The sequence below is a fragment of the Pseudoalteromonas sp. M8 genome (assembly GCF_018141365.1).
Lineage (GTDB): Bacteria > Pseudomonadota > Gammaproteobacteria > Enterobacterales > Alteromonadaceae > Pseudoalteromonas.
Genome location: NZ_CP047240.1, coordinates 2060714 through 2118384, shown reverse-complemented (window position 1 = coordinate 2118384; position 57671 = coordinate 2060714). Strand labels below are relative to the sequence as shown.

Below are 57671 nucleotides of genomic sequence, written 5' to 3'. Positions count from 1 at the left end.
TCTAGCAGCCAGTTTTAACGCTAACTGCGTTGAATTCACTTCCAATAGCTAGCTATTGGTACGTAAATTCGCCTTGCCTACAGGAAGTAGGTACCTTAGCGAGAGCAGGACGCGGAAGCGGTGTTATCCTCAAAACTCTCTGGCTAGGTAAGATGATAGTTTAAGGTGATTAAAAAACAGTTAGTTAGTTCATTCCTTATCCAAACCTCAGGTTAGTTAAATAACTGAAAGCTCAACCGCAATGTTGCCACGAGTAGCATTTGAATATGGGCAAACTTCGTGAGCTTTTTCAACGAGTGACTGCGCCGTGTCTTTGTCTAAGTCACCAACTGATACCGCCAATTTCACCGCTATCCCGAAGCCACCTTCAATTGGCCCTATAGACACTTCAGAGTTAATATGTGTGTCTTCTGGCAACTTGACTTTTGCTTTGCCTGCCACCAATTTTAATGCGCCAATAAAACACGCCGCATAACCTGCTGCAAACAATTGCTCCGGATTAGTCCCTTGGCCGTCATCCCCACCTAAGCCTTTTGGTGTCGAAAGCGCAACATCAAGACGACCATCGTCAGACTTTGCCACACCTTCTCGGCCACCTGTGGCAGTGGCTTTCGCCGTATATGCAATACTTTGTAGTTCTTTCATTTCGTTCTCCTAAGTTTGTGCTTGTAGAGTACTCACCTACACCCTAACGCAGCGAGGCTTTACTCTAGATGAAGTAAAATCAATTAAACATTTATTTTGCATGCAAAATAATAGATTCAATTTTTTAGAATTGCAAATACTTTGTGTGCAAATTAAAATGTAGCTTAGCTACTTTGTAGGAATATGTGATGAACTACCCACAATTAAAACTAGACGCTCAAATCTGCCACCGCCTCTACATGGCTTCCAATGGTATTGCCCGTGCTTACCGAGCATCTTTACAAAAACTCGACTTAACCTACCCTCAATATGTGGTGATGATGGCACTTTGGGAGAAAGATGAAATCAGCATTGCTGAGTTACTAGAGAAAACCGCCATCGATGGCGGTGCTATGACACAAATATTAAAGAAAATGACTGACAAAGCCCTGCTTTCAATCGTTAAAGACGAAAAAGATAAGCGCAAACGAGTGGTAAAACTACAAAGTAGGGGTCAAGATCTGCAACATCAAGCTGCCACAATTCCTGAGCAGATCCGCTGTAAATTTCCAAGCATCGACGAGCAAAAAGCACGAGCACTTATTGAGTTACTAGATTCGATCAATGGTGATTTGGCCTAAAGTAGAAATCAAAAGATAGTCATTGTAGCGCGCGTTCTAAATGTGCCAAAAACGCTGATATTTTTTTGGCCAGATGTTTACGGCCAGCATAGAACGCATAAAGTACAAGGTCTTCCGGTTGCTGCTCTAATTTAAGTGGTACCAGCGCGCCTGACTCAATTTCTGCTTTACAGGAGTTCAGTGGCAAGATAGCAAATCCAACCCCTGAAAGCGCGGCAGACTTAGCTATAAACCCACTGTTTACCCTAAAGTTTGATTTAACATTCACCGTCGTTAATCTTCTTTCATTGTTAGTAAATATCCAAGGTGTACCGTTTACGGCGGTCAGGGTTGAAATACAAGGCAGAGATTGTAAATCTGCTAATCTATACGGCGAAGTATGCTTTTCTAGCAAGCTGGGAGCTGCCACTACGACGCTTGGTAATCGAGCCAACTCTTTAACCACCCAATTGCTATCCTCAAGCTTGCCACGATGAAAGTAAAGCACGACATCAAAGCCATCTAAGAGATTTTCTCTTGGACTCAGGCTGGTATCACAACTTATTGAAATTAATGGATGTGCAGCGCAAAAGGTTACCACTGCTTGACCAAGAATGGGGATGTCGGGCATCACTATACGCAAATGCCCCATTGGCGTAGAGGCATGTTTATTTACTTCTTGCAACGCATCCGACAGCGAATCGATTAACGGCTTTGTACTCACATAAAGCTGCTCACCCGCTTCTGTCACTGAGATCCGCCTTGTTGTTCGTTCCAACAATCTTGCATCAAGCTTTTCTTCAAGTAGTGCAATATGACGACTTACGTTGGAGGTTGGTATATCCAGAAACTCTGCCGCTTGTTTGAAGCTTAAGCATTCATAAACACAGTGGAAACTGTTAAGCCACTGAGGGTCAATCTGATCAATCATTTTATTAGCCCAACATATGGGTTTATCAATTCAATAATAGACACTTTATTACCTAATTAAGGCTAATACAATCAAGGCTTCTTTGTTTATATCAATTAAGGATGTCTATGTTTTCAGCTTCCATGACCACCTTAGCAAGCCCAAAAGTAAAATTTGGGTTATGTTTTGTCATCCACTTTTTAGTCGCGTTAGATGCATTAATCATTGTACCCTTTAGCGCGGATATGGCGCTAAGCTCAGGTACCAACCCATCAAATTCGGGACTACTCGTTTCAGCTTATGCAATTGCCGCTGCTTTCACTTGTTTATGTGTGCGCGGTACAGGCAACCTTTCAAAGGAGAAATACAAAGTCTTTATTTTTCTGTCAGCAACCACATTGTTAACCTTGCTTACTTCAGCACTCGAGAGTTTTTATACCCTGCTTTTCGTACGTGCATTGACTGGTATTGGTGGCGGCGCACTGGTAGTACTCAATCTCAACTTGGTGATTCAGCTAAGCCATGAAAACGACAAGAAAAAAGACACCGCGATACTGTTGAGTGCTTTTCCACTCGCCTTGGCAATTGGGATCCCTGCGCTATTATTTATCACAGCAAATCAAGGCTGGCAGTTGGGGTTCATGATACTGGGAAGTGGCTTAGCCATTACAGTGCTATTATTTACATTTATATTTCTCTCAAACATAAAGCAAGCTTCGCAAAGCAGCGATAGCAACCCAATGCCAAGCAACACATTTAACCCGACCAAAACCCTTAAATACGCTCTGTTCATCGCATTTTTTGTGGTGCTAAGTACATTTGCAATTTCAACTCAATTTCCGGTGATGCTAATTACCAACTTAAACATCTCAAGCTCGATGCTAAGCGCGAGCTATTTGTTTAGTGGTGTGTGTTCGTTTGTTGCGGTTCAGCTATACGCTCGAAGTAAGCTAAACAATCACACAACCTCATACTTAATTTACTTTCTTAGTGGCTTGATGATATTGGCAGCCTTGTTTGGTTTTACGATAAGTTCAGTTATTTTTGCAGCCGGACTTTTTACCCTGTTTGTGATTGCAAGCGCTACCCGCTCTATGATCTTAGTGACAGAACTTATAACCTCACTTCACGCAGAAGAGCGCAGTACCTTTATCAGTCTGCAAAATGCGATACAGCACTTTGCGATAGCCTCTGGCGGCACTATTGCAAGTTTGCTAGTCACGCCCCGCGAAAACCACACACTTAATTTTAATGTCTTGATTGTAGTTTCAGCTCTATTAATAGTTATAACAGTTGCTATGTGGAGAAACTTTCAAAGAAAGCGCTTTTAATCGCGATTTAGTGATTGAACAATAGGTAATTGGGCAGTTTGATTGTCAATAAGTGACGTAGCTTCCCCAATTACCGCTCTGATTTGTTTTAATAAGACAATCCGCCATGGTTATGCCTTACTCTAAGCGCGCCTCTATGCGATAATGCTTGCCTATCGTTAATCATATTTGTCGTGATGATATACACAGTTGTCATACCATCACGACAAATATAATTAACCAAAACAAACAAAAACAGTAGAATAACTTTTTGACTTTATGACAAATACAAACCAATCAGATACACCGAATAATGCCCAGAACATCCCAACTATTTTCTGGCACGACTACGAGAGTTGGGGTGCGACGCCGCAAAAAGACAGGCCAAGCCAATTTGCTGGGATCAGAACGGATCTGGACCTCAATATTATTGGTGAGCCACTGATTGAGTATTGTCAACCAGCGCCTGATTATCTCCCGCATCCTCAAGCCTGTTTAGTCACCGGGATCACACCACAGTTAGCACTAAAAAAAGGCCTGACCGAGGCTGAGTTTATGGCAAAGATCCACACTGAATTTGCAAAGCCACAAACCTGCGTTGCTGGATATAACAGTATTCGGTTTGACGATGAGCTAACCCGTTATAGCCTTTATCGTAACTTTTATGACCCCTATGAGCGTGAATGGCAAAATGGCAATAGCCGTTGGGACATCATAGATCTGGTAAGAGCCTGTTATGCGCTTCGCCCAGAAGGAATAGAATGGCCAACCAGAGAAGATGGCAATCCGAGTTTTAAACTGGAACACTTAACCGTCGCCAATGGCATTGAGCACGGCGCCGCGCACGATGCATTGAGTGATGTTACCGCAACGATTGCGCTGGCTAAACTGATTAAAACCAAACAGCCAAAACTGTATGAGTTCTACTTTAATCACAGACATAAAAAAGCGGTATCGAGCCTAATCGACGTTTTCAATATGCAGCCTTTGGTGCACGTTTCTTCTATGTTTCCGGCACAACAAGGTTGCACCACTTGGATTGCGCCGATGAGTTTTCACCCGGTCAATAGCAATGCCGTGATCTGCTTTGACTTAACACAGTCGCCAGAGGTATTGAATGACCTTGACGTTGAGGCGCTCAAACAACGGCTTTATACAAAACGCAGCGAATTGGGTGATGATGAGTTACCAGTTGGATTAAAACTAGTACATATCAATAAATGCCCGTTGGTTGCGCCCGCTAAAACCCTCTTGCCCGAAAACGCAGCGAGGCTTGGAATTGACCGCGAGCAATGCCTTGAAAACTTAAAGTACCTTAAAGCACGTCCAGAGCTAAGGGATAAGGTTGCAGAAGTCTTTAGCGATGAAAAGGGATTCGATAAACCAAGCAACCCGGATTATCAACTCTACGACGGTTTCACCAGTAAGGCCGATAAAGCCAAATTTGCAATCATTCGCAATGCATCGCCTGAAGAGTTGGCAACCATTGAACTGGATTTTGAAGACAGTAAATTTAACACGTTGCTGTTTCGCTATCGAGCAAGAAACTGGCCGCAGTCGCTCTCACCTGTAGAGCTTGATAAATGGCGTAAATACTGCCAAAACAAGTTGATGCATAATGAAGATAACCCTTCAATTTCAGCCGAAGATTTTATGCTAGAGCTTGAAAATTTAGTCGCAGAGAATGAAGGTAATGAGCACAATATGCAGATCTTAAAAGCGCTTTATCATTACGCTCAAAGTTTGTAGTTAATGCCGTAATAGCCCGCACCGCTTGGCGCTAATATGAAATGCTGACTTCGTCGATAAACAGCAGTGCGGCTTACTAATATAATTTGCATTGGCAAAATATTCGTTCTGCTTGTGTTGAAATAACCCCTCTAAGAAATGAAGAGTTTATATTGCATTAATACCAATTCGCTTAATTAAGCTACCTATTTTGAGGCGAAAAAATCTTGTCGATAATCAGGAAAAAATCCTATTTAACCTGAGGTTTGGATAAGGAATGAACTGACTCACTGTTTTTTTAATCACCTTAAACTATCTTCTTACCTAGCCAGAGAGTTTTGGGGGATAACTCCGATCTCGCGTCCTGCTACCGCACTGGTACCTACATCCTTGTAGGTACCAGTACGAATTTACGGCCCAATTGCTGGGCTATTGGAAGTGAATTTAACGCAGTTAGCGCTAAAACTGGCTGCTAGAAAGACATTAATTATCCGAAGCTCAGGTTATTTAGTGTTCTAAATAAGAAAGCTTTAACACCGTTAGCGTCAGGTTTGCTTCTTCAAATTGAGCAAGTGTTAAGGCCAATTGGTATAATTCTCTCATCTATTATGGTGTTGGCATGTATTCCACATTAGCTGTAACTCTTCAATAATGGCGGGGTCGTCAATGGTAGATGGCACGATGATGTCTTCACCGTCCACCAGCTGGCGTAAGTTCTTTCTGAGTATTTTACCTGAACGGGTTTTGGGTAAACGCTCAACCACTTTAATGGTTTTAAGACAGGCAATCGCACCGATTTTTTCGCGGATCAGGCTTCTTATTTCCTCTGCAATGGCCGTTTCTGTGGTGTTTACGCCATCTTTCAGTACCACCATGGCAATAGGCACTTGGCCTTTTAGCTCGTCTTTACCGGCAAACACGGCGCATTCTGCAATTGCATTGTGGCCTGCGACGATCTCTTCCATTTCACCGGTTGACAGTCTATGCCCGGCTACGTTTATTACGTCATCGGTGCGGCCCATAATAAACAAGTAGCCGTCTTCATCAAAATACCCGCCATCGCCAGAGAGGTAATAGCCGGGGTATTGTGATAAGTAACTGCCTTTAAAGCGCGCCGTGTTATTCCAAATAGTGGTTAAACAACCGGGAGGGAGTGGTAATTTCACCGCAACGACACCTTGTTGATTGGCCTCGCAAGGACTGCCGTCCACATCAAGGATCTCGACTTGATAGCCCGGTGTGGGAACAGTGGCACTGCCCGCCTTTGTTGGCATCAATTCAATTCCAACTGGGTTAGATGCAATTGCCCAACCCGTTTCGGTTTGCCACCAGTGGTCAATTACCGGCAGCTTTGTGGTGGACTGTAGCCAATCGTAGGTAGCAGGGTCAAGTCGTTCACCAGCTAAAAATAGCGCTTTTAGACTGCTTGTGTTGTAGTTAGCCAAGAGCGCAGCGCTCGGATCTTCTTTTTTAATGGCACGAAATGCCGTAGGTGCACTAAAAAGTGCAGCCACTTGGTATTCTTCTACCACTCGCCAAAACGCCCCTGCATCTGGGGTTTTAATCGGTTTACCTTCGTATAATACGCTAGTGCAACCATAAATCAGTGGGCCATAAACAATATAAGAATGTCCCACAACCCAACCAATGTCAGATGCTGCCCAAAATACTTCGCCGGGCGCCATGCCGTAAACGGTTTTCATACTGTAGTTTAATGCCACAGCATGACCGCCCTGCTCTCGCACTACTCCTTTGGGTGTACCTGTGGTGCCAGAGGTATACAAAATATAAAGCGGATGCGTACTTGGTAACGGCACGGCATCAAAGGATTCTGGCGTGTTTGCCACCACCGCCCAGTCTAAGTCTCTTGGCGATGACATCTGCGCTTGGTATGCTTCACGCTGTAACACAACGCAATGTTCAACTTGATGCTTTGCCAGCGACAAAGCCTCATCCAGCATAGGCTTGTATTCAATAGTGCGGCCTATTTCAATTCCGCAAGAAGCACAGATCACTAGCTTTGGTTTAGCATCATCTATTCTCACCGCAAGCTCATGGGGCGCAAAACCGCCAAACACCACTGAATGAATAGCACCCACGCGCGCGCAAGCAAGCATAGCAACGACCGCCTCAGGCACCATGGGCATATAAATTACGACCCTATCCCCTACGCTCACATCAAGCTGATTTAAGCCTGCCGCAAAATAGCTCACTTGAGAGAGCAACTCGCGATAGCTAATTTTGCGTTTGGTATTCGTCACCGGCGAGTCATAAATTAATGCTGTTTGCTCCCCTCTCCCTTGGTGTACATGATGGTCGAGTGCCACATAACTGGTATTCATCAAGCCATCGCTAAACCAATGACTCAACCCCTCTTGGTCTTGGCTATGTCCGATTTTTGGTGGCGTGTGCCAATCAAGCCGTGTCGCTTCTTTAAGCCAAAACGCCTCTGGGTCTTGGGTAAATGTGTGGTACGCCTGTTGATAGGTTGTTGTTGTCATAATAAGTTACTCAGTTTCGCTGGAACTTAGTAAAGATAGATAAAAAACTGCCAAGTTTTGATGAGACTTTAGTCTTGCGAGGATGATATAGATCAAGGTTGGGGCATTAGATATGATTATGTTTGGTATATTTTGAGGAATAAGCTTAGGCTGTGTTGGCAATATTCAACGATATCGTTTTAGCATAAGCAACGGTAGCATCGAAGGACAAAACCAATTTATTTTTTGATATTAATAGTTCAGCTTCATTGATTTAATAGCAGCACCTAAAAGGCGCTGCTAAGCCTAATCAGCTTTACCTTACATAGATATAGGTTACCTGACTTGCAGCATAACCATTGACATTGCTTGATTTATACATGCTACCATTAAAGTTGTAGATATTAGCATAATTCAGCATGCCGTAATCGCGGCCACTACCAGAGCAACCTGACGATTCGTGCCAAAACAAACGAAATCTCGCTTCGCCTGTGCGATTTTTATTCTCTCCAAGTGTATCTTGAAGTGGTATACAGTTTGCCGTATTTAACACGCTGATATCTGCAATGGCGTAATTATTAATAGCAGGCATCACCATATACATTTCTCGCATGTTGCTTTTGTAGTTAACCCACTGTGCATCCGTCAGATGGTAGTTTGCATCAAAATTCGTGATATTTTGTGTTGCTTCAAACCAACCATCCAGCGTCGTGTTACTGTTAGCATAGTTATAACCAACCACTCGACGCAAGCCAACCAGTGTCCAGCCTCCCCCTGTTCATCCATATTACAATAAGTTGTGAACTCTGGCATGATATCGTTGCCGTCTTGATCAAGGATATAGAACCCTGATGGAGACTGTGGTTCATTTTGTAGTAACTCATTACAACTTGTATAGTAAGGGCTTGGTAAAGTAATAGCTTCTTTATTTGCTCGAATATTTACAGTATCTGAGCCATATGAAGTCACGTCTTGGGCAAACAAGTGACCGTCTATCGTTAGTACGTTGATGACTTCCTCAATGTGTGTTAGCTCGGTGTCTTTTGATTGCTCTTCGGATAGGGTAAGCTCGTGTTGTTTAAATGTCGTACCAGTGTGGTCCATAACAACTTGATCTACATAATATGCCTGACCTGAATCAAGCGTCCCTTCCTTACTTGGTGCATAGATAGCCAAATATGCGACTGTCTGTTGTGTAGTAGCACGACCTGCAACTGGTTGCTCTTGGTACTGTACGTATGCACTGAAACCTAGCTGATTAACATTACTCGCACGAGCAACATAAGAAGACTGATTAGTATCACTTTGACCACTCAAAAATAGATAAGGCACCTGTGGCAATTGCTGCGTGAAACGGAACTCTTTTTCAGAAGTCCCCAGTACAATACTGCCAACTTCCCATATTGAGCCATCCGCCATTTCGTAACGGCCTTTCTCTAGCGTGAACGTAGATATAGTCTCCCCTTGATGGCCCCCATCCAAATAATCCCACTCTGCAAATCGTACCGACACAGAGCCATTTCCATTATCTGAGACCATCACGTTACCAGGCTCAGCATCATTTAAACTTGCAACACCAGTAACTAGCACCTGCTGTTGAGTTTTAGCAATCACAATATGTTGATCTGTTACGGTATACTCAGCCAGATTAAATGCATTAGCAGAAGTACCAGCAAGGATACAGCTCGTAAGTAGAGTTTTCTTTAACATATAAAAGTCCTTTCTAAGTATTATTGGAAGAAGATTTTTCTCTGAAAATATTTTTGTAAAAATACCGTCTCAGATTCAAAATTTGCAATCGATTTACATCAATATCTGAAATCATCAGGAAGTGATTATGTTACCTACTGCTCGCTTTCAAGCTTAAGCAGCAATGCTTTGATATCATCTTTTGCGCCAGTAATATGTTTTTTCAAAAAGTCACATGCCCCTTTGGTATTTTTATCGCGGCACAATTCCAATAGCTGGCGGTGTTCATCTGGTGCGGTTTTAATGCCACCTGCAAGTAGGATATGCATGCGCACATAACGCTCGGAATTTTTACTGTACACATCCACCAGCTCACGAGTCTGTGGGCGCTGTGCTTTGCTGTAGAGTTTGCTGTGAAATTCGGCGTTAAGCTTGCCAGTTGCCAGTTGTGTATCGCCAGCAGCCATTGCTTCTTCAAGCTCGGCTAAGATGGCTTCAGCTTCTAGCAAGTCGCGCGCCGTTAACTTATCGATTGAATGGCATAAAAGCTCGGCTTCCAACAATGCGCGTAGGTCAAAAATTTCGTCGATTTGCTCAGCGCTTAAACGTGTGACCGTCGCGCCTTTGTGCGCTTCAAAGTTAACTAAGCCTTCGGCTTCTAGTTGCAGCAGTGCTTCTCTAACGGGAATACGACTTACATTTAACTCATCTGCCAGCGCGGCTTGCCTCAGCGGCTCGCCCGCTTTGATTTCGCCTGTGAGGATTTTTTCACGAATTGCTTCAGCAACTAATTGAGTTCGAGTTTTATGTACAATCGCCATAGTATTTAGTAATTATTGTTTTATGAACTCATTATAAACGCATCTGAGTTCAAATTGCATGTTTGTCTTAATTAATTACAGAGTCAAGTGTTGAGTTACCAACAGCTGAGCAAACCTAGATTTATGTTTATTGTACTGAGTTTCGTTTTATAGTTTACTCGTAGATGAAGAGACATATTTGTTCCTCGTTATTAAATCGCACCGGTTAACATTGTATGAGGAGCGACACATATAACGGTGACTTTATGAATGAACACAAGTCTCTAGTGCGTAATCGAAGCTTCCCCCAGCATCTAAACAATTGTCAACCGCCATAAAATTACTGGTCAGGGCAAAAAATATAACCGTACCGACTAGCGCTATGACTCCTAAAGCCAGCGCTAGTTTGAACTTGTGCTTGTTTGAGTTAATTAGTGAATTAGGCTTTTTATCTGTGTTTTTATAAACCATGAATGCTATCACTTTTCCGATTATTGTTATGAAAAGCGGTAACTTATCACTCTACACATATCTGCTCAAGCGAAAACCTCCTAAGTATCTACCTACGATGCAACCTCGCCATAAGCACTAAAACCACCTTAAGTTCAATACATTAGAAAAGCCCATAGCAATGCTATGGGCTTGGTTTGCTTAACTTTGTATACAAATTGGTCTTACGAATCGTTTTAGCGCTTCTAACCCTACCGACGTTGAACGTACATCAGTTGATGACGGGAACGGCCCGCCATGGTTCATGGTGGCACACACTTCAACGCCCGTTGGCATTTGCCCATAAATCAATCGACCTACGCGGTATTGTAACGCCTCTATGATGTCTTCGGCTTGATGTAAGTCAGAATCAGTGCCATGAATACTGGCGGTGAGCTGCCCATCTAAGTCTGCGATTAAGTCCTCAAGCTGCGCTAAGTCGTCATAGCTCACCACTAAAGCACTTGGCCCAAAGACTTCTTCTTTAAGCCTCTCGTCAGATACAAAACTTTTGCTATCCGTTGAAAACAAGTGCGCGTTGGCGTGAAACGGCTGTGCTTGCTCACCAGCGCTCAACAACGTTACTTGAGGGTGTGCTTTTAGCGCAGCAGTGCTGTTTTGATAAGCTTTTAAAATGCCAGGGGTTAATAGGGTATCGGAAGGTGCTGCGCTAATGTTTTGCTTAGCTGTCTCGATAAATGTTTGTGAATGATTGCTTGGCACCAACCAAATACCGGGGCTAGTACAAAATTGACCATTGCCCATAAGTAAAGACTGGACAAATTGTGTACCAAGCTCTGCGCCTTGCGACTGTATTTTTTCAGGTAAGACAATTTGCGGGTTTACGCTGCCAAGCTCACCGTAAAGCGGGATAGGTTCATGGCGCTTCGCTATAGTGCCCTGCAATGCTCTTGCGACGCCAAAAGAGCCCGTAAATCCAACCGCTTTGATAGGCTCAGCTTTAACCAGCCAATGCGCGACATCGTACGCTTTCGCTTGCAACATTGAAAACACCCCGCTTGGCATATCACATTTGCTTATTGCTGCAGCAATGGCCTTGGTCATTAGCTCACACGTTGCCGGATGTGCTGGGTGACCTTTATACACCACGGGGCAACCAGCGGCTAACGCAGCTGCGGTATCGCCTCCAAGCGTTGAGAAAGCGTAAGGGAAGTTTGATGCACCAAACACCGCAACAACGCCAATAGGAATATGCTTAAGCTGTGTTTTTGGCTTAGGCAGCGGCGTGCGATTTGGGTCCGCTTGCTCTTCCTTAGCAAGGCAAAGCTCAGCTAGGTTATCTCTCAGCGCTGCAGCAAATGCGTTTAATTGGTTTACCGTGCGGCCACGCTCGCCCTCGAGTCTTGCCCTTGGCAGGTTAGTTTCTGCCATTGTTGTGGTTATTAGCCCATCACCTAAGGCAAGAATTTCTTGGGCTATAGTTTCTAAAAACTCTGCTCGAGCAGTCATCGACGTTTTACGATAAGCCTTAAAAGCCTGCTCTGCCGCATTAACAGCTTCCTCTACTTGTACTTCACTAGCGTTAAAAAATGCTTGCGTCAGCGGCTCATTGGTTGCTGGGCAAAACGCGTAAAACGTTGTTGCCGTTTGTGCGGCTTGCCACGCACCGTTAATGTAGCTCTTTCCTGATAAATTCATTGTTAGCTCCTGTTTTCTTTCAATCTTAATGGCTAGGGCCTGTTGATCTTTCAAGTTTGTTTTTGCAGCAAAGGTCAACAGGCCCTAGAGCACCTGAAAACCAAATGCATACGGATCTTCGTCATCTACAGTGATACAATTACTCCCCGTTTGACGTGCCCAACCTTGAATACTTGGCAGAATTGCGGCTTTTCCCGCGACTTCAGTTGTGCCTTCGACCTTACCGATAAATTGGCTGCCTATGATGCTCTCGTGAACAAAAGTGTCGCCATCTTTTAGCAGTCCTTTTGCAAACAGCTGTGCCATGCGTGCACTTGTGCCGGTGCCACAAGGCGATCTATCAATCGCTTTATCGCCATAAAATACCGCGTTTGCAGCATGACTATCTGGATGTTGTGGCTTGCCTGTCCATAACACATGGGAGGCGCCACATACAGAAGAATCTTCGGGATGAATTGGATTTATTTGCGCGTTAACTGCCGCGCGCACTTTGGGGCTCCATGCCAATAATTTAGCAGCGCAGCTTTGATCCACACCAGCAAATAGACTTTGAGGCTCAACAATAATGTAAAAGTTACCGCCGTAGGCAATATCAACGATGAGCTCCCCTAGCCCATCAACATGGACAGGCACCGCTTGGTACGCCAAAAATGCCGGCACATTGTAGAGCTTTACCCAAGTCACTTTATCTGCCTTCATCTCATAATAGGCATTCACGCGCCCCGCAGGGGTGTCAAGCTTGAGTACACCATGTTCCTTTGGAGTTATAAGGCCGCTTTCAAGGCCAAAAGTGACTGTCCCGATAGTGCCGTGCCCACACATCGGCAAGCACCCAGATGTTTCGATAAATAGGATTGCCACATCCCCATCAGCAGTGGTCGGTGGATATAAAAAGGCACCCGACATCATGTCATGGCCCCTGGGCTCAAACATCAGTGCGCGCCTTATCCAATCGTAGTCGCGTAAAAAATGTTGGCGCTTTTCACTCATGCTCTCGCCCAAAAGCGGTGGATGACCACTCGTGACCAAGCGCACGGGATTGCCACAGGTGTGGCCATCTATACAATAGTAGGTGCCTAAAATCATACGCTTAGTCCAAGTTATATTGGCTTAAGTCAATTCGATTTGCCATCGCTTCATCGTACAAACGACTCACGTAAGCCTTTTGCTCTTGGGTGAGTGGCAATCTTGGAGAACGAGTTACCTCACTACCGCGTCCAGCCAAATGTTCTGCATATTTGATGCACTGCACTAGTGTCGGAATAGTATCTAAGCGTAGCAAAGGTAAAAACCAACGCCACAGCGCGCGCGCTTCCTCATAGCGACCTTGTTCAGCAAGTTTATAAATAGCCACTGACTCGCGTGGGAATACATTGGTCAATCCCGAGATCCAACCCGTCGCGCCAAGCATCAGGCTTTCCAGTGCGATATCATCAACACCACCAAATACCACGTAGCGGTCGCCAAATGCGCTAAACAGCTCGCTAATACGGCGGGTATCTTCCGTTGCTTCTTTTACTGAAACAATATTGGACTCCTCAGCTAAGGTTTTCATACCTTCAATAGACACATCGACACCGTAGGTCACCGGATTGTTGTAAATCATAATAGGTAATGCCGTGCTTCGCGCTACCTGTTGGTAATGATGAATCGCTTCGCACTCGGTTGAGCGATAAACCATCCCCGGCAATACCATCAGTCCATCTATGCCGAGCGCTTCTGCATCTTTGGCAAACTCGACAGCCAGTGCAGTTGTGGTCTCAGCCACACCGCTAAGTAGTGGCACTCTATCACCTACCACTTCTGTTGCCGCTTTTAAAACTTGGCGTTTCTCGTCAGCCGTGAGTGAGCAGTTTTCACCGACGGTGCCTAATACTATGATGCCATGAACCCCTTCGTTAATCAGGTTATCTATCATCTCTTTGGTAGTATCAAAGTTGATGCTTTCATCATCATGGAATTGAGTGGTTACTGCTGGATATACACCCTGCCAATTTACGTTCATGGTTCTCGCCTTTCATTTGGTTGTTTAGTTATTGTGCTTGCCATCATAGGTATATTGTATACAATAATCAATATTCAAAAAGCAGATTTTTTAGCCATCAACTAAAATGACTAGCCTAAATGTCTGTAATATTATGATTTATAAGTGGTAAATTTTTTCTTTTTGGTATTTAAACGAGGCCTGATTGATGTCTATGTGGAAATACAATTTAGGATGGTGAGGTAAATTGTGGAAAGTAATAATAAAATTGCAGTGATAGGCGCAGGGATCATTGGGATCACCACCGCGCTGCAATTAGCTCGACGAGGCCACGCTGTTACCTTGCTCGATAAAAATCAGCCCGCAGAGGGATGCTCTAAGGGTAATGCGGGGCATTTTGCCACAGAGCAGGTATTCCCTATGGCAGATGCAGCTTTACTAACAAAAGTGCCTGGCATGTTAGTCAATCCGGTGGGGCCTTTGCGAATTGAGACCACCTCTTTGCTCAAAAATATTCCTTGGTTTGTACGATTCTTAAAGCAAATGAAAAGTAGCTGTTTCCACAAAGGTACAATCGCACTTAGAAGTTTAAATGAACGCGCACTACCCGCATATCAGCGTTTACTTGGTGATAAGTATCATACACTTATATCTAGCAACGGCAGTTTACTGGTATTTGAAGGTGACGAAAGCTCTGCCCGTAAAAGTTATAACAAATACACCGAACAAGACATCTCAGTGAGCTTACTTACAGGTGATCAAGCCCGAGAAATGGAGTCGAGCCTATCAAGTACCATTACCTCAGCACTGTATTTTGATAAAGTCGCGCATAGCACAGATCCCTACGCCCTTTGTTTGACTTTATATGAGCAGTTTATGCAGCTAGGGGGAGCATTCAAACAAGCCTCAATCGACAATATTATCCACACAGAGCATGGCTATACACTTCACTCCAAAAGCCACAAGATGACCTTTAACAAAGTAGTTGTAGCAACAGGAGCGGCAAGTAAAACACTCTGTGCGTCTTTAGGTTACTCACTGCCCATGATTGCCGAGCGTGGTTATCACAACATGTTGGCAGTGAAGAATACGCTTACACGACCTGTTGCATCAAATGAGCGAGGGTTTATCATGACGCCCATGTCACAAGGTTTACGACTGGCCGGCACGGTAGAATTTGCCACACTGGATAGTAAACCCAACTACAGCCGTGCTCGTGCATTATTACATCACGCAAGCATTCTATTAAGGCAAACTCTGCCACAACACAGTGAGGCGCTTTGGGTTGGCTGCCGCCCCTCACTCCCAGATTATTTACCTGTCATCGGACAAGCGCCAAATCATCACAACCTATATTTTGCACTGGGTCATCAGCACTTAGGACTGACCCAAGCCGCAATTTCAAGTGAATGTATCGCAGATCTTATTGACAATAAGCCCAACGACATCGATCTTACTCCCTTTAGTATTGCTCGATTTAATTAGCTAAGGATCACAATAAATGAAAGGTATTGCATACCAGAGCGCGCAGCAAGCGCTAGATAACTTAGAAAATATGACCAAAGGTGTAGCGCCAATTGCCGAAAGCGAGTATTTAGCAAGAATAGAAAAAGCTCAACAATATATGCAGCAAAACAACATTGATGCACTCTATTTAAATGCTGGTACAAATTTAAAATACTTTACTGGTTTGCAATGGTACGCCAGTGAGCGTTTGGTCGGTGCTATTTTACCCGCCAATGGACAAGTTCAGTTTATCGTCCCGTTTTTTGAAATTGGCTCTATTAAGGATTATTGGCTGATTGAAGGCCCTATTCATGCTTGGCAAGAAGAAGAATCTCCTTACGAGCTCGTTGCAAACGTACTTAACACACTCAATATTGATAGCACAGGCACACTCGCCATTGACGAAAGCACTGCGTTTTTTGTTGCTGATGGGATCAGACTCGCGGCACCTGAGCTTTCGCTTATCAATGCAAAGGCAGTAACCGCGCATTGTAGAATGCATAAATCGGCCAATGAAATTGCCCTTATTCAACGTGCAATGGACATGACACTTGCCGTACATAAAGCAACGGCATCTATGCTGTATGAAGGGATCACCACAACCGAAGTTGAAGCCTTTATTAATGAAGCGCACAAAAAAGTGGGGGCACCGGGCAATTATTTTTGTATTGTGCTATTTGGTGTGGCGTCGTCATTCCCACATGGTGTAAAAAATCCACAAACGCTGAAAAAAGGCGATGTGGTTCTCGTCGACACTGGTTGTAAGTTACACGGCTATCTCAGCGATATCACCCGTACTTATGTTTTTGGCGACCCCAGTGAAAAGCAAAAGTCCGTTTGGCAAATCGAGAAGCAAGCGCAAATTGCAGCATTTAATGTAGCCAAAATTGGTGCGCCCTGTGGCGCTGTTGATAAAGCCGCGAGAGAGTATATTGCCAGCAATGGGCTCGGTCCTGATTATCAACTACCAGGTTGCCCACATCGCACTGGGCACGGTATCGGCTTAGATATCCACGAATGGCCTTATTTAGTCAAAGACAACCCAGAACCGCTTGCAGCTGGAATGTGTTTTTCAAATGAACCGATGCTGGTTATTCCTGATGAATTTGGCATTCGCTTGGAAGACCATTTCTATATGACCGACGATGGTCCACGTTGGTTTACTGAGCCTGCGCACAGCATAGACAATCCTTTTGGGGTTAAGTGATATTAGAAATAAATGATGAGTTGCTCTGATGAGGAACTCATCATTTATCGTGATTGATTAGAGCACAGCTTAATTGGTATAAACATAGCATCTACAATTTACTGCGCTACAACTTATGATTGCAACTACTCCACCACCACCCTATTACGCCGTAATTTTTACCAATATAAAAAATGAAGACGACGAGGGCTACGCCCAAACCGCGTCGAGAATGGTCGAGCTTGCACAGCTTCAACCCGGTTTTTTAGGATTAGAATCTGCGCGTGAGGAGGTTGGGATCACCGTTTCTTATTGGCGAGACCTTGAGTCAATCAAAGCATGGAAAGCCAATGCTGAGCATATTGAGGCGCAAAAAAACGGCAATAAAAAATGGTATCAAAGCTATACAACTCGTATCGCCAAGGTAGAGCGTGAATATAGTCTTTGAGCTAACGCTTAGTTGTTGTCGCTTGCGCTTTGTTCACTCGCGACTTTAACCGTGATAGCCCTTGAGGCGTTACGCTCAAATAATTAGCCAGATCATAATTTGCTAAACCATTAACCCAATGCGGACGTTTGTCACGCAAAAAACAATATCTTTGCTCCAGCGTATTTAGTAGTAGAAAAGCTTCTTTTGCTTCTTTAAATAGCAACTGCTGTTCTAATAATTTTAATTTAAGTGCGCGAAGATTATCTTGTTCTAATTCGGCTAGCGGAACGAGTACCAACTCCACATCATCCAGCGCAGAGATTTGATAGAAGCTAGGAGATTTTTGGATCCATTCAGCAAATAAAATACAAAGTTCACCAGCAAAATAGAACTCCTTATGTCTTAGCTCCCCTGTTTCATTTACAACCGATGATACAAGCTTACCAGAGCGGATAAAAAAGCCATGACGTTGCACTTGCCCTTGTTGCAATAATATTTCATTGCGGCTGCAGCGCTTAGTGTCGAACGTTGGGTTTTGCTGAGTAAGTGTTAATAATTCATTTTTTGTGGCTTCACAAAGCTGACCGAGTTTATGAAAAGGCATAATCCCCTCATGCAATTGGTATAGCGAGATCAAAAAAGGCTCCTTGAGGAGCCTTTTTAACGTGTGGTATTAACTTACCAACCCGCTTTCTCTTTTAGTGCAGAACCGATTTCTGCAAGAGAGCGAACTGTTTTAACACCCGCAGCTTCAAGCGCTGCGAATTTCTCGTCAGCTGTACCTTTACCACCTGCGATAATTGCACCAGCGTGACCCATACGCTTACCTGGAGGAGCTGTAACACCTGCGATGTAAGAAACAACAGGCTTAGTTACGTTATGCTTGATGTACTCAGCCGCTTCTTCTTCAGCTGTACCGCCGATCTCACCGATCATTACGATAGCTTCAGTTTGCGGATCGTTTTGGAACATCTCTAGTACGTCGATGAAGTTAGTGCCTGGGATTGGGTCACCACCGATACCAACACAAGTAGATTGACCGAAGCCAGCGTCAGTTGTTTGCTTAACTGCTTCATAAGTCAAAGTACCAGAACGTGACACGATACCTACTTTACCAGGCAAGTGGATGTGACCTGGCATGATACCGATCTTAGTTTCACCTGGAGTGATAACACCTGGGCAGTTAGGACCAATCATGCGAACGCCAGTTTCTTCTAGCTTCACTTTAACATCAACCATATCTATTGTAGGGATGCCTTCAGTGATACATACGATTAGTTCGATACCTGCGCTGATCGCTTCAAGGATAGCGTCTTTACAGAATGCAGCTGGTACGTAGATAACAGATGCAGTTGCACCAGTTGACTCTACCGCTTCACGTACTGTGTTAAATACAGGTAGACCTAGGTGAGTTGTGCCGCCTTTACCAGGAGAAACACCACCAACCATTTGCGTACCGTACTGGATAGCTTGCTCAGAGTGGAAAGTACCCTGACCACCAGTGAAACCTTGACAGATTACTTTAGTATCTTTGTTAATTAGTACAGACATTATTTGCCCTCCGCAGCAGCAACTACTTTCTCAGCAGCGTCAGTTAGTGACTCAGCTGCAATGATGTCAAGGCCAGAGTTAGCTAGTACTTCACGACCAGCTTCAGCGTTAGTACCTTCAAGACGTACAACTACTGGCACGTTTACGCCAACTTCTTTAACCGCACCAATAATACCTTCAGCGATCATGTCACAACGTACAATACCACCGAAAATGTTAACTAGTACTGCTTTAACATTGTCGTCAGAAAGGATGATCTTGAATGCTTCAGATACACGCTCTTTAGTCGCGCCGCCACCAACGTCTAGGAAGTTAGCTGGCTTGCCGCCGTGTAGGTTTACGATGTCCATAGTACCCATCGCAAGGCCTGCACCGTTAACCATACAACCAACGTTACCGTCTAGTGCTACGTAGTTAAGCTCAAAGCTTGCTGCGTGTGCTTCACGTGCGTCTTCTTGTGAAGGATCGTGGAATTCGCGGATCTTAGGCTGGCGGAACAATGCGTTGCCGTCTACACCGATTTTGCCGTCTAGGCAGTGTAGATTACCAGCGTCTGTGATCACTAGAGGGTTGATTTCTAGTAGAGCAAAGTCGTGGTTGATAAACATTTGCGCTAGACCCATGAAGATCTTAGTGAATTGCTTAACTTGAGTTGGGTTCAAACCTAGTTTGAACGCTAGCTCACGACCTTGGTAAGCTTGAGGACCTACTAATGGGTCGATCTCAGCTTTATGAATTAGTTCAGGCGTTTCTTCTGCAACTTGTTCAATTTCTACACCACCTTCAGTTGATGCCATGAACACGATTTTACGTGAACCACGGTCAACAACAGCACCTAGGTATAGTTCATTTGCAATATCAGTGCAGCTTTCTACTAAGATTTTAGCAACAGGCTGACCTTTCTCGTCTGTTTGGTAAGTAACTAGGTTTTTACCTAACCAGTTTTCAGCGAATGCGCGGATTTCGTCTTTGCTGTCTGCAAGTTTAACACCGCCAGCTTTACCACGGCCGCCAGCGTGTACTTGACACTTAACAACCCACTTGTCTCCACCGATTTTACCAGCAGCTTCAACTGCTTCTTGAGGTGTATCACAAGCAAAGCCTTCTGATACAGGTAAACCATATTCGGCAAAAAGTTGTTTTGCCTGATACTCATGCAAATTCATGATGCTTTATCCAATTTTTTATACTAAAAAAGCTGAATATTTATGCAAATAGTCAGCTATCCCAAATTGCGCACATAGTATAGATCCCAAGGCTTCTGATGAAAACCCCACTTAGACCAAAGGCGCAAAAAAAAAGCTGTATGCGAGCATACAGCTTATTCTTTAAACAAATATTATACGTCTAGTAGTAGACGTGTTGGATCTTCAAGTAACTCTTTAATTGTTACTAGGAAACCAACTGACTCTTTACCATCGATTTGACGGTGGTCATAAGATAGTGCTAGGTACATCATAGGTAAAATTTCAACTTTACCGTTTACTGCCATAGGGCGCTCTTGGATTTTGTGCATGCCCAAGATTGAAGACTGTGGCAAGTTGATGATAGGCGTAGATAGTAGTGAGCCGAATACACCACCGTTGGTAATAGTGAAGTTACCGCCAGTCATATCGTCAACAGTTAGTTTGCCATCACGACCTTTGATAGCCAATTCGCGAATATTCTTCTCGATTTCAGCAACAGAAAGCTTATCGCAATCACGTAGTACTGGAGTCACTAGACCACGAGGTGTTGATACCGCGATGCTGATGTCAAAGTAGTTGTGGTAAACGATATCGTCACCGTCGATTGACGCGTTAACTTCAGGGAAACGCTTAAGTGCTTCTGTTACCGCTTTCACGTAGAAAGACATGAAACCTAAACGAATACCGTGGCGCTTCTCAAATACCTCTTGGTACTGCTTACGAAGATCCATGATTGGCTTCATGTTTACTTCGTTGAACGTTGTCAGCATTGCTGTTGAGTTCTTCGCTTCTAATAAGCGGTTAGCGATTGTCTTACGTAGACGAGTCATTGGTACACGTTTCTGAGTACGCTCACCTACCGGGGCAGCTGGTGCTGAAGCTGCAGGCTTAGACTCTGATTTTGCTGGTGCTTTAAGGAAAGCGTCCACGTCTTCTTTAGTAATGCGACCGCCTTTACCAGACCCTTTGATCTTAGCAGCATCAAGGCCTTTCTCTGCGATAAGACGACGAACAGATGGTGTTAGTACATCTGAGTTTTCGTCAGAAGCAGCAGCTGGTGCTTCTTCTTTCTTCGCACTTGATGATGCAGCTGGTGCGCCACCGGCAACGATTTTACCGATAACTTGATCACCTAGTACTGTCTCACCTTCAGCGTGGATGTGCTCACCCATCACACCGTCTTCAGGTGCAACAACTTCAAGAACCACTTTATCTGTTTCAATATCAACTAGATTCTGGTCGCGGCTAACCGCTTCACCTGGTTGAACGTGCCAAGTTGCGATAGTAGCGTCTGCTACTGACTCAGGAAGTACAGGTACTTTAATGTCCACTTCTTTACCTTCTGCTGCTGGCGCCGATTCTGACGCTGCTGGTTTTTCATTTGATTGAGCAGGCGCTGCTGCTTCATCAGCAGCACCTAGTTGTGCAATAACTTGTTCGCCAAGAACGGTTGCGCCTTCCTCTTCAGAAATTGCAACGATAACACCATCTTCTGGTGCTACAACTTCTAAAACGACCTTATCCGTTTCGATGTCAACTAAGTTTTGATCACGAGTCACTTTATCGCCAACGCTTACATGCCATGTAGCAACCGTTGCATCGGCAACAGACTCAGGAAGAACAGGAACCTTAATTTCGGTTGTCATCTCTTATTCCTTATTTCTTTATTGTTAAAGCGTCAGCAATTAACGCGTTTTGTTCTTTAGTATGTGTAGACATGTATCCACATGCTGGTGCAGCTGAAGCCTTACGGCCTGCATAAGTCAGATTTGCGCCAGCCGGGATAGCTTCCCAGAAATGATGCTGTGAACAGTACCAAGCACCTTGGTTTTGTGGCTCTTCTTGACACCAAACAAAATCTTTTACGTGCTGGTAGCGAGCCATGATCTCATCCATCTCTTTGTGAGGGAATGGATATAGCTGTTCAACACGAACGATAGCCACGTTGTTAAGCTCTTGCTTACGACGTTCTTGCAGTAGTTCGTAATAAACCTTACCGCTACAGAACACAACACGCTCAACGTTTTCAGGATTGATATCATCAATCTCATCGATCATGTTATTGAATACGCCTTCGGATAGCTCTTCTAGGCTAGAAACAGCTAATGGGTGGCGTAATAGCGACTTAGGCGTCATTACAATCAGAGGACGACGTAGTGGACGAACCGATTGACGACGTAGCATTGCGTATACTTGCGCTGGTGTTGACGGCACACATACTTGCATATTGTGGTCAGCACAAAGCTGTAAATAACGCTCTAAACGCGAAGAACTGTGCTCTGGACCTTGACCTTCATAGCCATGAGGAAGTAGTAGTGTTAGACCACATAAACGACCCCACTTCTGCTCACCTGAACTTAGGAATTGGTCGAATACGACTTGAGCACCGTTGGCGAAGTCACCAAATTGCGCTTCCCATAGTACCAATGACGTTGGCTCTGCTGTCGCGTAACCATATTCGAACGCAAGTACCGCTTCTTCCGATAGTACTGAATCGTACACTTCGAACAGGCCTTGACCTTCACGAATGTTTTGCAGCGGAAGATAAGTCGACGCGTCTTTTTGGTTATGAACTACGGCATGACGGTGGAAGAATGTACCACGACCAGAATCCTGACCAGTAAGACGAATATCAGTGCCCTCATCAACCAAGGTCGCGTAAGCCAATGTCTCAGCCATACCCCAATCAAGCATTTTCTCGCCTTGCGCCATAAGTTTACGATCATCGTAAATCTTTTTAACGCGTGATTGTGCTTTATGGGCCTCTGGGTAGCTCGCAATCTTTTCGCCAAGCGCTTTGAGTTTATCTAGCGCAACCTTTGGCTCATACGGCGTATCCCAATCGTGACCAACATACTTAGACCAATCTGATGAGTGTTTGGTTTCTTTTTGAATTTCTTCAACGACACAAACGCCTTTATCAAGACCATTTCGGTACTCGTCAGCAATTTGTTTCGCATCGTCTTCAGAAATCACACCTTCGCGTACAAGTTGATCAGCATACAATTGGCGAGGTACTGGGTGCTTTTTGATCTTCTGATACATCAGCGGTTGCGTCGCATTTGGCTCATCCGCTTCGTTGTGGCCGTGGCGACGGTAACATACTAAGTCAATTACCACATCGCGTTTAAACTTGTTACGGAAATCAAGTGCAACTTGTGTAACAAAAGCAACAGCTTCAGGATCGTCTGCGTTCACGTGGAAGATAGGTGCCTGAACCATTTTAGCGATATCAGTACAGTATTCAGTCGAACGAGTATCTTCGCGTTTTGACGTAGTGAAACCAACTTGGTTATTAACTACGATACGGATCGAACCGCCAACGCCGTATGCACGTGTTTGCGATAAGTTAAACGTTTCTTGAACGACACCTTGACCTGCGATTGCAGAGTCACCGTGAATTGTGATTGGTAATGCTTTAGAACCACTTTGGCAATTCAAACGGTCAAGACGAGCACGTACCGAACCCATTACTACTGGGTTTACGATTTCAAGGTGAGATGGGTTAAATGCCAATGCCATATGAACATTGCCGCCCTTCGTACCGAAGTCAGAAGAGAAACCCATGTGGTATTTAACATCACCAGAACCCGCGTGCTCGCCATATTTACCAGCGAACTCGTCAAATAGTTCTTGAGGGTTTTTACCCAATACATTCACTAGTACATTTAGACGACCTCGGTGGGCCATGCCAATTACGGCTTCTTGCTGACCGCTTTCACCAGCACGGTGAATGAGCTCTTTCAGCATAGGCACAAGTGAGTCACCGCCTTCTAGAGAGAAACGCTTAGCGCCTGGGAATTTTGCGCCCAAGTACTTTTCTAAGCCGTCTGCAGCAGTTAGACCTTTGTAGATTCTTAGTTTGGTTTCTTTGTCGAATTGTGGCTTCGAGAAGGACGATTCCAAACGCTGTTGTAACCAACGTTTTTCTTCGGTAGAGGTGATGTGCATGTACTCTGCACCGATAGAGCCACAGTATGTCGCTTTAAGCGCAGCGTACAAGTCTTTGAGTTTCATTGTCTCTTTGCCACAAGCAAAAGAGCCAACGTTAAATTCTTTATCTAAGTCTGCATCAGTTAAATCATGAAAAGCAGGGTCAAGATCGCGAACACGTTCTCTATCCCAAATCCCTAAAGGATCTAGGTTTGCGTTCTGATGACCTCTGAAACGGAATGCATTAATTAACTGCAGAACTTTAACTTGCTTGGCATCAGCAGAACCCTCTGCGGAAACCACGACTTCTCTGTGTTTGTTTTTAGCAAGCTCCGCAAATTGCGCTCTTACTTCTGAATGTTTAGTGTCAACATCCACTCCATCAACTTTAGGTAGTTGATCAAACACCTCTCGCCACTCTTCTGGCACTGAAGCTGCATCATCTAGATACGCCTCATATAGATCTTCTACGTACGCAACGTTACCGCCGTACAAATGCGAAGATTCTAGCCATGCCTTCATCACACCTTCGTGCATCTATTAGCCCTTTTATCTAGCGCAGAAACTCAAACGAAAACAAGATGGCAAGCTTTTGCTTGCCATCTTAGCTAGTAGTATGTGTTATACCGAACGGTTTAACAACATTGATTTAATTTGTCCAATTGCCTTAGTTGGATTAAGGCCTTTTGGACATACGCTAACACAGTTCATAATACTGTGACAGCGGAATACGCTGAACGCGTCATCAAGACCAGCAAGACGTTCTTCTGTCGCTGTATCACGGCTATCAGCCAAGAAACGATAAGCATGTAGAAGACCCGCAGGACCGATGAACTTGTCTGGGTTCCACCAGAAAGAAGGACAAGACGTTGAACAACATGCACAAAGAATACATTCGTACAGGCCATCTAGCTTTTCACGTTCTTCAATAGACTGAAGACGTTCTTCACCACCAGTTGGCTTGTCGTTGATCAAGAATGGCTTAACCTTCTCGTATTGCGTATAGAACTGGCTCATGTCGATTACTAAGTCACGGATCACCGGAAGACCTGGTAATGGACGAATGACGACCTTGCCTTTACCACCGCTCTGCAAAGCAGAAATTGGAGTAATACATGCAAGACCATTTTTACCATTCATATTAATACCGTCAGAACCACATACCCCTTCACGGCATGAACGACGGAAAGATAAAGATGGGTCTTGCTCTTTTAACTGCATAAGAGCATCTAACACCATCATGTCACGACCTTCCTCTACTTCTAGAGAATAGTCTTGCATGCGTGGCGCCGCATCTTCATCAGGATTATAACGATAAACAGATAATTCTAAAGTTGCCATCGCTTAGCTCCTAGTATGTACGTGCTTTCGGTGGGAATGCTTCACGAGTCTTAGGCGCGTAGTTAACTTCACGCTTACTCATAGACTCAGACTCTGGGTTGTAAATCGAGTGACACAACCAGTTTTCATCATCACGCTCTGGGTAATCGAAGCGAGAGTGTGCACCACGACTTTCCGTACGGAAGTTCGCAGCAACCGCTGTCGAATACGCTGTTTCCATCAAGTTATCTAACTCTAGACACTCGATACGTTGCGTGTTGAATTCAGCAGACTTATCGTCAAGACGTGCGTACTGTAGACGCTCACGAATCTCTTTAAGTTCTTTAAGACCTTCAGCCATTGCATCACCTTCACGGAATACCGAGAAGTTAAGCTGCATACAACGTTGTAGATCTTTCTTGATTTGTACAGGATCTTCACCCTGACCTTTCGCAGAAGTTTCCCAACGGTTAGTACGCGCAAGTGCTGCGTCTACGTTATCGTTGCTTGCTTCTTTGGCGATTTCTGCATCTTTCAAGTAAGTACCAAGGAAGTTACCCGCCGCACGACCGAATACGACAAGGTCAAGCAGTGAGTTACCACCTAGACGGTTTGCACCGTGTACAGATACACACGCAATCTCACCTACTGCAAATAGACCTTCAACGATCTTTTCATTACCTTGACCGTCTACGTTCAGTACTTGACCGTTTACGTTAGTAGGTACACCACCCATCATGTAGTGACAAGTAGGGATTACTGGAATTGGCTCTTCCGCTGGGTCTACGTGTGCGAATGTCTTCGCTAGATCACAAACGCCAGGAAGACGTAAATTAAGTGTCTCAGCACCTAAGTGGTCAAGCTTCAGCTTGATGTGCGGACCCCAAGGACCATCACAACCACGACCTTCACGGATCTCAGTCATCATTGAACGTGCAACAACGTCACGTGATGCTAGGTCTTTCGCGTTTGGCGCATAACGCTCCATGAAGCGCTCGCCATCTTTATTTAGAAGGTAACCACCTTCACCACGACAACCTTCTGTTACTAGTACACCCGCACCTGCGATACCTGTCGGGTGGAACTGCCACATTTCCATGTCTTGCATTGAAATGCCAGCACGAACCGCCATACCAACGCCGTCACCTGTGTTGATGTGCGCATTCGTTGTTGATGCGAAAATACGACCCGCACCACCAGTTGCAAGAACAACTGCTTTTGATTTGAAATAGGTGATTTCACCTGACTCGATGTCGATTGCGGTGACACCCACTACATCGCCATTGTCATTTTTTACTAGGTCTAGTGCATACCACTCAGAGAAAACGTTTGTTTTGTTTTTAACGTTTTGCTGGTATAGGCAGTGTAGCAACGCGTGACCAGTACGGTCCGCTGCGGCTGCTGTACGTGCAGCTTGCTCGCCACCAAAGTTTTTCGACTGACCACCGAAAGGACGCTGATATACGCGACCATTCTCAAAACGAGAGAAAGGTAGACCCATGTTCTCAAGTTCAGTGATAGCTTCTGGACCTGTTTTACACATGTACTCGATAGCGTCTTGGTCACCGATGTAATCAGAACCTTTAACCGTATCGTACATGTGCCATTCCCAGTTGTCCTCGTGAGAGTTACCTAGCGCAACGGTGATACCACCCTGTGCTGATACTGTATGAGAACGAGTTGGGAAAACTTTTGAAATAAGAGCACAAGTTTTGCCTGATTCCGAGATAGCAAGTGCCGCGCGCATACCCGCACCGCCGGCACCGACTACAACTGCGTCAAATTCACGTACGTTATATTTCACTTAAACACCCCACAGAACAAACAGACCAATAGCTACGTAAGCTAAAGCCATAAGGTTTAATACAAAGCCAAGAATAGTGCGAGTTGTTGAGTTCTTAACGTAGTCAGTTAGAACCTGCCACAAACCGATGCGTGTATGTACCATGATACATACTAGTGTGATCATCGTTGCTGCTTTAACAGCTAAATTTGAGAACAACCCTGACCAAGCTTCATAAGTTAGTTCAGGAGTAATTAGAAGATAGCCTACGATGAATACCGCGTAAGCTAGGATAATTAACGCAGTTGTACGTAGTGACACGTAGTCTTGTACGCCATCACGCTTTAGAGTCGCTTGATTTAAGACCATATCCATACTCCAGCCAAAATTGCTACGATAACCCAAAGTGCTAGTGCAATCTTCGCGCTATTGTTGCCTGATTCTAATTCTTCCCAATGTCCCATATCCTGGATCATGTGACGGATACCACCGATGATGTGGTAAGACAATACAGTTAGGGTGCCCCACGCGATGAATTTCGCGATAAAGCCAGACATCAGTTCTTTTACAAACTCGAAGCCTTCAGGAGAAGAAAGGGATTCAGACCAAGCCCAAATCACAAAGGTCAAAGCGAAGAAGAAAGCAACACCGGTGACACGGTGAAGAATCGACGCTTTAGCCGTTGGCGGCATAGATATAGTCGTAAGATCTAGATTTACAGGTCTTTGCTTTTTCACAGTTACTTGCCCATCTTTGCCCACAAAGGAGCTCATCTACTTGTTTTTATGAAACCCACCTACATATTGCAAATGTAGGTGGCACACTCTAGATAAACCAATTAGGACACCAAAAAGTTCACTCGAGTGTAAAAATTGATGTAAAAATAGGTTTACCCACAGACGATACGGTATAAAACCGTTGACAGTATATAAGGCTATGCGCCCTTTTACAATTCTTGTTTAGATAGAGACGCTTGCGAATTAGCGAATGGTCTAATATTTAATCGTCGTAGAATATTTATTATACATTTATGCATAAATCACAGAAAAATTGACTTTTAACCTAGGTTATAAGTTAGAATGATCTGAATTTGCTTAACATTAGTATCACAACATAACAATCAGAATATTGTTATTAAATAGGAGACAAATAGATGGCAGATAAAAAAGCCACAGTCCATATTGATGGTCACGATCCGATTGAGTTACCAATTTACGAAGGTACAGCTGGTCAAGACGTAGTTGACGTTCGTTCTTTAGGTGCTCACGGCCTATTTACGTATGACCCAGGATTTATGTCGACTGCCTCTTGTGACTCGTCTATCACTTACATTGACGGTGCCAAAGGTGTACTGCTTCATCGCGGTTATCCAATTGAGCAACTTGCTGAAAATTCTAACTATATTGAACTTTGCTACCTACTATTAAACGGTGAACTACCAAGCGAAGAACAACTAGCTGAGTTCTCAGATGAGATCACTCGCAACACAATGATGCACGAGAAGATTGCTGCGTTTTTCCAAGGCTTCCGTGTAGATGCACACCCTATGGCAATGCTATGTGGTGTAGTTGGTGCGTTATCTTCGTTCTACCACTCAGATTTGGATATTTCTGACGAAGATCAACGTATGCGTTGTGCAATCAAGTTAGTAGCTAAGCTACCAACAATTGCTGCAATGGCGTACAAATATAACGTTGGCCAACCGTTCGTATACCCACGTAACGACTTGAGCTACGCAGAAAACTTCCTCCACATGATGTTCTCTGTGCCAGCTGAAGACTACAACGTCAGCCCTGTACTTGCTAAAGCAATGGATCGTATTTTCATGCTTCACGCAGATCACGAGCAAAACGCATCAACTTCAACAGTTCGTCTTGCTGGCTCTTCAGGTGCAAACCCTTACGCGTGTATCGCGGCAGGTATTGCATCACTTTGGGGCCCTGCACACGGCGGCGCAAACGAAGCATGTTTAACTATGCTCGAAGAAATTGGTTCTGTTGATCGTATTGACGAGTACGTTGCAAAAGCAAAAGATAAGAACGATCCGTTCCGTCTAATGGGCTTTGGTCACCGCGTTTATAAAAACTTTGACCCACGCGCGACAGTAATGCGTCAAACGTGTCACGAAGTGCTTAAAGAGCTAAACATTCAAGATCCACTTCTTGACGTTGCAATGAAACTTGAACAGATTGCCCTAGAAGACCCTTATTTCATCGAGAAGAAACTATACCCGAATGTAGACTTCTATTCAGGTATCATTCTTAAAGCAATCGGTATCCCAACAAGCATGTTTACAGTTATCTTCGCGATGTCTCGTACTGTGGGTTGGATTTCACACTGGAACGAAATGCTTTCTCAGCCAGGACACAAAATTGGTCGTCCGCGTCAGCTTTACAAAGGCTACACGTCTCGCGACTACAAAACACAAAACGACAGATAATCTCGTTATTGTGTTTGAAAAGGCCGCTTAATGCGGCCTTTTTTGTTTTAATATCGCCGCGTATTCGTTAGAATCGCGCTGCTCAATTAACTCAGGTACGTTATGACTGACATCCAATCTCTGCGCAACGACTTTCCAATTTTGAACAAACAACTCGATGGGCAGCCGCTTTGCTATCTTGACTCTGCTGCAACTGCGCAAAAACCGAACAAAGTCATCGATGTCATAAAAACTTTTTATCAAAATGAGAATTCAAACGTACATAGAGGTTTACACACGCTTAGTGAAAACGCCACCGTTCGCTATGAAAGTGCCCGAGAAACAATTGCCAATTTTTTAAATGTTGAAACACGAGAAATAGTATGGACCAGCGGCGCAACTGAATCACTAAACTTGTTGGCTCATGGCCTGAGTGCACGTTTCACTTCAGACAGTGTAATTGCCATCAGTCCCTTTGAACATCACGCTAACATAGTGCCTTGGCAAGAAGCTTGTCAGCGTACCGGCGCAACTTTACTGGTGTTACCTATGTTAGACGGCGTCCTCGATGAGCAAGGTGCCATTGCGATGTTAAAGCAGCATAAACCTGATGTGTTAGCGATGGGCCATGTTTCAAACGCACTTGGGAATATTCATCCAGTTGAGTCGCTCATCTCGGTTTGCAAAGCCTTGGGTACCATCACGGTTATCGACGGCGCACAGTCTTTACTGCATTTAAGACCTGATCTGAAGGCGCTGGATTGCGACTTTTATGTTTTTTCAGCTCATAAAGCGCTTGGACCAACAGGTGTCGGCGGACTTTATGGTAAATACCAGCAACTAAATGCGCTCCCCGTATACAAAACCGGCGGCGAAATGATAAAAGAAGTGAGTTTTGAGCGATCCAGCTATCGAGAGGCACCTGGCAAGTTTGAGCCCGGCACTCCCAATATTTCTGGCGTTATCGGTTTTGCCGCAGCGATAGATTATGTAAACGAGATTGATCCCAGTGCACTTCAACGCTATGAGCAAGCGCTCTATCACTCCCTTCTAGCAAAGCTAAGACAGATTGAAGGCATCACGGTTTATGGCGATACACAAAACAATGTTGGTGTCGTCAGTTTTAACTATAAAAACGAGCACCACTACGATCTTGCCACACTACTCAATACATACGGCGTAGCAGTCAGAAGCGGACACCATTGTACTCAGCCGCTAATGAAAATGCTCAAGGTTAATGGGACAGTACGTGCAAGTTTGGCTTTTTATAATAACCAAGACGATATTGAGCATTTTATTAATGCGTTAAGTGCCACAATAGAATTATTAGATTGAACTTATGAATATTGAACATATCACAAAAAAATTGTCTGAAAGTCATGGCTGGCAAGCCAAGTATCGTGAAATTATGCTGCTAGGTAAACAACTTCCTGAGCTTCCTGATGCGTTGAAAGTTGACTCAGCGTTAGTGTCGGGCTGTGATAGTAAAGTTTGGCTCTATGTGGACTTAGATGAAAGTGCGCAGCAACTCGTACTTATTGCCGACTCAGATACGCGTATTGTTAAAGGCTTACTTGCAATCATCATTGCAGCGTACGCAGGTAAAACGCCAGAACAAGCAAGCCAGTTTAATGCTTATGAACTGTTTGAGTCGCTTGGATTAATTACTCACCTAAGTCCATCTAGAGGTAATGGTATCCGTGCGATTGTTGAACAGATCCAAGTGCAGGCAGAGATATTAAAATAACGTGATATAAGGTGCTCAAACGAGCACACTTATTCGCTGCTTTTGCTTTGTTTATCGAGGTACTTACGTATTGCTTTGGACGCCGCAAAAAAACCAAAACTCCCGGTTACCATAGTGGCAGAGCCAAACCCGGTGGCGCAGTCCATGTTTTTCCCACCTTCAGCTTGTTGCTTTGCTTTGCACACGGTGCCATCAGTACTTGGGTAAACGAGTTGCTCTGTGGAATACACGCAATCTACGCCAAATTTACGTTTTGGATTATCGCTAAAATTATATTGTTTTCTGAGAATATAGCGTACTTTTGCCAGCAGCGGATCATGGGTCGTCTTTGCCACATCCCCATATTGGATCTGGCTCGGATCGGTTTGACCGCCTGCACCACCTGTGGTGATCACCGGTATTTTATTTCGCTTACAATGCGCGATTAGCGCCGCTTTCTCTTTAACCGCGTCGATACAGTCGATAACATAATCAAAGCCTTGAATGTAGTTTCTAATGTTATCTAACATCAGAAAATCATCGATCAGGGTAACTTCACAATCTGGGTTAATCGCAAGACAGCGATCTTGCATTGCTTCAATCTTTTGCATCCCGATACTTTCGCTATGAGCATGTAACTGACGGTTAATGTTGGTTACACAAATATCGTCCATATCGATAAGCGTTATTTTACCTATACCCGTTCTCACTAGCGCTTCTACAGCCCAACTGCCAACGCCACCAATACCAATGACACAAAAGTGTGCTTTACTTAATGCTTCCAACTCGGCGTTACCGTATAACCGACCAATACCGCCAAATCTTAGTTCTCTATTCGAATCCGTCATGTTACCACTCTAATTGACTTGGATTTTGCCAACTTGCAAAGATTTCATGTGCCAATAAATGGCCAAATGCACCATCACCTTCAGGCGCAGCTTGATAGCGTTGATGGTTACCTTGCCATTCAAATTCAAGGCAAAATGCATGAAGATACGTTCTATCCGCAGGCTCTCCACTATAGGCTAAATCACCTAAAATTGGTGCACCGATGCTTTTTAGTGCCACCCGAATTTGGTGTGTTTTACCGCTAAACGGTTTGACAATACAAGCGCGTAGGTTGGTCGCAACAGAGCATGAATAAAATCGAGTCACCGCAGGATTTAGCTTAGTTTTAATCAGTTTATAGGTACCTCTGCGCGACTTAGCCATATCGCCTTTTATCCAACCTTGCTTTTTCTTAGGTTTCGCACTAACTAACGCCAGGTAAAATTTATCTATTTTTCGAGCGGAAAACAGGCTCGTTAGCTGCTTTGCAGCCTCACTAGACTTCGCTAAAAGGATGAGTCCCGACGTGACTTTATCGAGGCGGTGAACCGCAAATAAGGGATAGCCTAGTTGCTCCGTCAGTAAGGCAACAAAACCTGCACCGTCCTCACTATGGAAGCTCAAACCTTGTGGTTTGTATGCAACCACATAGTCTATCTCGTCCGCAATGAGCTTAAACTTTTCCATTCAGTATCTCTTGAACCCGTGCCAAATCTTCGGGGGTATCCACTCCAGCATGCACCGGCTTAACCGCTTTAGCGACCTTAATTTTGTATCCATGATACAGCACACGTAGCTGCTCTAGTGACTCTTGCACCTCTAGCGGTGAAACACTTAGCGATAAATAGGTTTGAATAAAGCCCGCACGATAGGCATATATGCCAACATGACGTTTAAAATGGCTCACTGGAATGCTATTTTTGTCGAGCGTTAACATGCTGTTACGCTGAAACGGAATAGAAGAGCGAGAGAAATACAGTGCGTTGTCTTGAATATCAGACACCACTTTCACCGCATTCGGATTCAACACCTCTTCCACATCTTCCACATCAACGCACAAAGTCGCCATCGGTGCATCAGAATGGTGCAGTAGTGCTGCCACTTGTGCGATGTTATCAGGCTCTAGCAGTGGCTCATCACCTTGTACATTGACCACCAAGGTTTGTTCGTTCAGCCCCAGTTGTTCAACAACTTCGGCGAGTCGCTCAGTTCCAGATTGGTGATCTTCACGCGTCATGAGCACATTATCAGTGAAGTTTTGCGCTGCCTCAAATACCGCACTGTGATCGGTTGCGATATAAACCGCTGCCGCGCCAGATTGAATCGCCTGTTCGTAAACACGCTGGATCATTGGTTTACCGCCGATATCAGCAAGTGGTTTACCAGGCAGCCTGCTTGAAGCATAACGCGCCGGAATAACGACTACGAATTCCACTGCTCAACCTCATCGCTGCTCAGCTCGCGCGCTTCGTTTTCCAATAACACAGGAATATCATCTTTAATTGGATAAGCAAGCTTAGCTGCTGTGCTGATCAACTCTTTGTTTTCTTTGTCATATCTTAATTTGCCTTTACATACTGGGCAGGCAATTATTTCTAGTAATTTGGTATCAAAGGCCATGATAAATCTCTTTCTTTTTAAGTAAATTTAATACCGCTTTTTCAAGCGCTGATGTAGGTTTGGCATCTACTTTGAGGTAATACCAATTATCTTTTGCAAAAGTGCGACACTTTACCGCATCTTTCTCTGTCATAAAAATAGCGCCGTTATCGATTTGCGCGAAGTCGGACGCTTGATATGGATGATGATCCGCAAAATGTAGGCTTTCACTCAGAACAATCCCCCTATCTCGTAGCGTATTTTCAAATCGCGCGGGATTGCCGATAGCACAGACTGAAGCGCCAGCCATTTCAATATTGGATGCTGGACTATCATCTGTAACACGAAAAAAACCAACGGTCTCTAACGTGTAGGAATAACTTTCGCATCCACCATTATATACGGCAAGATCAACACTCTGAATACGCTTAGGTAATTCCCTAAGCGGCCCTGCTGGCATCCATAAGCCATTACCAAAGCGTCGCACAGCATCAACAATACAGAACTCAATATCTCGTGCCAATTTATAGTGCTGTAGCCCATCGTCGCTGACGATGATGTTTACATCGCTATTACCCAATAATTTTTCAATACTGGCTTGTCTATCAGCACCAATCATCACTGGGCATTTCAATCGTTTGGCGAGCAAACAAGGTTCATCACCGCCCTCTTCCGTTGAGGTCGCTTCAGTGACCAAAAATGGGGTTGAACTGGGTTTTGCACCGTAGCCTCGACTGATCACCCCAACCTTAAAACCAAGATTTTCAAGAAAAGGGACTAACCAAAGTACAAATGGCGTTTTGCCGTTACCGCCCACACTGATGTTACCGACAATAATAACCGGAACAGGCGAGCGGTACGCAGGGCAAAAGCCGAGTTGATAAAGCCCCTTTCTCACCGAGCTAATAAGTCCAAATAACAGGCTTAGCGGAAGCAATAATAGCGTTAGTAGTCCCGGTTTTTTATACCAACTTTGCTCTATTTTGGATGCCATTTATTGCTCACCAAACTGCATTTTGCAAAGTGCATGATAAACCCCTTCCTGCGCGACCAATTCAGCATGCTTGCCTTGTTCGATGATCTTGCCTTTATCTAGCACATAGATGCAGTCGCAACGCTCGATTGTCGATAACCGATGGGCAATTACTATGGTTGTTTTGTCGGCCATCAGCTCTTCTAACGCTTGTTGGATCAAACGCTCAGATTCTGTGTCTAATGCTGATGTTGCTTCATCTAAAATAAGGATAGGTGCATCTTTCACAATAGCACGCGCGATAGCGATACGTTGTCGTTGTCCGCCAGAAAGCATCACGCCATTTTCACCAACAACGGTATTTAGGCCCTCAGGAAGATCTTTAACAAATTCCCAGACGTGGGCTTGTTTTACTACTTTTTCTAGGGCTTCTTGCGATAAGGGTTGCTTTAACGAGTACATAATATTGTTTGCAATGGTGTCATTAAACAACACCACTTGCTGCGACACGATGGAAAACTGCGCGCGTAGATCCGCAAGCTGGTAATCATTTATGTTCGTGCCATCTAACTCAATACTGCCCGCTTCAATATCATAGTAACGTGGTAATAGATTAGAGATAGTTGATTTGCCTGAACCACTTCTACCTACCAACGCAATACTCTGCCCAGCTTTGATTTCAAGGTTTAATGACTCAATCACCGGGTCGTTTTTAGATGGATAAGTAAAGGTTAAGTCTTTGACTTGTAGGTTACCTTGAGCACGAGATAAAGACTGAGTGCCAGTGTCCTTTTCTTGTTCAAGATCAATCACCGCAAACACACTTTTCGCCGCAGAGATCCCGCGTTGCAGGTCGCTATTCACATTGGCAAGTTGTTTTAAAGGACGCAGCATCATCATCATAGAGGTGATCAAAGTGACAAAAGTGCCCGATGAAATTTTGTCTACCATAGTAGGCATCGCGACAATCGCGAGTATCACGGCCATTGCGCTCGCCGCTATGATTTGGATGATAGATACGCTCAGCGCTTTAGTCGCATCCATTTTTACGCGTTGCTGACGGTTATGATTATTAACTTTAGCAAAGTGAGAGATGGTTTTTTCTTGGCCACCAAAGCCATGAATGACTTTATGACCCGCCATCATTTGCTCAGAGCTTTTCGTCACTTCTCCCATCGCATCTTGAATATTCTTGGAGATTTTCTTGAAGCGCTTAGACACCACAGTAACGATCACCGCCACGATCGGTACCACAACTAAGAAAATGAGCGATAGCTGCCAACTTGCATAAAACATCGTGATAAGTAAGAAAAAAACAAATGCGCCTTCACGGATCAGCACTTGAAGTGCCTTAGTGACGGCTTGCTGTACCTGCTCCGTATCAAAAGTGATTTTTGATATCATTTCACCATTAGAATGTTGATCATGAAACGACACTGGTAGATACAACATGTGTTCAAATAGTTGCTGTCGCAAAGCACGCACAACCTGCGACCCGACATAAGACAAGCAATACGATGCCATATAATTAAAGATGCCGCGTCCAATAACTAACGCGATGACAACAAAGGGAGCTAATTTTAGTACGTCGCGATTGCCTGCAGTGAGACCCTCATCGATAAACGGATCCATTAAGGCAACGAACGAAGCGTCCATCGCAGCGTACCCTATCATGCCAATTACTGAAAATATGGCAGCGAGTTTAAAGTCTTTTACATAGCTAAATAATCTAGCGTAAATCTGCTTGTCGGTTGGTTGCATTGCCAGCCTCTACTTTTCTATATGGCATTATTGTAACTTTCAAATCATTAAAACTGAATGGATTATCTGAGAAACCAGTAATTTTCCACTTCCCGAGCTCGTTCAACTGTAATTTCTTGAGCAAAAATTGAGATCTTTATATGGCCATCTAAAGCGGTATCCAATAGTGTGCTCCCTACTCTTTGGTATCTTTCAATCACTTTCTCATTGGGAATTTTCCACGGCGAATAAAAGGCACGAGAAAATATCGCAATATCTGGGTCAACCGCTTGAATAAACTGCTCGCTTGAAGAGCTGCCACTACCATGATGCGGAACCAGTAATATATCGGCCTTAAGAGCTTCTTTTTCAATGTTAAGCAGCTTAGTTTCGGTTATTTTCTCGATATCTCCTGGTAATAAAAGCGTAAAACGCCCATCAGAGATACGAACCACACAAGAATTATTATTGTCATTGTTCGACACTTCTTGAGGCCAGATCACAGATACGTCTAGCCCTTGAAATTGATGTGTTCCTAGCACACAACTATCAGCTGGACTTGCAGGGTGAAAACGCTGTAACGATTTTCCGCCATCATAGGCAATGAGGTCGTCAACGCCACCATTATGGTCGCCATCATTATGACTAATGATGGTATCTTGCAGCGTAATTCGATTATTCAAAAGATAAGGTTTGATCACAAACTCGAACATCGAAAAATAACCAAAATACTTGGCCCCCACATCATAGAGCAGCCCTTTGTTATTGCGAGAAACTAACACTGCCGTTCCGTGACCCACGTCAAAGATATCGATTTGCCATAGCGGAGAAGCTCGAAATTGATACTGAACGAGGAAAAACAATATGGGTAATAAACCAAGATAATTTCTGAATAAATACAGCAGCAAAGCACTTAAGTAGCTGGTTATTAGAAACATGGACGAAACGCCAGGTATATCTACCCAAGTTAGTGGAGCACTTTGCAACAGCTCAAAAAGAAACACTAACACATTATCAACTAAATGAAGTGGAAGTTGCCAACCAATAGCGTGCAGCGCAGTAACATGAAGTAGTAGTAGCGGAAATACCACGATGGAAACCAACGGGATCACAATGATGTTCGCAACCAATGAGATAATACTCGCACCGGAAAAGAAATACAGGTTGAGTGGCAACAGACAGGTAAATAACGCAAGCTGCAACTTGATTAAGGCAAGTAGCTTTGCACCTAAACCTCTACCAACTTTTGTCACTAACGTTACGATGATAGCAACCGCAAAAAAGGAATAATATAAACCAGGATTAAGTAGTGAAAACGGGTCTACTATCAAGACGATGGTCAACGCTACTGTTAGCACCTGAAGCGCTTTAAGGCGCACAGCAAAGAGGTAACAAGCAACCCACACCATTGCCATGATTAAAGCTCGAGTCGCCGATACGCTGTAACCGCAGAGAATGACGTAACCAAAACACAACAGTAACGCAAAAACCAAACACCATTGATGTAAGTTAGCTGCTTGGGAAATTATTACCGGGATACAATACAGCACGACTTTTATCAGCAAAAACGCAATGGCAAATACCATTCCGATATGCAGCCCTGAAATCGCTAACAGATGGCTCAAGCCAAGACTTCTAAATTGTGTTTTGTTTTCGAAGTCGACTTTGCTTGTATCGCCAGTTAACAAAATATAGTACAGCCAAGCATAGCTTCGCCCATCAAGCGTTTTATCTATGAATAAGCGGTAGTTATCTCGCCACGTAGTGTCCTTCACTACCGACTTGATTGTTTTGATGCTACCCTTAAAATATATATGCTTCCTAAACGCATGCAATTCAGCATTAAAAAGTCCGATATTAATTCGGCTACGATAACGCTTAAGTTTTACCGTAAATTCAATGTGGTCACCGACACGCAACATAGGCGTGGATGAGTTACGATAGAGTTTTGCGTTTACTGTACGCCAACGGGCAAATTGGTAGCCATCAACTTGCTCAAGCTTTACCTTTAACGCTTCACCAATCACAGAATTATCAACCTCAATAACTTTACCCGAAGCAGTAACAAGCTGCGATTGCCACATTTCTGGTATTTTTAGCTGATAAAAAACAAAGTAATGACCAATAGCAATGGAAATCCCTAAAATAAATCCTGCCAATATAGGACAAAAAAGCTTAGAATAGCGGCCCATGAAGTAGAGGAATATGCTTAGTGCGGCTGATCGCCAATTGTCGAGAAGAAATACCGCACTGAAGCAACCCAGAATTATTCCAAAACATATCAGAATCCAAGTAGATGGCAGCTGCAAATGGCGAAAAAAACGATTCAACGCTTTTTACCTGATCATAATAAAATCAAACAACAGAAATCATTAAAAATCTTTGGTAAGTTACTGCATGATGCCAACCTGTGGCATTTAAACCGGCGCTCAGCACGCGGCGCATTCTCGGTGGGGCTATTTTTCGCATTCATCCCTGTTCCTTTTCAAATGGTACTGGCGGCAGCACTAGCGATTCCATTTCGCGTTAACTTGCCTTTGTCTATTGCACTCGTGTGGATCACCAATCCACTTACGATGCCACCTATATTTTACTGCTCATACCTAGTCGGTGTATTTGCTCTTGGTCAAGAGCAGCAACCATTCCATTTTGAGGCGAGTTGGGAATGGCTTGCACAAAGCCTAACAACGATTGGGCCTGCATTTATCGTCGGCTCTTTGATCTGCGCAACACTTGCCGCCATTATCGGCTTTTTCGGTATCGACTACCTGTGGCGACGCTCAGTGAATAAAGCGTGGCAAAGTCGCGGCCAAGGCTAATACCAGTATAGTTAAGATTTTTATCGCTTGAATTAAATATCGAATTGAATTTGCGAATATTTCTTTTCAAACACAAAAAAAGCCCTTCCGGGCTTTTTTATCGTATAAATTGTACTTTAGGCTTTACGACGTCTTCTCAGCGCCACTAGTGGTAGCGCGAGTAAACTAAGCCAAGACCAACTTGCAGATTGACGCTCATATGTCTCTGCTTCAGGTGGTGTACAGCTTTCAGGTTCACCAGAAATTGGCGTAAGTAGAACCGGTAAGCTTACCGACTCATACTCAGTCTCACCTTTGCTGTCCTTCTCAATTTCACCAAGTGTATTGCGTCTTTCAACCGTTTTGGTGGCAATCGCATAGATCTTGTTATCGTCAGTAATTTTTACTGCTTCCGCAATCGTGTAAGGGAAGGTATCGCTCTTACAGGGAAGAAGAGAATTAATGTTTACTAGCTTTTCCGCCCCGATTTCATATAAGAAGGCTTCACGACGACGGTTTGAACCACTCTTTTCAATCACACCTTGACCAACAACAAAGCCATTATTGTTAATGTCATTTATTGCTGTTGCTGAACCTTCAAAGTATGTGGGCATCTCCTTAAACTCAGCACTTGTAGTATTAAAGTAGAAGCCAGTTGCGTCATAGTCTCTAGAGCCTCCACTGAAACGTCCAAATACACCAACTATGGTACCGTTGTCATTCACATCGACTGCTTGGCTATATTCAATAAAGCTCTCAACTTCTCTAACTCGTTTGATTTCACCGTCTTCGAAATAAACAGCTTGTTCATATGGCAGTAGTCTATCATCTCTTTGTCTACGTACTCGAGAGTAACCAACGGTTAACCCATCCGAGTTAGTCGCAACAGCAATACTAGAGTATGCAATTTCACTATCTTCATCAGGCGTAAAACCGAGCCCTAAATCTGTTGCATCAACTAAATTAAAGTTGTTATCAAAAGTCCATTTATATGCCCTAGTGTGATATGGAGTGCTGATACTCTGGATGCAAACATCCACTGGCTCATCTACACCATCACAATCATCCGCTATATTTTCGATTGCTCTTTGAGATAATGACGTAGAGCTTTGCCCGACGACAATATAACCACCTTCGTTAGTTTGCTTGATGTCTGTCGCGATAGAAATACCGCCATGCTCAGTAAATGCGGGCTCCAGCCTAACTTTCTCACCAGCAGGAGTTACCAAAATTCCTTTATTTCGCCAATCGCGTACAAAATAAGTTTCTTCTTCTGTTTCACCCTCAGGAGTAAAAGTTATCTTTTTAAAAGGTGCAGAGCCCCAGCCCACTATTGTACCGTCTTCTGCGATGCTTGTAAGGTAGTTAGTGACCGAGCGAGTTAGCCCTTCGTAATCAGGAGATTGTTCATCATATACTACAAATTCTTCAGCAGTATTGTTGTTGTACGTAAGAGAGATTGCTTGAACAACAGTTTGAAATTGATTAGCCCCTCTTCGACTTAAGTGATAAAGCATAAATGCATGAGCTTGTGCGTTGGTATTTGCAGCATCATTATTTTGAATATCATCTAAGGTGAAGGTAATTTCTTCTTCTATCTGCTCATATTGCTTCTTTACATTGTCATAATCGCTTTTCAGTGTTGAATCATCGAAGTCGATATATGACACATCAATCTTAACACCAAATAAATTGGAAGCATGACCAATCACGTCTCCAGCTTCATTTGCGTCCGACACGTAGCTATATTTACTATTATCATGTCTTGGTAATTCAGTTAACTGATAGGTGGCAGCGGCCGCTTGTTGTGAAAGGGCTACGGCGACACTCGCGGCTAAAAGTTTAAATTTCATTTTAATCCTTACTGCTGATTCTGTAATGCTTCTAGTTCTTCCCAGCGTTCAAACGCGGCTTCCAGCTTCGACTCTAGCTCAGTCAAATGGTTCAATGCCTTGTGGGTCGTTTCTTGATCTTGTTTAAAGAAGTCTGGATCGCTGACCAGTGCTTGTTGTTTGTTCACAGCCTCTTCAAGTTCCTCTACTTTACTGGGCAACGACTCTAATTCAAGTTTTAATTTGTAACTCAGCTTATTTGAACGAGCAGGTGCAGCTGCTTTTTTAGTCTCGACTTGTTGCTGCTTTTCTTGATGAACCTTTTGTGCTTCTTTCTTTTGCTGCTCTCGTCTTTGCTGGTACAGTTCAAAATCACTATAACCGCCAACAATTTCTGTCACCAAGCCCTCGCCTTCGAACGCCCAGACACTGCCGCAGGTATTATCGATAAACTCTCGGTCGTGGCTGACGACCAGCACCGTGCCTTGGTATTGGTTTAAGATTTCTTCAAGTAACTCAAGCGTCTCAATATCCAAATCATTGGTCGGTTCGTCCAGCACAATAATATTTGAAGGCTTAAGGAAGAGCTTAGCAAGCAATAAGCGGTTTTTTTCACCGCCTGATAATGCCTTTACAGGGGTTCGAGCTCTCGCAGGCGGAAATAAAAAGTCCTGCAGATAGCCAAGCACATGACGTGAGCGGCCGCCCATCATTACTTCTTGCTTACCTTCTGCGACATTATCCTGCACAGTTGCTTCTTCATCCAATTTTTCACGGTATTGGTCGAAGTACGCAACTTCCAGGTTCACGCCTTGTTTTACGCTGCCTGCGTCAGGTTTAATGTCACCAAAAAGCATTTTTAACAGCGTAGTTTTACCTGCTCCATTAGGACCGACCAAGCCAATACGATCGCCACGCATCACCAGCGTTGAAAAGTCCTTTACAATGCATTTTTCTTGGAATGCTTTGTCTAAATGTTTCGCTTCAAAGACCAGCTTACCGGAACGATCCGCCGTCTCGATGTTGAAGTCTGTCTTACCTTGTTGCTCGATGCGTTGCTTGCGCTCAACACGAAGCGCTTTTAGTGCTCGCACACGCCCTTCGTTACGGGTTCGGCGGGCCTTGATCCCTTGCCTTATCCAGGTTTCTTCTTCGGCAAGCTTTTTATCAAACAAGGCATTCTGTTGCTCTTCCACTTTTAAATCATGAGCTTTTTGTTCTAGATATTGCGCATAATCTCCAGGGTATGAAACCAACTTGCCACGGTCTAAATCTAAAATTCGGGTCGCCATTGCGCGAATAAAGGCACGGTCGTGAGAGATAAACACGATCCCCCCTTTAAACTCTTTCAGGAATTGCTCAAGCCAGATGACACTTTGCATATCAAGGTGGTTAGTCGGCTCGTCGAGTAACAGTAAATCTGGGTCACTCACCAAGGCTTTGGCCAGTGCAACTTTGCGTAGCCAGCCACCTGAGAGTTCTTCTAGGCGCATATTCGCATCTAATTGCAACTGGCTAAGCACTTGCTTGATCCGTGACTCAAAACGCCACGCATCTTCGCTTTCCAATCGCTGAGTCAGGCGCTCAAGCGAGGTCATCAGTTTATCTGACTGGCTGGTTTGTAGTTTTTCACTGACTTCATGAAATTCAATGAGTAGCTCAGCAACATCAGGTAAACCGTTTGCAACATAATCAAAGACCGACCCATTTGCGCCCTTTGGTGGGTCTTGTTCTAGCCTTGAAACTTTTAATCCACCAACACGATTGATTTCACCATCATCAAGTTGAACTTGGTCATCAAGTACTTTCAGTAACGTTGATTTACCGGCACCGTTTCGGCCCACGATACAAACGCGCTCGCCAGATTCAATAACGGCATCAGCTTGGTCAAGTATAGGGTGTGAGCCAAAAGCCAGTTGCGCTTTAGCAATTCGAATGAGATCCATATTATTCTATAAATTCTTGTAGTTGTTGTTGAGTAAAAGGCCAGCCAAGTTCCTGACCTGTCTCGCCTTTTTTAATCACTGGAATTCTATATTGATATTCCGTCATCGTCTCTACACAATCGACGATATCAACGAGTTCAATTTCGGCTTCAGGCAAAAATTGAATTAACATCGCCAATGCTTCTTCACAAAGATGACAACCATCGGTGTGAAATAAAGTACATTTAATCATGACGGATCAACCAGCTGTTGTGAATTTGTTTGTTACGCTTAAAATCCAAAGACAAGGTTTGCGATGAGTATTCCTCAGCGGTTAGGCCAAGTGCCGCAAGTCCCATTTCATCGATTTTAAATCCGCGTTTGTTGTTAGAAAACAGCAGTACACCGTTCGGTGCTAATATCTTCTTTACCCAACCAAATAGTTTTAAATGATCTCTTTGTACATCAAATGCATCTGACATACGTTTAGAGTTAGAGAATGTTGGTGGGTCTAAGAATATCAAATCATATTGACCAACTGCTCTTTCAAGCCATTTTAAGCAGTCCGCTTGCTCAAATCTGAAACGTGGGTTCTTCAAACCATTTAGCTCAAAGTTTTCCTCAGCCCATTTTAGATAGGTCTTTGACATATCTACTGTGGTAACAGACTTAGCACCGCCAACTGCGGCATGCACGGAAGCACTACCTGTGTATGCAAAAAGATTCAACACGCGTTTATCTTTCGAATGTTGCTGAATAAACTTGCGGGCTAAACGGTGGTCAAGGAATAGACCAGTATCAAGATAATCAAATAGGTTAACCTTAAACTTAGCGCCGTACTCTTCTACTACCTCAGTACGGTTTTGCTTGTCTAGGGCTTTGTATTGTTCTTGACCTTTTTGGCGCTTTCTTACTTTTACCGCGATGTTTAGCGGGTCAATATTAAGCTGCTCGGCGGTCAGTGTGATCACGTCTTGCAAACGTTTTTGCGCAACGCTATCGTCAATTTCTTTTGGCGCTTTGTATTCAAAGATGACTGCGTTGTCGTTATATACATCAACCGCAACATTGTACTCAGGGATATCCGCGTCATAAACACGATACGCATTAACGTCTTCTTTTTTCAGCCAAGATTTTAAGCCTTGTAGATTTTTCTTCAAGCGGTTACCAAACGCAGTCGAGCCTTCAAAATTAAGCCCACTGCTCTGTTTATTTTGCTGTACCTGCATCTCATTCATTTCATACAAGTTAAGCAGCACGTCGAGCGGGCCATTTTTGAATTTATAAGACTTTTTACGCGCTAGTTTTAGCACTTTTAATAGGCTTTCTTCACTCGCAAGTAACGCCAAATTCCAGTCTTTATAGTGCTTTTTAAAGGCGATACCCATATTGCGATATAGCGTAATAATTTCAGCCATACCACCTAGACGTTCGCCATAAGGCAAGTTACTCAGCACAATGCCAGGACGTTTAGCAGCAAGGCTAAGGTGATTGGCATCTTCAAACTTAAACTTAATATGTGACTCAACGCCTGCGCGCTTGGCATTACGCTCAGCAATTGACAGCACACGTTCATCGATATCACTACCGATCAGCCATAAGCTCTTTTGCTCTGGCTGTACCTTTAATTGTGCTTTAAGCTCGGTGAACTTACTTTCACGAAAACTCGGCAGGCGTTTAAAGGCAAAATCTTTATTAAGGTTAGTAGGTAAGCCAAGCGCCATAGATGCCGCTTCGATTAATAACGTGCCAGAACCACAGCAGGGGTCAAAAAGCGGCTTATTAGTATCTTCAAGCCAGCCGCTACGTTTAACCAGCGCTGCCGCTAAATGTTCACGAATTGGCGCTTTACCTTGTTTGTCACGATAACCTCTATCAGATAAGCGAGGTCCCGAGAAATCGATATATAGCGCACAGCCTTGCTTAGATAATTTCGCTATGATGCGAATATCCGGTGTCTGTTTGTCAACATCTGGACGTTGCTCAAACAGGTCATTGAAGTAGTCAACGATCCCATCCTTAACCACCAAGCCAGAGAATTGCGTATTTTTAAGCGCATTATTCGTACCATTAAACTCTACTGCAAAGGTCTGCTTTGGGCTAAACCAATCTTGCCATGCCTGAAAACGAACAAACTTGTAGAGAGAATCTTTGTCATTCACTTCTGGTTTGTCATCAATAAGCAACATCACGCGCGTTGCAAATCGTGTCATCATACAGAACTTTTGTACGTCTAGATTAGCACCTGTGAACTTAACTGAACCAACGGTTTGCTTGTTTATTTCAAAACCAAACTCGGTTAATTCTTCAACCAGTAACTGCTCTACACCAATAGATGTCAATGCGATAAATTGCAATTTGAATACCCTTAAATTTCAACTGGGCGCAGTATAACACACAAGTTATCGTTAGTTATTAGTTGAGCTTGGTTGTATGGGGATAAATTACGTTAAAAATTTAGCAAGTTCAGAAAATTTAACTTATCTAGCGCGCTTATGTTCGAGTTCCTACTTTGGTAATTTTGCAGTAAGTTATGGAGCTCCCCTTTTTCAAACCACACGCCACCACAGCACCCGCACTCACTAAAACTAGCTTCAAAGAGCGTATAGTCTTTAAGTGTATGACCATCATCAGGGCATAATTGTAAAACGTCACGCTCAACCAACGACCGCTTTGCAATAAAATCGGTATAACTAAAGTGATAAGTATGTTTAATGGAATCAATAAATTTGCGCGGCAACCAAATGGCACCGCATGACTGACATTGATAACCGCAATGTCCTTCAGCGTCGGCATAAGTTAGTTTTAATGTTTTATCGCAGAGGCAGCGCATTCTAATCCCTCGATCAGCAAACAATTCAAATTAGGTACAGGTTAATACAGGAAATAATTGCTGGTCAATAAAACGATGGGATGAAATTGGCTATGCGCTTTGATGAACTTGGTGTGTTAACACAAGAGGCGCTAACCGATCGTTCAGTACTTTTATCGCTTGAAATTGTTCAAGCTCTATTCCTTCATCAAGAATAAATTGCTCGTTCAAGCTTAAACAAAGACTTGACTGACCATCATGCTCGATAATTAGAAACTCGCCACGGCTTAACTTGGAATTTAAACACACAACCGCCTCACTCACAGGTTCACCACCAAAATATGGCTTAAAAAACCAGCTTTTTGCTTGCATCGGTTGCAGATGAAACTTTGCCGCAGTTGCATTCAAAGCGATTTGACAGCATCTGGGCTCATTCCAAACACCAAAACCGCAAAGGTAAGAAAATACACTCTGATAAAATTCAGCTTCGCTGAGACTAAAATTGGGATTAGCGGTTGAGTCTTCAGTAAGGTGGCGCAACCGAAAAGGCGTGCAAAGCTGAAGCTCTTCACCCAAATCAATTAACAACCTGTTCCTTTCTGTGCAGCGGATCCATTGCCACTCTTTTGAAGCTTGCAAAACTTCTCTCCCACCAACCAATTAGCTCAACTAGTAAGTGGGAGTATAACGCGAAAAACGCAATGATGAAATTTTTTATAATAACGTTTTGTTTTGGATCATTTGGTTATATGACCGATCCTTATAAGGACGAAACGATCTTTTTAACAAGTGCAGGCCCTTCATAAATAAAGCCTGTGTAGACTTGTACTAAATCTGCACCAGCTGAAAATTTCTCTTTTGCAGATTCCGCACTGTCAATACCACCTACACCGATGATTGGTAGCTTACCGTCGGTAATACGCTTCAATTCGCTGACAACATGCGTCGATTTTTCACGAACAGGTCTACCAGACAAACCACCTGCTTCATTACCGTACTCTAGGTTTTCTACCGCATCTCGGGCTAATGTTGTGTTAGTTGCAATAACACCATCAATACGATTATTAACTAACGATTCTGCGATCTGGGTTAACTGAACGCCATCAACATCTGGTGCGATCTTTACCAACATAGGCACTGACTTATTATGCTTGGCGATCAGATCCATCTGTTCATTTTTCAGGCTTTGCAATAGATCATCTAGCGCTTCGCCATATTGTAGATCTCTAAGGCCCGGTGTATTTGGTGAAGAGATATTCACGGTGATATATGAGGCATGCTCAAATACTTTTCTCATACAGTGAATGTAGTCATCTTTACCTTGTTCATTTGGTGTATCTTTATTCTTACCAATGTTGATCCCAAGGATCCCATCGTATTTTGCTGCTTTTACATTGTTGACTAGGTAATCGACGCCCTTGTTATTGAACCCCATGCGATTAATAATTGCATTTGCCTCTGGTAAACGAAAGATCCGAGGCTTGTCGTTGCCCGCTTGTGGTCTCGGCGTGACAGTCCCTACTTCAATAAAACCAAAACCCATTTGCTCAAATGCTTCGATACACTCAGCATTTTTATCAAGACCGGCGGCCAACCCTACTGGATTTTTAAACTCTAAACCTAAAAAATTAACAGGTTTGTCTTGAACTGATTGAGACCATGCAAGGCTCATTGGCGTATTCGCAAAGCGGCGCAGGTTGCTTAGGGCAAAATCGTGTGCCCACTCCGCATCTTTATTAAACATAAAACGACGCGCAAGATCGTAAAACATGGTAGCTCCTCAGTATTGGTAACGTAATCAACTTAGCTAAAATTACCCAAGCGTAACTTTAGCTAAATGGATTATGCCAATGGCATTGGACAAAAAAATACCCCAGTCAAAGCTGGGGTATTGTAGCGATTTCTAGATTATTTGGAAGTATCGCAGTTGTGGCTTAGTAACATTAGCTCACGAAGTGCAACTGAGAACTTAGCAAAGTCATGACTTTGCGAGGTCTTAAACTCAGTTAACATTTGCTGCCAACGGTGTAGTAAGCCAGCTTGCTTATCCATCCACTGTTCAATCTGTTCATTGATATCACTGTCATCACCAGCAAAGCTGTTTAACACAACCTCTGACAATGAACGCTGTTGCCAATCAAGCTCTTCACGATATGAAGCACGAGCAAGCGCCTGCCAATGGTTTGCCACAGGTTGAGCCGTGATTTGGTCAAGGAACCAATGTAGACCCATGTTTGCACCAAGCGTGAAGTAAGTATTAGACACAACACCGATCTTACGACCTGAGCTATGTGCAACTTCCGCTAAGTCCATGACCGAGAACAAGCTTGAAAGTGACACGATACGCAGTGCAATCTCAGCAGGTACACCTTGAGACTCAAGGTCACGTGCTTTATCAACGATCTGCTCGCTTTCATTTGCAACCATGTAGTTGTGTAGATTTGCACTTAAATCTTTAAATGTAGGTGCAAAGAACGCAATGGTTTGCTCGATAGTTTGAGACTTGTCACGGTGACGTAAGAACCAACGCGTTGCACGGCGAACCGTACGACGTAATTGATATAGCATTTCCGTTTGAACTGCCGCTGGGATCTTATTATCAAGCGCAGAAATCGCTGACCACGTTTCCTTCATTTCAAAGATTGCACTTGCAATTGAGTAGCAAACCGCAATTTCTGCATCCGTTGCACCTGTCTCTTCGTGCATACGAACCATGAAGTTTAGACCCATATCGTTAACGATATTGTTTGCAAGTTTCGTTGCAATGATCTCTTTACGTAGCGGGTGATTATCCATCGCAGCATTGAAGCGCTCGCGCAGCGGTGCTGGGAACGAGTTCACTAGCAACTGACGGTAGTATGGATTTTCTGAGATCTCATCAACAACTAATGTCTCTTTTAATACCATCTTAGAGTAAGAAACCAGTACAGATAGCTCAGGACGTGTTAGGTCTTTACCTGCCGCCGCTCGCTCTGCTAGCTCTTCATCAGTTGGTAAGAATTCGATTGCACGATTTAACTTGCCGTCTTTTTCAAGTGCATGGATAAAGCGTACTTTCTCTTTCAGCGTCGCTGGACCTTTAGACTTAGTAACCGAAAGCGTGTGCGTTTGACGGTAACAATCTTTCAGTACCAATTCTGATACTTCATCTGTCATTGAATACAGTAATTCGTTACGCTGCTTATTCGTCAATTCACCTTCAGCAACTAGGCCGTTAAGTAGGATCTTGATATTAACTTCATTATCCGAACAGGCAACACCACCTACGTTGTCGATAAAGTCAGTATTGATGCGACCGCCGTTTGAAGCAAATTCGATACGACCCAGCTGAGTAGCACCTAAGTTACCACCTTCACCAAAGATCTTCGCACCAAGCTCACCACCGTTGATACGTAGCGCGTCGTTTGCACGGTCGCCTACTTCAGCGTCAGTTTCAGATTTAGACTTGATGTAAGTACCGATACCACCATTCCACAATAAATCAACTGGCATCTTCAACAATGCTTTGATCAACTCATTTGGTGTCATGCTCGATTTCTTAGTGCCTATCATCTTCTTCATTTCAGCGCTTAGCGTAATTGCTTTCGCTGCACGAGAGAAAATACCACCGCCCTCAGAGATCAGATCCTTATTATAATCTTCCCAGCTTGAACGTGGCAGATTAAATAGACGCTCACGCTCTACATACGAGCTTGCTGCATCTGGGTTTGGATCGATAAAGATGTGCATGTGGTTGAATGCCGCTTGTAAGCGAATGTGCTTAGATAGCAGCATCCCGTTACCAAATACGTCACCACCCATGTCACCGATACCAACTGCAGTAAAATCAGTCGTCTGACAGTCAATGTCCATTTCACGGAAGTGACGCTTAACCGATTCCCAAGCGCCCTTAGCAGTAATACCCATCTTCTTGTGGTCGTAACCAATTGAACCACCTGACGCGAAAGCGTCACCAAGCCAGAAGTTATATGATTCAGCGATACCATTTGCGATATCAGAGAAAGTCGCAGTCCCTTTGTCCGCTGCAACAACTAGGTATGGGTCGTCTTCGTCGTGACGTACAACATCCACTGGCGGCACAATGTCACCATGTACGATGTTATCTGTGATGTCTAGTAGACCACGGATGAAGATCTTGTAACACTCTTGGCCTTCTTTGAAGAACGCTTCACGTTCAGTTGGAAGTTGTTTACAAACAAAGCCGCCTTTAGAGCCCACAGGTACGATAACTGTATTCTTAACCTGCTGTGCTTTAACTAGGCCAAGTACTTCTGTGCGGAAATCTTCACGACGGTCTGACCAACGTAGACCACCACGAGCCACTTTACCGCCACGTAGATGAACACCTTCTACGCGTGGAGAGTATACGAAGATTTCAAACGCAGGTAATGGCAATGGCATATCTGGCACTGCGCTTGGCTGGATCTTGAATGATGTATACGACTTATTCGTGCCATCAGCTTCTTTTTGATAGAAGTTAGTACGCAGCGTTGCATTGATCATATCAACGTACAAACGAATGATACGGTCATCATCTAGATTCGCTACGTTTTCAAGCTCAAGGTAGATTGCATCAACAACCTTCTGAAGTGCCTTTTCAGTGGCAACTTTCTTCGGTGCAAACTTCTTCACGAATAGATCAACGATCATCGCTGCAATGTGCGGGTAACGGTCAAATGTATTTTCGATGTAAGATTGCGAGAACGTCACACCAATTTGGCGCATGTATTTAGCATATGCGCGTAAGATAGATGCTTCACGACCAGTTAAACCACCTAATAACACTAAACGGTTGAAACCATCGTTTTCTAGGCGGTTATTCCACACATTGGTCAATGCCGCACGGAAACGTGCTGATACTTTGTCAAAATCTGTGATCCCTTTGCTGTCGATAAGCATAGAGAAATCCATGATCCAGTTTACTTGACCATCAGTCGTCTTCACAGCGTATGGTGTTTCACCAATAACACGTAGGCCAAAGTTCTCAAGCATTGGCATCACGTCTGATAGGTGAATTGGCTCTGCTTTATGGAACAGACTCAAACGAACAAGTTGCGACGTTGCTTCTTCTTGAGGTCTGTAGAACAGCATCTCAAGTTTGTTATCTTCGTTTAGTTGCTCTAGCTTTTCGATGTCTACTACTGCTGCACTCGGCAACACTTGATCTTTATAAGCAGACTGGAAGGCATTCGTATATTTACGGTTTAACTCGTTACCACGAGACTCACCCGTTCTTTCAAGAAGTGCAGATTGTAACTTGTCTTCCCAAGTACGAGCGGCTTCTACCAAGTTATTTTCGATTTCTTTCACGTTGTAATCTATGTTGTTGTCATCAACACGCACGATGTAATGCGTACGCGCTAGTGTTGATTCAGAGAAAAAGGTGGTGAACTCTACTTTGTCGCTAGACTTAAATGCACGGCCTAGCAGTTGTTGAGTTTCACGGCGTAACGCTGTGTTGTATCTCTCTCTTGGCACATAAACCATACAAGAGAAGAAACGACCATACACATCCTTACGCACAAATAAGCGACACATGTCACGCTCTTGAGTTTGTAAAACGCCCATTGCCACTTCAAGCAGCTCGCTTTCGCGTGCCTGTACTAACTCATCACGAGGATAGGTTTCAAGAATATTGAGTACCGCCTTGTATGCATGTGTGCCTTTAGCAAAGTCACATTGCTCCATGATACGGTTAATTTTACTCTTAAGTACCGGAACATCTACCGCACTGTTGTTGTAGAAGCTAGAAGAGAACAAGCCAATGAAACGGTCTTCACCAATCACGTTACCTTCATCATCAAAACGCTTGATACCAACATAGTCGATATACGCTGGTCTATGAACGCGTGAAAGTGAATTTGTCTTGGTTAAGATCAACAAGTTGTTACTGCGTGCCTCTTTGCGCGCAACTTCAGGCAGTTCAGACAATAAACGGCTGTGATCGTCACCAGAGTTCTTCATCAGGCCGAGACTTGTGCCTTCAACTGGCTTCAGCTCATAGTCACCTTGAACTGGAGTCAAATCATATTGGCGATAGCCCATAAAGGTAAAGTTGTCGCTAACCAGCCAGTCTAAAAACTCGACGGCTTCAGCAACTTCTTCTTTTGAACAACTATAATGACGGGTCGGCAGCTCTTTACTTACGCTCACCAATTTATCGCGAATTGGTAGCCAATCAGCAACCGCAACAGAAACATCATTTAAGACAGATTCAAGCTCAGCTGTAAAATCAGCGATCACCGAATCATCTGTTTGCCTGTCGATTTCGATAAAGAATACGGTCTTAGTAGACGTAGATTCTTGTTCTGCTTTTAAGTTAGAAACTGCGGTGATTGCACCTGCATCATTTCTTTGTAACTTAAGTGGAGAATGAAGTAATAGGTGAGAGACTATGTTTTTGCGATTCATCGCCATGCGCACTGAATCAACCAAAAACGGCATATCTTTAGCGATTATCTCGACAATCGTATGCGATGATTGCCATCCATCCTTTGCAACCTCAGGATTAAAAACGCGAATGACGGCATCGTCAGACTTGTTTTTATCAAGGGCATTCCAAAGGCTCAATGCTGCGCCGTATAAGTCACTGTCGTTACGATGTGCCAAATCCTCTTTAGACATGTTGCTGTACAAGGTTTTGGCAAACGTTTCGACAAGTGACACTTTGTCAGCATGGACTTTTTTATGGATAAGCTTGCAGACGTTATCTAGGATAACAGAAGCTGTGCCTTCATTTTGTGTCATTATGTGTTCCTTAATCTATACCACCTTTGAACGGTAGATTATTTGTACAGCCATTTATTAGCGTGGAGTCAGGTAAATTCTAACCTTTCTGACGCTAATAAACAGCCTTTTTGACGAAAACATTTCAAGCTTTTCAGCTGTTTGCTCATCTATTCACAAAAAATAGATATAAATCGCCAATACCAAATAAAAAGGAGCACAATTATTCACATTATTTTTTCTGGTCAGACCAGATAAGCGTTCCAATTGCCGGTAAAAGCAGCACAGCACCCAGCATATTTACCAAGAACATGAAGGTTAAAAGGATACCCATATCAACCTGGAACTTAAGCGCAGAGAAAATCCATGTGCTTACGCCAATCGCCAATGTGATACCCGTAAACAGTACCGCACTGCCTCGTTCAGCAAGTGCATTTCGATAGGCGACCGACAACGGCATACCTTGCTTAAGCTGTCCCATCATAGAGGATAGAATATAAATGCCATAATCGACACCTATTCCCACACCCAAAGCAATTACTGGTAACGTCGATACTGTTAACCCGATTTCAAGCTGCACCATAAGCGCTTGAGCCAACGTTGATACCACATATAAAGGTAGTACCACTGCGATAGTCGCTCGCACGCTCCTAAAGCTCGCTAGGCACAACAGGATCACCGCGCCGTACACATAGATCATCATAGGAACCTGCGCCTCGGAAACGGATTCATTTGTCGCCGCCATTACACCGATTGGACCTGATGCTAATTTAAAGGCAACGTCATCAGTTCCCTCTTCTTCTGAGAACGCTTTGATCTTCGCAATCACATGGTCGATAGATTCCGCCTTATGATCTTCCATAAAGATGATAATAGGCATCACCGAACAATCACCGTTAAGCAGTCCTGAGCTTGTCTCTACTCGAGAGGTAGCTTGAACTAGAGAAGCAGTATTTCTTGGTAACGTCTGCCATTTTAAGTTACCTTCGTTGTACCCAGCATTAACCGCTTGTGCAACAGAGCTCAAAGAAACTGCCGATTGTACACTGGCCAAATTTTCTACGCGCCATTGGAAACGACTAATACGCTCCATTGTATCGTGCTCAGTACAAGCCGCAGGTGTCGCTTCGACAATGACCTTTAAGATGTCAGAAGAAATGGCATAACGGTCTGAGATAAGAAAAGTGTCTTGGTTGTATCTGGCATCTTCATGTAGTGCCGGTGCACCAGCATGTAAATCACCAATACGCATTTTTTCAGATTGCCAGTAGCCAAATGCGAACAGTACTGCACTGATAAGTAAGATAATTCTGGCTACTTTTTTGTCTGTGGTTTTCACCAAAGCCTCTCGCATTGCCTCAAACATACCATGGCTGGCGTTCTTACCATCACCAAGTCGCTTAATATTTGCGGACTCAAAGAACGACGCCATCACAGGAAGCAGTACCAAGTTGGTAAAGATAATAACCGCAACCCCTAAACTGGCAGTAATAGCAAGTTCACGAATAATGCCGATGTCGATTGCCAGTAAGGTTAAGAAGCCAACGGTGTCCGAAAGTAGAGCAATGCCACCTGGGATAAGTAATGCTTTAAAGCTCGCCTCAGCAGCCACTTTGCAGCTTACCCCATCCGCTACTTTTTTACCTATCGCGTTGATCATTTGCACACCGTGACTCACGCCAATAGCGAAGACTAAGAAAGGCACCAAAATAGACATAGGGTCAACACCAAAACCCAAAGTACTGAGTAAGCCCATCTGCCAAATCACAGCAATAAATGAACAAACAATCGGAAGCAGCGTAAGCTTAAAGCTCTTACAGAACATCCAGACCATAATAAAGGTAAAAGCAATTGCTAACGCAAAGAAAAGCACTACACCTTTCGCACCATCAGCAATGTCACCGGCCATTTTCGCAAAGCCAATAATATGTATGCTCACTTTGTCAGTGCTAAGAGGCGCTCGGATCTCAGACTCTAATTTTTGCGCAAAGGCTAAGGTATCAAGCTTTTCTTGAGTTTGCGGGTCGGTTTCCATTAGCTGAGCGGTTACCATGGCACAAGAATAATCGCTCGCAACCATACGACCCACAACTTTTGCTTTTTCAATGTTCTGCTTTACAACCGCTAGGCCTTGTTCAGTAGGTTGAAAATTAGCGGGAATAATAGGTCCACCGGCAAAGCCGTCCTCTACCACCTCAACGAATCTCGCACTGGGTGCAAAGATTGAATTCACCAGTGGACGATTAACACCTGGGATAAAATAGAGCTGATCATGCACCGCTTTGAGCTGAGTGAAAAATGGCTCATTAAAGATGTCACCATCTTTATCACAAACAGAAATAAGAATACTATTTGCACCACCAAACTGTTTTTCGTGCTTCAAGTAAACTTTCATGTATTCATGATTTAGTGGAATATTTTTGTTAAATGAAGCATCGAGCTGAATTTGCGTGGCTTTGAAGCCCAAAAATATCGTCGTCAGTACGAAAAAAGACACGACGGTAATACGATGCCTAAAGATGGCGTATACCAATTGATTTAAAAACGCTTGCATTAGTTGTTCACCTCTACCTCAGCAATCCCCTGCTCCGTAGCTAGAATTAGCTGATTCTTTTTAACCACACCTGCTAAAATAGAGTGGCCGGTTTTTAGTTGTTTTGAGGTTAGCTTACCTGCTTTCAACGTGAATATTACGCCGCTGTTAGCAAACATATAGGTCACATTATCTTTGTGGGCAATACTATTTATTGTCGCCGTTTTTTGAGTATCAAGTTGAACTACTTGCTGTGCATTGCCAATAAATGCGTTACCCCTAAGGCCCGCAACAATAAGTTGCTTATCTGAGGTTTGATCAACAGCAAAAAATGAACCGCGATAAAAAGGCTCAAATTTTTGCCATGTTTTTCCTAAGTCATCACTTTGTGCCACAAGTCCCATTTCACCGACAAGGTACATCATGCCTTCGGCGATCAACAGGCGATTAAAATGGGGAAGAATAAACGCCGTTTCTTGTTCGTATGCCGCGGGGTCTTGCTCTTTTAAATCGGCTAAGTAGTCGACATCATCGGGGTGAACAAATTCACTGATAAAACGTTTTGTCCAAGACTCACCACCATCAGTGGTTTCAAAAAACATGCCATAAGCGCCCACAGCAAAGCCGTGTTGTTGGTCAATAAACTCAATATCAAGACAAGGCTTTTCCAATGTTGGTAGATATTGTTTTAGCGCCCATGTTTTACCACCGTCTGTGGTTTTGATTATGCTAGCGTCGTGGCCACAAGCCCAACCAATATCTTTGCCTTTGAATGTCACAGAGGTTAACAGTGATTGAATTGGCACCTCTGCCTGCGTCCAGTTTTGCCCTTCTTGTTTAATAATTATTGTGCCGTGTTTACCTACCGCAATTAACGCATCACCGTTATCTGTAATATCCGTGAAAAGCGTTTGTTCTGGGTGAGCGACCATCAGGGCTGATTTTGCTGAAATCTGATCACTACTTTCGGCTACTGCTACATGCGCCATAGTTAAAATCGAGGCTGCTACTAACTTCTTCATCATGAGAAAACACTCGAGTTGTGAGAGGAAAGGAGGAAGAAGGCTGAAGCGAGGTTGCTTCAGCCTGATAATATTTGATTAACGGCGACCCTCACGGCGCAGCGCACCCTGAGTAAACTCGTTATCGTTGAAAGACTGACTGAAGTCATACATGTCTTCTTCGTTATCTAACCCAATCGCAAGGTAGCGACGAGAGTTTAGATCATGATAGACATCCAACGTACTCCAATGCGTCGGCACTTCGTAGTAATTAAGACCATGTGCCATCGCGACGCGATACATCTGATCACGGTTATCATAGATATCCGTTACGTGGATTTGCCAGCTATCTTCATCAATATAGAACACACGCTTTTTGTAAATATGGCGAGTACCTTCTTTCAGGTTAGCTTCGACTACCCATACACGGTGTTTTTCGTAACGTACGTGTTCAGGGTTGATGTGGCCAGCCATCAAGATATCATCATACTTCAACTTGTCGCTATGTAGCTTGTAACTGTTGTAAGGGATATACATCTCTTTTTTGCCAACAAGTTTCCAATCATAACGGTTTGGAGAGCCGTTAAACATATCAAAGTCATCTGTTGTACGTAAGCTATCTGACGCAGTTCCTGGTGCATCATATGCAACGTTTGGCGCACGTCTTACACGACGCTGGCCTGCGTTATAGGTCCAAGCCTGACGAGGTGTCAAAATTTGGTCCATGGTTTCATGTACAAGCAATGCAGTTCCAGCGAGACGTGCAGGTTCTGTCACCTGCTGCTTAAACTTAAACAAGATATTTGACTCTTGCAACGCTTCAGGCGTTGCATCTGTTGCAGAGTACTTAACCAGTAATTGCTCATCGAAACCGATAATGTTGTAAGCACCTGACTCCGTGGGCATCGCTTGACCGCCGTAACGTGCAATCGACAAGCCACGGAAACGCAATAGGTGGTTCCAGATAGCTTCTAAGCCATCTTTCGGCACCGGAAACGGAATACCGATAGCGGTATTTTTAATGCCGTTACCACCTTCGATCAGCTCTGCTGTTGAAGCGTATTTCTTTGTTGCATCATACACAAACTGCGGATAAGACGCGCTGCGTCTAGTTGGGTAAATGTTCATTTTGAACGTTTCTGGATACGTTTCAAATAGCGCAATTTGACCAGGGCTTAACAATGACTTGTATTTATCTAAATTCGATTTATCAATTGTGAACAATACTTTGTCATCAGCAAACGGATCTGGATGGTGCATGCCCACTTCATAACCAGCTGGAGGCGCGGTGATCCCACCATTCCAAGCAGGAATACTGCCATCAGCATTACCCGCTTTCTCTGCACCGATAGGCGTCAAGTCTTTACCTAAACGTGCAACTTCGTCAGCGCTCATCTTAGCCATAGCGCTGCTGGCAGACAGCATTGTAATTATTGTTGCTGCGATAAATGTAGGTTTTCTAAACATATCGAAAGCCCTTAAATTGAATACTTAATGTTGAATGAGATGAAATCACGGTCCGCAAAGGTATTCGTCTTACCACCACCCCAAAACGTGTTATAGCCAAAAT

The 57671-nt window shown here is 43.8% G+C and carries 47 protein-coding genes (1 of these 47 cut by a window edge); 10 read left to right on the top strand and 37 right to left on the bottom strand.

Annotation, left to right across the window (positions count from 1 at the left end):
• Nucleotides 1-216: 216 nt before the first annotated feature.
• Nucleotides 217-645, bottom strand: a complete 429-nt coding sequence (locus tag GSF13_RS14180; RefSeq protein ID WP_010604667.1) for an organic hydroperoxide resistance protein — start codon at nt 643-645, stop codon at nt 217-219.
• A 188-nt stretch (nt 646-833) separates the two neighbouring features.
• Between GSF13_RS14180 and GSF13_RS14175 the strand changes: the two genes are divergently transcribed.
• Complete coding sequence (locus GSF13_RS14175; protein ID WP_017217491.1) at nt 834-1265, top strand: MarR family transcriptional regulator; 432 nt, start codon at nt 834-836, stop codon at nt 1263-1265.
• A 19-nt stretch (nt 1266-1284) separates the two neighbouring features.
• Here the strand turns inward: GSF13_RS14175 and GSF13_RS14170 are convergent, their stop codons facing one another.
• A complete protein-coding gene (locus GSF13_RS14170; RefSeq protein WP_010604665.1) occupies nt 1285-2175 on the bottom strand; it encodes a LysR family transcriptional regulator in 891 nt (296 codons plus the stop codon).
• Between the two features lie 107 nt (nt 2176-2282).
• Here GSF13_RS14170 and GSF13_RS14165 point away from each other — a divergent pair, with 107 nt between their 5' ends.
• Nucleotides 2283-3485, top strand: a complete 1203-nt coding sequence (locus tag GSF13_RS14165; protein WP_211868863.1) for an MFS transporter — start codon at nt 2283-2285, stop codon at nt 3483-3485.
• Between the two features lie 258 nt (nt 3486-3743).
• On the top strand, nt 3744-5213 hold the full coding sequence (gene sbcB / locus GSF13_RS14160) for an exodeoxyribonuclease I (RefSeq protein ID WP_211868861.1): 1470 nt from the start codon (nt 3744-3746) through the stop codon (nt 5211-5213).
• Between the two features lie 578 nt (nt 5214-5791).
• Here sbcB and GSF13_RS14155 read toward each other — a convergent pair.
• The 7 genes from GSF13_RS14155 to GSF13_RS14125 all read right to left on the bottom strand — a co-directional run bounded on the left by GSF13_RS14155 (nt 5792) and on the right by GSF13_RS14125 (nt 14314).
• Nucleotides 5792-7693, bottom strand: a complete 1902-nt coding sequence (locus tag GSF13_RS14155) for a propionyl-CoA synthetase (RefSeq protein WP_211868859.1) — start codon at nt 7691-7693, stop codon at nt 5792-5794.
• 295 nt (nt 7694-7988) lie between these two features.
• Nucleotides 7989-8285, bottom strand: a complete 297-nt coding sequence (locus GSF13_RS14150) for a hypothetical protein (RefSeq protein ID WP_157757225.1) — start codon at nt 8283-8285, stop codon at nt 7989-7991.
• A 32-nt stretch (nt 8286-8317) separates the two neighbouring features.
• Nucleotides 8318-9382, bottom strand: coding sequence for a fibrinogen-like YCDxxxxGGGW domain-containing protein (locus tag GSF13_RS14145; protein WP_211868857.1), 1065 nt, complete (start codon nt 9380-9382; stop codon nt 8318-8320).
• A 134-nt stretch (nt 9383-9516) separates the two neighbouring features.
• Entirely contained in the window at nt 9517-10182 is a 666-nt protein-coding gene (locus GSF13_RS14140; RefSeq protein WP_010604660.1) for a GntR family transcriptional regulator, read from the bottom strand.
• 630 nt (nt 10183-10812) lie between these two features.
• The gene (locus tag GSF13_RS14135; protein ID WP_211868855.1) at nt 10813-12309 is read right to left on the bottom strand and encodes an aldehyde dehydrogenase (NADP(+)); all 1497 of its coding nucleotides are present in this window, start codon (nt 12307-12309) and stop codon (nt 10813-10815) included.
• Between the two features lie 84 nt (nt 12310-12393).
• On the bottom strand, nt 12394-13395 hold the full coding sequence (locus GSF13_RS14130; RefSeq protein WP_211868853.1) for a 4-hydroxyproline epimerase: 1002 nt from the start codon (nt 13393-13395) through the stop codon (nt 12394-12396).
• Nucleotides 13396-13399: 4 nt separating this feature from the next.
• Complete coding sequence (locus GSF13_RS14125; RefSeq protein WP_211868845.1) at nt 13400-14314, bottom strand: dihydrodipicolinate synthase family protein; 915 nt, start codon at nt 14312-14314, stop codon at nt 13400-13402.
• Between the two features lie 228 nt (nt 14315-14542).
• Between GSF13_RS14125 and GSF13_RS14120 the strand changes: the two genes are divergently transcribed.
• The 3 genes from GSF13_RS14120 to GSF13_RS14110 all read left to right on the top strand — a co-directional run bounded on the left by GSF13_RS14120 (nt 14543) and on the right by GSF13_RS14110 (nt 17433).
• Complete coding sequence (locus tag GSF13_RS14120; protein ID WP_174168942.1) at nt 14543-15778, top strand: FAD-dependent oxidoreductase; 1236 nt, start codon at nt 14543-14545, stop codon at nt 15776-15778.
• A gap of 16 nt (nt 15779-15794) precedes the next feature.
• On the top strand, nt 15795-17006 hold the full coding sequence (locus GSF13_RS14115; protein ID WP_211868843.1) for a Xaa-Pro peptidase family protein: 1212 nt from the start codon (nt 15795-15797) through the stop codon (nt 17004-17006).
• A 115-nt stretch (nt 17007-17121) separates the two neighbouring features.
• Nucleotides 17122-17433, top strand: coding sequence for an antibiotic biosynthesis monooxygenase (locus tag GSF13_RS14110; protein WP_010604654.1), 312 nt, complete (start codon nt 17122-17124; stop codon nt 17431-17433).
• Between the two features lies 1 nt (nt 17434).
• On the opposite strand, the gene GSF13_RS14105 is transcribed toward GSF13_RS14110, so the two are convergent.
• From GSF13_RS14105 to sdhC, 9 genes are all read right to left on the bottom strand, one after another.
• Nucleotides 17435-18052: a cyclic nucleotide-binding domain-containing protein gene (locus tag GSF13_RS14105; protein WP_227387163.1), complete on the bottom strand. Its 618-nt coding sequence runs from the start codon at nt 18050-18052 to the stop codon at nt 17435-17437.
• Nucleotides 18053-18093: 41 nt separating this feature from the next.
• Nucleotides 18094-18966 carry a succinate--CoA ligase subunit alpha gene (gene sucD, locus GSF13_RS14100; RefSeq protein ID WP_211868841.1) on the bottom strand — a complete coding sequence of 291 codons (873 nt, stop codon included), beginning with the start codon at nt 18964-18966 and terminating at the stop codon, nt 18094-18096.
• Entirely contained in the window at nt 18966-20132 is a 1167-nt protein-coding gene (gene sucC / locus GSF13_RS14095; RefSeq protein ID WP_010371452.1) for an ADP-forming succinate--CoA ligase subunit beta, read from the bottom strand. Before sucC ends, sucD begins: the two co-directional genes overlap by 1 nt.
• A gap of 173 nt (nt 20133-20305) precedes the next feature.
• Nucleotides 20306-21799, bottom strand: a complete 1494-nt coding sequence (odhB, locus tag GSF13_RS14090) for a 2-oxoglutarate dehydrogenase complex dihydrolipoyllysine-residue succinyltransferase (protein WP_045989062.1) — start codon at nt 21797-21799, stop codon at nt 20306-20308.
• Nucleotides 21800-21809: 10 nt separating this feature from the next.
• Entirely contained in the window at nt 21810-24623 is a 2814-nt protein-coding gene (gene sucA / locus GSF13_RS14085; RefSeq protein ID WP_102056725.1) for a 2-oxoglutarate dehydrogenase E1 component, read from the bottom strand.
• A gap of 84 nt (nt 24624-24707) precedes the next feature.
• Entirely contained in the window at nt 24708-25427 is a 720-nt protein-coding gene (locus tag GSF13_RS14080) for a succinate dehydrogenase iron-sulfur subunit (RefSeq protein ID WP_174168947.1), read from the bottom strand.
• Between the two features lie 10 nt (nt 25428-25437).
• Nucleotides 25438-27210 carry a succinate dehydrogenase flavoprotein subunit gene (gene sdhA, locus GSF13_RS14075; RefSeq protein ID WP_010371464.1) on the bottom strand — a complete coding sequence of 591 codons (1773 nt, stop codon included), beginning with the start codon at nt 27208-27210 and terminating at the stop codon, nt 25438-25440.
• Nucleotides 27211-27558 (bottom strand): succinate dehydrogenase, hydrophobic membrane anchor protein, encoded by a 348-nt coding sequence (gene sdhD, locus GSF13_RS14070; RefSeq protein ID WP_010371467.1) that lies wholly within the window; start codon nt 27556-27558, stop codon nt 27211-27213. It lies immediately after the preceding gene.
• The gene (sdhC, locus tag GSF13_RS14065) at nt 27549-27926 is read right to left on the bottom strand and encodes a succinate dehydrogenase, cytochrome b556 subunit (protein ID WP_125252744.1); all 378 of its coding nucleotides are present in this window, start codon (nt 27924-27926) and stop codon (nt 27549-27551) included. The genes sdhD and sdhC overlap by 10 nt, the downstream gene beginning before the upstream one ends.
• A gap of 416 nt (nt 27927-28342) precedes the next feature.
• Between sdhC and GSF13_RS14060 the strand changes: the two genes are divergently transcribed.
• The 3 genes from GSF13_RS14060 (at nt 28343) to GSF13_RS14050 (ending at nt 31355) form a co-directional block, all read left to right on the top strand.
• Complete coding sequence (locus tag GSF13_RS14060; protein WP_010371472.1) at nt 28343-29629, top strand: citrate synthase; 1287 nt, start codon at nt 28343-28345, stop codon at nt 29627-29629.
• Between the two features lie 102 nt (nt 29630-29731).
• Entirely contained in the window at nt 29732-30943 is a 1212-nt protein-coding gene (locus tag GSF13_RS14055; protein WP_211868839.1) for a cysteine desulfurase, read from the top strand.
• A 4-nt stretch (nt 30944-30947) separates the two neighbouring features.
• Nucleotides 30948-31355 (top strand): SufE family protein, encoded by a 408-nt coding sequence (locus tag GSF13_RS14050; protein ID WP_211868837.1) that lies wholly within the window; start codon nt 30948-30950, stop codon nt 31353-31355.
• Nucleotides 31356-31384: 29 nt separating this feature from the next.
• On the opposite strand, the gene tcdA is transcribed toward GSF13_RS14050, so the two are convergent.
• The 7 genes from tcdA to GSF13_RS14015 all read right to left on the bottom strand — a co-directional run bounded on the left by tcdA (nt 31385) and on the right by GSF13_RS14015 (nt 38783).
• Nucleotides 31385-32182, bottom strand: a complete 798-nt coding sequence (gene tcdA / locus GSF13_RS14045) for a tRNA cyclic N6-threonylcarbamoyladenosine(37) synthase TcdA (protein ID WP_211868835.1) — start codon at nt 32180-32182, stop codon at nt 31385-31387.
• Between the two features lies 1 nt (nt 32183).
• Nucleotides 32184-32849, bottom strand: coding sequence for a TIGR01621 family pseudouridine synthase (locus GSF13_RS14040; protein ID WP_206472840.1), 666 nt, complete (start codon nt 32847-32849; stop codon nt 32184-32186).
• On the bottom strand, nt 32836-33597 hold the full coding sequence (gene kdsB / locus GSF13_RS14035; protein ID WP_174168950.1) for a 3-deoxy-manno-octulosonate cytidylyltransferase: 762 nt from the start codon (nt 33595-33597) through the stop codon (nt 32836-32838). Before kdsB ends, GSF13_RS14040 begins: the two co-directional genes overlap by 14 nt.
• Nucleotides 33585-33782, bottom strand: a complete 198-nt coding sequence (locus tag GSF13_RS14030) for a Trm112 family protein (protein WP_010371492.1) — start codon at nt 33780-33782, stop codon at nt 33585-33587. The genes kdsB and GSF13_RS14030 overlap by 13 nt, the downstream gene beginning before the upstream one ends.
• A complete protein-coding gene (gene lpxK, locus GSF13_RS14025) occupies nt 33772-34755 on the bottom strand; it encodes a tetraacyldisaccharide 4'-kinase (RefSeq protein WP_102056719.1) in 984 nt (327 codons plus the stop codon). Before lpxK ends, GSF13_RS14030 begins: the two co-directional genes overlap by 11 nt.
• Nucleotides 34756-36495 (bottom strand): lipid A export permease/ATP-binding protein MsbA, encoded by a 1740-nt coding sequence (gene msbA, locus GSF13_RS14020; protein WP_211868833.1) that lies wholly within the window; start codon nt 36493-36495, stop codon nt 34756-34758. It lies immediately after the preceding gene.
• A 62-nt stretch (nt 36496-36557) separates the two neighbouring features.
• Nucleotides 36558-38783: a DNA internalization-related competence protein ComEC/Rec2 gene (locus tag GSF13_RS14015; protein ID WP_227387676.1), complete on the bottom strand. Its 2226-nt coding sequence runs from the start codon at nt 38781-38783 to the stop codon at nt 36558-36560.
• Here GSF13_RS14015 and GSF13_RS14010 point away from each other — a divergent pair, their 5' ends adjacent.
• Entirely contained in the window at nt 38784-39293 is a 510-nt protein-coding gene (locus GSF13_RS14010) for a DUF2062 domain-containing protein (protein WP_010371507.1), read from the top strand.
• 116 nt (nt 39294-39409) lie between these two features.
• On the opposite strand, the gene GSF13_RS14005 is transcribed toward GSF13_RS14010, so the two are convergent.
• The 12 genes from GSF13_RS14005 to GSF13_RS13950 form a co-directional block, all read right to left on the bottom strand.
• Nucleotides 39410-41125, bottom strand: coding sequence for a DUF3466 family protein (locus tag GSF13_RS14005; protein ID WP_174168953.1), 1716 nt, complete (start codon nt 41123-41125; stop codon nt 39410-39412).
• Between the two features lie 8 nt (nt 41126-41133).
• Complete coding sequence (locus GSF13_RS14000) at nt 41134-43050, bottom strand: ABC transporter ATP-binding protein (RefSeq protein WP_010604640.1); 1917 nt, start codon at nt 43048-43050, stop codon at nt 41134-41136.
• 1 nt (nt 43051) lies between these two features.
• The gene (locus GSF13_RS13995) at nt 43052-43282 is read right to left on the bottom strand and encodes a glutaredoxin family protein (RefSeq protein ID WP_206472837.1); all 231 of its coding nucleotides are present in this window, start codon (nt 43280-43282) and stop codon (nt 43052-43054) included.
• Nucleotides 43275-45386: a bifunctional 23S rRNA (guanine(2069)-N(7))-methyltransferase RlmK/23S rRNA (guanine(2445)-N(2))-methyltransferase RlmL gene (gene rlmKL, locus GSF13_RS13990; RefSeq protein ID WP_174168955.1), complete on the bottom strand. Its 2112-nt coding sequence runs from the start codon at nt 45384-45386 to the stop codon at nt 43275-43277. The genes GSF13_RS13995 and rlmKL overlap by 8 nt, the downstream gene beginning before the upstream one ends.
• 92 nt (nt 45387-45478) lie before the next feature.
• Nucleotides 45479-45862 (bottom strand): zf-TFIIB domain-containing protein, encoded by a 384-nt coding sequence (locus tag GSF13_RS13985; protein WP_174168956.1) that lies wholly within the window; start codon nt 45860-45862, stop codon nt 45479-45481.
• A 90-nt stretch (nt 45863-45952) separates the two neighbouring features.
• Nucleotides 45953-46480 (bottom strand): cell division protein ZapC domain-containing protein, encoded by a 528-nt coding sequence (locus GSF13_RS13980; RefSeq protein ID WP_174168957.1) that lies wholly within the window; start codon nt 46478-46480, stop codon nt 45953-45955.
• A gap of 121 nt (nt 46481-46601) precedes the next feature.
• Nucleotides 46602-47612 carry a quinone-dependent dihydroorotate dehydrogenase gene (gene pyrD / locus GSF13_RS13975; RefSeq protein ID WP_211868831.1) on the bottom strand — a complete coding sequence of 337 codons (1011 nt, stop codon included), beginning with the start codon at nt 47610-47612 and terminating at the stop codon, nt 46602-46604.
• A 137-nt stretch (nt 47613-47749) separates the two neighbouring features.
• The gene (locus GSF13_RS13970; RefSeq protein WP_010604634.1) at nt 47750-52588 is read right to left on the bottom strand and encodes an NAD-glutamate dehydrogenase; all 4839 of its coding nucleotides are present in this window, start codon (nt 52586-52588) and stop codon (nt 47750-47752) included.
• 211 nt (nt 52589-52799) lie between these two features.
• Nucleotides 52800-55121 carry an MMPL family transporter gene (locus GSF13_RS13965; protein ID WP_211868829.1) on the bottom strand — a complete coding sequence of 774 codons (2322 nt, stop codon included), beginning with the start codon at nt 55119-55121 and terminating at the stop codon, nt 52800-52802.
• Nucleotides 55121-56122: a YCF48-related protein gene (locus GSF13_RS13960; RefSeq protein ID WP_249122794.1), complete on the bottom strand. Its 1002-nt coding sequence runs from the start codon at nt 56120-56122 to the stop codon at nt 55121-55123. The genes GSF13_RS13965 and GSF13_RS13960 overlap by 1 nt, the downstream gene beginning before the upstream one ends.
• Before the next feature lie 78 nt (nt 56123-56200).
• A complete protein-coding gene (locus GSF13_RS13955) occupies nt 56201-57568 on the bottom strand; it encodes a DUF1329 domain-containing protein (protein ID WP_039495726.1) in 1368 nt (455 codons plus the stop codon).
• 11 nt (nt 57569-57579) lie between these two features.
• Nucleotides 57580-57671: the 3' end of a DUF1302 domain-containing protein gene (locus GSF13_RS13950; RefSeq protein WP_010604629.1), read on the bottom strand. Its footprint extends 2008 nt past the window's final position; the window shows 92 of its 2100 coding nt (coding positions 2009-2100); its start codon lies off the right edge, out of view; the stop codon is at nt 57580-57582.

What these genes read in the sequence shown, in the direction of transcription:
- GSF13_RS14145 (WP_211868857.1), bottom strand. Translation starts at nt 9,382, where the DNA reads ATGTTAAAGAAAACTCTACTTACGAGCTGTATCCTTGCTGGTACTTCT.
- GSF13_RS14170 (WP_010604665.1), bottom strand. Translation starts at nt 2,175, where the DNA reads ATGATTGATCAGATTGACCCTCAGTGGCTTAACAGTTTCCACTGTGTT.
- GSF13_RS14000 (WP_010604640.1), bottom strand. Translation starts at nt 43,050, where the DNA reads ATGGATCTCATTCGAATTGCTAAAGCGCAACTGGCTTTTGGCTCACAC.
- GSF13_RS14005 (WP_174168953.1), bottom strand. Translation starts at nt 41,125, where the DNA reads ATGAAATTTAAACTTTTAGCCGCGAGTGTCGCCGTAGCCCTTTCACAA.
- GSF13_RS14130 (WP_211868853.1), bottom strand. Translation starts at nt 13,395, where the DNA reads ATGATTTTAGGCACCTACTATTGTATAGATGGCCACACCTGTGGCAAT.
- GSF13_RS14010 (WP_010371507.1), top strand. Translation starts at nt 38,784, where the DNA reads ATGGCGAAAAAAACGATTCAACGCTTTTTACCTGATCATAATAAAATC.
- GSF13_RS14030 (WP_010371492.1), bottom strand. Translation starts at nt 33,782, where the DNA reads ATGGCCTTTGATACCAAATTACTAGAAATAATTGCCTGCCCAGTATGT.
- GSF13_RS13985 (WP_174168956.1), bottom strand. Translation starts at nt 45,862, where the DNA reads ATGCGCTGCCTCTGCGATAAAACATTAAAACTAACTTATGCCGACGCT.
- GSF13_RS13965 (WP_211868829.1), bottom strand. Translation starts at nt 55,121, where the DNA reads ATGCAAGCGTTTTTAAATCAATTGGTATACGCCATCTTTAGGCATCGT.
- GSF13_RS14165 (WP_211868863.1), top strand. Translation starts at nt 2,283, where the DNA reads ATGTTTTCAGCTTCCATGACCACCTTAGCAAGCCCAAAAGTAAAATTT.
- GSF13_RS14050 (WP_211868837.1), top strand. Translation starts at nt 30,948, where the DNA reads ATGAATATTGAACATATCACAAAAAAATTGTCTGAAAGTCATGGCTGG.
- sucC (WP_010371452.1), bottom strand. Translation starts at nt 20,132, where the DNA reads ATGAATTTGCATGAGTATCAGGCAAAACAACTTTTTGCCGAATATGGT.
- tcdA (WP_211868835.1), bottom strand. Translation starts at nt 32,182, where the DNA reads ATGACGGATTCGAATAGAGAACTAAGATTTGGCGGTATTGGTCGGTTA.
- GSF13_RS14110 (WP_010604654.1), top strand. Translation starts at nt 17,122, where the DNA reads ATGATTGCAACTACTCCACCACCACCCTATTACGCCGTAATTTTTACC.
- sdhD (WP_010371467.1), bottom strand. Translation starts at nt 27,558, where the DNA reads ATGGTCTTAAATCAAGCGACTCTAAAGCGTGATGGCGTACAAGACTAC.
- GSF13_RS14055 (WP_211868839.1), top strand. Translation starts at nt 29,732, where the DNA reads ATGACTGACATCCAATCTCTGCGCAACGACTTTCCAATTTTGAACAAA.
- GSF13_RS14080 (WP_174168947.1), bottom strand. Translation starts at nt 25,427, where the DNA reads ATGGCAACTTTAGAATTATCTGTTTATCGTTATAATCCTGATGAAGAT.
- GSF13_RS14150 (WP_157757225.1), bottom strand. Translation starts at nt 8,285, where the DNA reads ATGCGAGAAATGTATATGGTGATGCCTGCTATTAATAATTACGCCATT.
- GSF13_RS14175 (WP_017217491.1), top strand. Translation starts at nt 834, where the DNA reads ATGAACTACCCACAATTAAAACTAGACGCTCAAATCTGCCACCGCCTC.
- pyrD (WP_211868831.1), bottom strand. Translation starts at nt 47,612, where the DNA reads ATGTTTTACGATCTTGCGCGTCGTTTTATGTTTAATAAAGATGCGGAG.
- GSF13_RS13960 (WP_249122794.1), bottom strand. Translation starts at nt 56,122, where the DNA reads ATGAAGAAGTTAGTAGCAGCCTCGATTTTAACTATGGCGCATGTAGCA.
- GSF13_RS14060 (WP_010371472.1), top strand. Translation starts at nt 28,343, where the DNA reads ATGGCAGATAAAAAAGCCACAGTCCATATTGATGGTCACGATCCGATT.
- GSF13_RS14040 (WP_206472840.1), bottom strand. Translation starts at nt 32,849, where the DNA reads ATGGAAAAGTTTAAGCTCATTGCGGACGAGATAGACTATGTGGTTGCA.
- odhB (WP_045989062.1), bottom strand. Translation starts at nt 21,799, where the DNA reads ATGACAACCGAAATTAAGGTTCCTGTTCTTCCTGAGTCTGTTGCCGAT.
- GSF13_RS14125 (WP_211868845.1), bottom strand. Translation starts at nt 14,314, where the DNA reads ATGAACGTAAATTGGCAGGGTGTATATCCAGCAGTAACCACTCAATTC.
- GSF13_RS14115 (WP_211868843.1), top strand. Translation starts at nt 15,795, where the DNA reads ATGAAAGGTATTGCATACCAGAGCGCGCAGCAAGCGCTAGATAACTTA.
- sbcB (WP_211868861.1), top strand. Translation starts at nt 3,744, where the DNA reads ATGACAAATACAAACCAATCAGATACACCGAATAATGCCCAGAACATC.
- GSF13_RS13970 (WP_010604634.1), bottom strand. Translation starts at nt 52,588, where the DNA reads ATGACACAAAATGAAGGCACAGCTTCTGTTATCCTAGATAACGTCTGC.
- sucD (WP_211868841.1), bottom strand. Translation starts at nt 18,966, where the DNA reads ATGTCTGTACTAATTAACAAAGATACTAAAGTAATCTGTCAAGGTTTC.
- sucA (WP_102056725.1), bottom strand. Translation starts at nt 24,623, where the DNA reads ATGCACGAAGGTGTGATGAAGGCATGGCTAGAATCTTCGCATTTGTAC.
- msbA (WP_211868833.1), bottom strand. Translation starts at nt 36,495, where the DNA reads ATGCAACCAACCGACAAGCAGATTTACGCTAGATTATTTAGCTATGTA.
- lpxK (WP_102056719.1), bottom strand. Translation starts at nt 34,755, where the DNA reads ATGGCATCCAAAATAGAGCAAAGTTGGTATAAAAAACCGGGACTACTA.
- GSF13_RS13995 (WP_206472837.1), bottom strand. Translation starts at nt 43,282, where the DNA reads ATGATTAAATGTACTTTATTTCACACCGATGGTTGTCATCTTTGTGAA.
- GSF13_RS14135 (WP_211868855.1), bottom strand. Translation starts at nt 12,309, where the DNA reads ATGAATTTATCAGGAAAGAGCTACATTAACGGTGCGTGGCAAGCCGCA.
- GSF13_RS14140 (WP_010604660.1), bottom strand. Translation starts at nt 10,182, where the DNA reads ATGGCGATTGTACATAAAACTCGAACTCAATTAGTTGCTGAAGCAATT.
- GSF13_RS13955 (WP_039495726.1), bottom strand. Translation starts at nt 57,568, where the DNA reads ATGTTTAGAAAACCTACATTTATCGCAGCAACAATAATTACAATGCTG.
- GSF13_RS14155 (WP_211868859.1), bottom strand. Translation starts at nt 7,693, where the DNA reads ATGACAACAACAACCTATCAACAGGCGTACCACACATTTACCCAAGAC.
- GSF13_RS14180 (WP_010604667.1), bottom strand. Translation starts at nt 645, where the DNA reads ATGAAAGAACTACAAAGTATTGCATATACGGCGAAAGCCACTGCCACA.